Source organism: Dawidia cretensis (genome assembly GCF_018598175.1).
Lineage (GTDB): Bacteria > Bacteroidota > Bacteroidia > Cytophagales > Cyclobacteriaceae > Ohtaekwangia > Ohtaekwangia cretensis.
This window is the reverse complement of sequence record NZ_JAHESE010000028.1, coordinates 57672-108159: the sequence shown is the minus strand read 5'-3', so window position 1 is coordinate 108159 and position 50488 is coordinate 57672. Positions and strand designations below refer to the sequence as shown.

General features: G+C 48.4%; 47 protein-coding genes and 2 pseudogenes (1 of these 49 running past the window's edge). 25 read left to right on the top strand and 24 right to left on the bottom strand.

All coding sequences use genetic code 11. The annotated features are described in order from the left end of the window. Positions 1-12 precede the first annotated feature (12 nt). A complete protein-coding gene (locus tag KK062_RS22540) occupies positions 13-537 on the bottom strand; it encodes a GTP pyrophosphokinase (RefSeq protein ID WP_254086620.1) in 525 nt (174 codons plus the stop codon). A 921-nt stretch (positions 538-1458) separates the two neighbouring features. On the opposite strand from KK062_RS22540, the gene KK062_RS22535 reads away from it, so the two are divergent. Together KK062_RS22535 and KK062_RS22530 are read left to right on the top strand one after the other, a co-directional pair. After that, positions 1459-3663 carry an AAA family ATPase gene (locus KK062_RS22535; protein WP_254086619.1) on the top strand — a complete coding sequence of 735 codons (2205 nt, stop codon included), beginning with the start codon at positions 1459-1461 and terminating at the stop codon, positions 3661-3663. A 334-nt stretch (positions 3664-3997) separates the two neighbouring features. Then, the gene (locus tag KK062_RS22530; RefSeq protein ID WP_254086618.1) at positions 3998-4429 is read left to right on the top strand and encodes a hypothetical protein; all 432 of its coding nucleotides are present in this window, start codon (positions 3998-4000) and stop codon (positions 4427-4429) included. 241 nt (positions 4430-4670) lie between these two features. Here KK062_RS22530 and KK062_RS22525 read toward each other — a convergent pair whose 3' ends face one another. Both KK062_RS22525 and KK062_RS22520 read right to left on the bottom strand, forming a co-directional pair. Next, positions 4671-5117, bottom strand: a complete 447-nt coding sequence (locus KK062_RS22525; RefSeq protein ID WP_254086617.1) for a hypothetical protein — start codon at positions 5115-5117, stop codon at positions 4671-4673. Between the two features lie 109 nt (positions 5118-5226). Further along, on the bottom strand, positions 5227-5487 hold the full coding sequence (locus KK062_RS22520) for a hypothetical protein (RefSeq protein WP_254086616.1): 261 nt from the start codon (positions 5485-5487) through the stop codon (positions 5227-5229). Positions 5488-5795: 308 nt separating this feature from the next. Here KK062_RS22520 and KK062_RS30985 point away from each other — a divergent pair, with 308 nt between their 5' ends. Continuing rightward, complete coding sequence (locus KK062_RS30985) at positions 5796-6020, top strand: SulP family inorganic anion transporter (RefSeq protein WP_317195805.1); 225 nt, start codon at positions 5796-5798, stop codon at positions 6018-6020. A 190-nt stretch (positions 6021-6210) separates the two neighbouring features. Here KK062_RS30985 and KK062_RS22510 read toward each other — a convergent pair whose 3' ends face one another. From KK062_RS22510 to KK062_RS22475, 8 genes are all read right to left on the bottom strand, one after another. After that, on the bottom strand, positions 6211-6738 hold the full coding sequence (locus KK062_RS22510) for a hypothetical protein (protein WP_254086615.1): 528 nt from the start codon (positions 6736-6738) through the stop codon (positions 6211-6213). A gap of 91 nt (positions 6739-6829) precedes the next feature. Further along, positions 6830-7522: a hypothetical protein gene (locus KK062_RS22505; protein ID WP_254086614.1), complete on the bottom strand. Its 693-nt coding sequence runs from the start codon at positions 7520-7522 to the stop codon at positions 6830-6832. Between the two features lie 211 nt (positions 7523-7733). After that, on the bottom strand, positions 7734-8279 hold the full coding sequence (locus KK062_RS22500; RefSeq protein ID WP_254086613.1) for a hypothetical protein: 546 nt from the start codon (positions 8277-8279) through the stop codon (positions 7734-7736). 186 nt (positions 8280-8465) lie between these two features. Continuing rightward, on the bottom strand, positions 8466-9167 hold the full coding sequence (locus KK062_RS22495; protein ID WP_254086612.1) for a hypothetical protein: 702 nt from the start codon (positions 9165-9167) through the stop codon (positions 8466-8468). A 71-nt stretch (positions 9168-9238) separates the two neighbouring features. Next, complete coding sequence (locus KK062_RS22490; RefSeq protein ID WP_254086611.1) at positions 9239-9934, bottom strand: hypothetical protein; 696 nt, start codon at positions 9932-9934, stop codon at positions 9239-9241. A gap of 953 nt (positions 9935-10887) precedes the next feature. Next, positions 10888-11613, bottom strand: a complete 726-nt coding sequence (locus KK062_RS22485; RefSeq protein WP_254086610.1) for a tetratricopeptide repeat protein — start codon at positions 11611-11613, stop codon at positions 10888-10890. A 186-nt stretch (positions 11614-11799) separates the two neighbouring features. After that, positions 11800-12372: a hypothetical protein gene (locus tag KK062_RS22480; RefSeq protein ID WP_254086609.1), complete on the bottom strand. Its 573-nt coding sequence runs from the start codon at positions 12370-12372 to the stop codon at positions 11800-11802. Between the two features lie 581 nt (positions 12373-12953). Continuing rightward, positions 12954-13271: a hypothetical protein gene (locus KK062_RS22475; protein ID WP_254086608.1), complete on the bottom strand. Its 318-nt coding sequence runs from the start codon at positions 13269-13271 to the stop codon at positions 12954-12956. Between the two features lie 258 nt (positions 13272-13529). Here KK062_RS22475 and KK062_RS22470 point away from each other — a divergent pair, with 258 nt between their 5' ends. After that, positions 13530-13961, top strand: a complete 432-nt coding sequence (locus KK062_RS22470) for a hypothetical protein (protein ID WP_254086607.1) — start codon at positions 13530-13532, stop codon at positions 13959-13961. Between the two features lie 17 nt (positions 13962-13978). Here KK062_RS22470 and KK062_RS31085 read toward each other — a convergent pair whose 3' ends face one another. Beyond that, positions 13979-14467, bottom strand: a complete 489-nt coding sequence (locus tag KK062_RS31085; RefSeq protein ID WP_369075180.1) for an SH3 domain-containing protein — start codon at positions 14465-14467, stop codon at positions 13979-13981. A 339-nt stretch (positions 14468-14806) separates the two neighbouring features. Here KK062_RS31085 and KK062_RS31245 point away from each other — a divergent pair. Further along, positions 14807-15154 (top strand): annotated as a pseudogene (locus KK062_RS31245) (immunity protein Imm33 domain-containing protein). Between the two features lie 174 nt (positions 15155-15328). On the opposite strand, the gene KK062_RS22465 reads toward KK062_RS31245, so the two are convergent. From KK062_RS22465 to KK062_RS22445, 6 genes and pseudogenes are all read right to left on the bottom strand, one after another. Beyond that, a complete protein-coding gene (locus KK062_RS22465) occupies positions 15329-16921 on the bottom strand; it encodes an alkaline phosphatase family protein (protein WP_254086606.1) in 1593 nt (530 codons plus the stop codon). Between the two features lie 285 nt (positions 16922-17206). After that, on the bottom strand, positions 17207-18211 hold the full coding sequence (locus KK062_RS22460; protein ID WP_254086605.1) for a TlpA disulfide reductase family protein: 1005 nt from the start codon (positions 18209-18211) through the stop codon (positions 17207-17209). Between the two features lie 171 nt (positions 18212-18382). Beyond that, positions 18383-18769, bottom strand: coding sequence for a hypothetical protein (locus KK062_RS22455; RefSeq protein ID WP_254086604.1), 387 nt, complete (start codon positions 18767-18769; stop codon positions 18383-18385). A 77-nt stretch (positions 18770-18846) separates the two neighbouring features. Further along, positions 18847-19434 (bottom strand): hypothetical protein, encoded by a 588-nt coding sequence (locus KK062_RS22450; protein WP_254086603.1) that lies wholly within the window; start codon positions 19432-19434, stop codon positions 18847-18849. Positions 19435-19542: 108 nt separating this feature from the next. After that, positions 19543-19731: pseudogene (locus KK062_RS31080) on the bottom strand (type IV secretion protein Rhs); the annotation flags it as partial. 502 nt (positions 19732-20233) lie between these two features. Further along, a complete protein-coding gene (locus KK062_RS22445) occupies positions 20234-20776 on the bottom strand; it encodes a hypothetical protein (protein ID WP_254086602.1) in 543 nt (180 codons plus the stop codon). A 390-nt stretch (positions 20777-21166) separates the two neighbouring features. Between KK062_RS22445 and KK062_RS22440 the strand changes: the two genes are divergently transcribed. Beyond that, positions 21167-21328, top strand: coding sequence for a winged helix-turn-helix transcriptional regulator (locus KK062_RS22440; protein ID WP_254086601.1), 162 nt, complete (start codon positions 21167-21169; stop codon positions 21326-21328). A gap of 88 nt (positions 21329-21416) precedes the next feature. On the opposite strand, the gene KK062_RS22435 is transcribed toward KK062_RS22440, so the two are convergent. Continuing rightward, positions 21417-21659, bottom strand: a complete 243-nt coding sequence (locus tag KK062_RS22435) for a hypothetical protein (protein WP_254086600.1) — start codon at positions 21657-21659, stop codon at positions 21417-21419. A gap of 581 nt (positions 21660-22240) precedes the next feature. Next, positions 22241-22480, bottom strand: coding sequence for a hypothetical protein (locus tag KK062_RS22430; RefSeq protein ID WP_254086599.1), 240 nt, complete (start codon positions 22478-22480; stop codon positions 22241-22243). A 198-nt stretch (positions 22481-22678) separates the two neighbouring features. On the opposite strand from KK062_RS22430, the gene KK062_RS22425 reads away from it, so the two are divergent. From KK062_RS22425 to KK062_RS22400, 6 genes are all read left to right on the top strand, one after another. Beyond that, the gene (locus KK062_RS22425; protein ID WP_254086598.1) at positions 22679-24211 is read left to right on the top strand and encodes a SulP family inorganic anion transporter; all 1533 of its coding nucleotides are present in this window, start codon (positions 22679-22681) and stop codon (positions 24209-24211) included. 206 nt (positions 24212-24417) lie between these two features. Then, entirely contained in the window at positions 24418-26403 is a 1986-nt protein-coding gene (locus KK062_RS22420; RefSeq protein ID WP_254086597.1) for a ligand-binding sensor domain-containing protein, read from the top strand. 59 nt (positions 26404-26462) lie between these two features. Then, the gene (locus tag KK062_RS22415) at positions 26463-28580 is read left to right on the top strand and encodes a hybrid sensor histidine kinase/response regulator transcription factor (protein WP_254086596.1); all 2118 of its coding nucleotides are present in this window, start codon (positions 26463-26465) and stop codon (positions 28578-28580) included. A gap of 141 nt (positions 28581-28721) precedes the next feature. Next, entirely contained in the window at positions 28722-31910 is a 3189-nt protein-coding gene (locus KK062_RS22410) for a SusC/RagA family TonB-linked outer membrane protein (RefSeq protein WP_254086595.1), read from the top strand. A 12-nt stretch (positions 31911-31922) separates the two neighbouring features. After that, complete coding sequence (locus KK062_RS22405) at positions 31923-33530, top strand: SusD/RagB family nutrient-binding outer membrane lipoprotein (RefSeq protein WP_254086594.1); 1608 nt, start codon at positions 31923-31925, stop codon at positions 33528-33530. Positions 33531-33609: 79 nt separating this feature from the next. After that, a complete protein-coding gene (locus KK062_RS22400; protein WP_254086593.1) occupies positions 33610-34911 on the top strand; it encodes an aryl-sulfate sulfotransferase in 1302 nt (433 codons plus the stop codon). A gap of 23 nt (positions 34912-34934) precedes the next feature. On the opposite strand, the gene KK062_RS22395 is transcribed toward KK062_RS22400, so the two are convergent. Both KK062_RS22395 and KK062_RS22390 read right to left on the bottom strand, forming a co-directional pair. Continuing rightward, on the bottom strand, positions 34935-35681 hold the full coding sequence (locus tag KK062_RS22395) for an SDR family NAD(P)-dependent oxidoreductase (RefSeq protein ID WP_254086592.1): 747 nt from the start codon (positions 35679-35681) through the stop codon (positions 34935-34937). A gap of 55 nt (positions 35682-35736) precedes the next feature. After that, a complete protein-coding gene (locus KK062_RS22390) occupies positions 35737-36678 on the bottom strand; it encodes an NADP-dependent oxidoreductase (RefSeq protein WP_254086591.1) in 942 nt (313 codons plus the stop codon). A gap of 146 nt (positions 36679-36824) precedes the next feature. On the opposite strand from KK062_RS22390, the gene KK062_RS22385 reads away from it, so the two are divergent. Continuing rightward, entirely contained in the window at positions 36825-37439 is a 615-nt protein-coding gene (locus tag KK062_RS22385; RefSeq protein ID WP_254086590.1) for a TetR/AcrR family transcriptional regulator, read from the top strand. 191 nt (positions 37440-37630) lie between these two features. On the opposite strand, the gene KK062_RS22380 is transcribed toward KK062_RS22385, so the two are convergent. After that, positions 37631-38938: a hypothetical protein gene (locus tag KK062_RS22380; protein ID WP_254086589.1), complete on the bottom strand. Its 1308-nt coding sequence runs from the start codon at positions 38936-38938 to the stop codon at positions 37631-37633. A gap of 547 nt (positions 38939-39485) precedes the next feature. Between KK062_RS22380 and KK062_RS22375 the strand changes: the two genes are divergently transcribed. The 12 genes from KK062_RS22375 to KK062_RS22320 all read left to right on the top strand — a co-directional run bounded on the left by KK062_RS22375 (position 39486) and on the right by KK062_RS22320 (position 48656). After that, complete coding sequence (locus tag KK062_RS22375) at positions 39486-40670, top strand: M57 family metalloprotease (protein WP_254086588.1); 1185 nt, start codon at positions 39486-39488, stop codon at positions 40668-40670. Next, positions 40655-41089 carry a hypothetical protein gene (locus tag KK062_RS22370; RefSeq protein ID WP_254086587.1) on the top strand — a complete coding sequence of 145 codons (435 nt, stop codon included), beginning with the start codon at positions 40655-40657 and terminating at the stop codon, positions 41087-41089. Before KK062_RS22375 ends, KK062_RS22370 begins: the two co-directional genes overlap by 16 nt. 41 nt (positions 41090-41130) lie before the next feature. Then, positions 41131-41517, top strand: coding sequence for a hypothetical protein (locus tag KK062_RS22365; RefSeq protein WP_254086586.1), 387 nt, complete (start codon positions 41131-41133; stop codon positions 41515-41517). A 213-nt stretch (positions 41518-41730) separates the two neighbouring features. Next, positions 41731-42549: a zinc metalloprotease gene (locus tag KK062_RS22360; RefSeq protein ID WP_254086585.1), complete on the top strand. Its 819-nt coding sequence runs from the start codon at positions 41731-41733 to the stop codon at positions 42547-42549. Between the two features lie 126 nt (positions 42550-42675). Continuing rightward, positions 42676-43044 (top strand): hypothetical protein, encoded by a 369-nt coding sequence (locus tag KK062_RS22355; protein WP_254086584.1) that lies wholly within the window; start codon positions 42676-42678, stop codon positions 43042-43044. A 16-nt stretch (positions 43045-43060) separates the two neighbouring features. Further along, on the top strand, positions 43061-43636 hold the full coding sequence (locus KK062_RS22350) for a Crp/Fnr family transcriptional regulator (RefSeq protein ID WP_254086583.1): 576 nt from the start codon (positions 43061-43063) through the stop codon (positions 43634-43636). 60 nt (positions 43637-43696) lie between these two features. Further along, the gene (locus KK062_RS22345; RefSeq protein ID WP_254086582.1) at positions 43697-44632 is read left to right on the top strand and encodes a helix-turn-helix domain-containing protein; all 936 of its coding nucleotides are present in this window, start codon (positions 43697-43699) and stop codon (positions 44630-44632) included. Positions 44633-44696: 64 nt separating this feature from the next. After that, positions 44697-45449 carry an SDR family oxidoreductase gene (locus KK062_RS22340; protein ID WP_254086581.1) on the top strand — a complete coding sequence of 251 codons (753 nt, stop codon included), beginning with the start codon at positions 44697-44699 and terminating at the stop codon, positions 45447-45449. A gap of 651 nt (positions 45450-46100) precedes the next feature. Next, on the top strand, positions 46101-46595 hold the full coding sequence (locus KK062_RS22335; RefSeq protein ID WP_254086580.1) for an RNA polymerase sigma factor: 495 nt from the start codon (positions 46101-46103) through the stop codon (positions 46593-46595). After that, positions 46579-47223, top strand: coding sequence for a hypothetical protein (locus tag KK062_RS22330; protein WP_254086579.1), 645 nt, complete (start codon positions 46579-46581; stop codon positions 47221-47223). The genes KK062_RS22335 and KK062_RS22330 overlap by 17 nt, the downstream gene beginning before the upstream one ends. Before the next feature lie 16 nt (positions 47224-47239). Next, positions 47240-47704: a hypothetical protein gene (locus KK062_RS22325; RefSeq protein ID WP_254086578.1), complete on the top strand. Its 465-nt coding sequence runs from the start codon at positions 47240-47242 to the stop codon at positions 47702-47704. Positions 47705-47795: 91 nt separating this feature from the next. Further along, on the top strand, positions 47796-48656 hold the full coding sequence (locus tag KK062_RS22320) for an energy transducer TonB (RefSeq protein ID WP_254086577.1): 861 nt from the start codon (positions 47796-47798) through the stop codon (positions 48654-48656). Between the two features lie 450 nt (positions 48657-49106). Here the strand turns inward: KK062_RS22320 and KK062_RS22315 are convergent, their stop codons facing one another. Beyond that, positions 49107-50488, bottom strand: the 3' end of a protein-coding gene (locus tag KK062_RS22315; RefSeq protein WP_254086576.1) for a M1 family aminopeptidase. Its footprint extends 1489 nt past the window's final position; only the last 1382 of its 2871 coding nucleotides appear in the window; the start codon falls outside the window, past its right edge; the stop codon is at positions 49107-49109.

Below are 50488 nucleotides of genomic sequence, written 5' to 3'. Positions count from 1 at the left end.
ATTTGCTAAATCTCAACACACGCAAATGTTCAGACGGCGATTCGTTCTGTCGGGGTCAACATGGTCCGGAATATCCACCCAAACATGCTGCAGCGTCGATCTAATCTGAATCTCTGCTTTAATCGAAGCAAACTGCCTATACTCTGGAAGTGCACTCCGGAGTTCATTTAAGCTCATCACATAATGTAGTGATCTGTAACCAAATTGATCAGATTTCAAATTCCGCTTATCGACTGAATTGGCAGAGTCAATCAAAAATTCATTTTTGATTATCTCAGCTACCTTATCGACATCACTTTCCAAATAAGTGATAACTCTTAGACCAACAAGGTCTGTTATCTGATGCAAATCGCTGTATTTGTCTTTTAAATCAATCTTACTTTCTAGACTATTTCTGTCTTTCACTCTACTAGTAACCTGATGAACTTTTATCAGATTTAATTGGAGCAAATCAGCCAGAATGATTTCCAGCTTGGACCTAAAATCTTCAAATTTCCGATGGTTTAAGTCAAAGTCCGACAATATTTTATTTTTCATTGACAGGTAAAACTGAAAGATACAACCATGAGCAAATTTATATCCAGTCAATTTAATGTTTTTTTTATTAAAAGGAAATTACTACCTGCTGCTGATCTATAATATAATTGACCTTAAAAACCACGAGACATATTTCCTCACTTGCTGGGTGCATCTAATGAGCAGACAATTTTTGGGCTCTGGCTAGAGTTACAAAGGTGTTATACTCTCTGCCGAAATGTTCGTTCTAGGTACACGTCCTTTTTTATGCCATGGAAGCAAAAGTCAAACCGGCCCATTGGAGCCAACAATAATTGTCTTGCTGTATATTTATCTTAGGCGCAAAATCATTTTCATCCAGGTCAAAACTCATCAAACATTGTATAACGGTCTGTTCCTAAGCTATTAGGATACAAATTTTGCCTCGGAAAGCGCCGCATCGAAGTAAAAAACTCTACGGACAATCTTCTGAAAATACCCCGGATGATACCTAAAAGCTCAATCGCATTTACACGAAGTCCCAATTAACACCCATACAATACCCAATCCTTCACCAGAGCTTCGAGATCGGGGGTCCTTGACTTTTAGAGTAAAAAGCACTGATTCTCAATACTTTTTTTTGCGTTTTTAGAATGCTTTGCAAAGTTCATTTCATGGGGATGTTTAACTTGAAGAAAGTTTGCGCAGCTAGATATTAGCTTTCTTTCTAAATCGTTTCTCATCGACAACATCATATATTAGTCTATGCAGCACGAGCAATGAGTGAATTTCTTCATTGGCTCTTGCTGATAGCTAAGATTGTTGCTATTTTCACAAAAGAAGATGGATATACGAACAGTGTCAAAACTGAAATTTACTCAGCAATACGAAATTAAGTAGTACGTGAGTTTTTAGACCTGATTAACAACCCACATTTTCGAAAGAACGCGGCTACCGTTTCTAATGAAAATTCCTGTTACCGCAATTAACTATTGCCTAGCCGGATATAAAGCCCACTTTTCACATAACGAACCTTATTCAATGAGCACAAAACTTCTGCGCTATAAAGTCATTAATTTTAGATCTATTGAAGAAAGTGATTGGATAGATGCCGGTGGAAATACATGTTTGGTTGGAACAAATGAAGCAGGTAAAACAAATCTATTGATAGCTCTCTGGAAACTTAACCCAGCGAACGGCGAACCTATAGTTCCACTATCCGACTTCCCAAGGCATCTTTACAGCCAATATAAAATCGATGGACATGAAAAAGACGTGTTCATTAAGGCTGATTTTGAATTGACGCAAAACGTTAGTACTCAAATTGCTGAAGCGTGCGCATGTGATATCGAGCAGGTCCGCGTTACGCATATACAGAGAATGTATAGCGGAACGTATTACATCTCATTACCATACACAAAAATAAATTCTTACCCTAAGAAACAATTTAAAGTAATTATTGAAACATTTCTTAAGGAACTTCATGATCTTGAAGCATATATAAAGGAAGATTTCGACCTTCGCAATAAAATTGACCTAGTTGTTAGCAACCTATCGCCTAAAACAGATTCAGAATTTCTAGTAAAAGAAGATATTATCGCTGCTATAGACACAACTAAATCACTATTAGGAGAATTTGGGAAAAAACAAAACCTTCCGGAGCCCTTCAATAAAAAACTACTTCCATCACTTAACAAAATACTAGGCTCTTTCGATGGAAAATCCATTGAAACAACCGCGGAAATCCGTCAACTCATTCTTAAATATATACCAAAATTTGTTTATTATTCTGACTATGGAAACCTTGATAGCGAAATCTATTTACCTAGGGTTATTGAAGATTTGAAGCGCACTGATCTTACCGAGTCTGCACGCGCAAAGGCAAGAACATTGGATGTTCTTTTTAGGTATGTAAAACTTTCTCCTAATGAAATTTATGAACTGGGGAATGACAGAAAGATCATAATAAAAACCGTCGACACATACAAAAGAGAAGTTAGCAGAGAAGAGCAGAACCTATCAGAAGAGGAAATAGCAGAATGGGCGAAAAAAAAGAAAGAAAGAGGAGTCTTACTTAGATCCGCAGCCAGTGAACTAACTAAAAGTTTTAAACAATGGTGGCAACAAGGAAATTATATTTTTTCGTTCGAGGCAGACGGAAGTCATTTCAGAATTAATGTTTCTGACGAGCTTCGTCCGGAATCTATTGAATTAGAAGGTAGAAGTAGAGGATTACAATGGTTCTTTAGCTTTTTCTTAGTATTTCTCGTGGAAACAAAACAAGAACATTCAGATGCCATACTTTTGCTCGACGAGCCTGGGCTCTCTCTACATCCTTTAGCGCAATATGATTTAGCTGAGTTCTTTAGGAAGCTCGCCGAAACCAATCAGTTGATTTATACCTCACATTCTCCTTTCTTAGTTGATATGGATAACTTAGCAAATGTTAAAGCTGTTTTTATCGATAAATCCTCTGGGCGTACAAAAATATCTTCGAACCTCAGACATGATGAAGCCGACGCTGAAAAATCCATTTATCCGGTTCATGCAGCGTTGGGCTTAACTGTATCAGACACTCTTTTGCTCGGATGCATACCTGTACTGGTTGAGGGACCAAGTGATCAAATTTATCTAACTATGATTAAGCGCTATCTAATTAGTAAAGGCAAAATTCTAAACAGTAAAGAGCTTGTATTTATTCCTACTGGCGGAGTAAGAGGCATGGGACCCGTGACTAAATTAGTAACATCACGAGATAACAAACTCCCTTACATATTATTAGATTCTGATAAAGTTGGAAAAGAATATCTTAAACAACTGAGTGCAGGAACATATAAAGAAAACCAGGACCGAATTCTCGAAGTAGCTAATTTTCTCGGCGAGAAAGGGTATGAAATTGAAGATTTAATGCCTGCCCAAAAATTAATAGAAGTTGTTGATCGTTTATATAGAGGTGGCAACTATTTTGACGAGTTTTACCAGAAAGATGAACCAATTATAGATCAGATTCAAGAATGGGCAAAGGTCAATAACGTAACTTTAGAAAAAAGTGGATGGAAGGTCGAATTAGCGAGAGTTGTTATTAATCAATTCGATAGAACTATGAAAGACGTTCCAACGGAATTAGAGCTTGCCTGGAATAATTTATTTCAAAGGTTAATCAGCTAATCAAAATAGCGACAACAAATTATAGTCGAAGTTTAGATTTCCCTAAAAGTATTTGCTTATAATCTAAACGACAAACAATGCAAAAAAGTACTAATTTAATGGCTCTTGGAAACCAGGATAATCCTAAACTTCCGGTCGGTAAGATATTGCATTGATGATTAATTTAGCATTTTCATTAATTTAGGCAAGCGACATTAGATGCAACTAACGATTATTACTATATTGAAGGTAGCTCATGAAAAGCTACCTAATGAAGCATGAAAGATTGAGCGATTAGGAATCTTAAAAGCATAATTTTAACAATTAAGGTCTCTCAAATAGAAGGAATAAACAAATGAAACCCTTATCACACACAGTAAAAGAAGAAATAAACAACAGTCAAATCATCGACGATTTTGAGATATTCATAAGAGATTGCCTTGCCACATATGCAGATTGCTATGTAGGACTATCCAATAACCCTGAAATACGTATAAACGAAGAATTCATAATCGAGGGACATACCGCAGATGGCCGTTATAAAAAGGGAGATCCCGTAATTGTACGAAATGCGAAAAGCAACGAAAACGCAATTAAAGTTGAAACGCACTTCCATGGTCTTGGTGCACAAGGTGGAAATGGTCCCGGAACTGGGATCAAAACCAGCATATATGCCTACTGTATTATTGATAGGTTAATAGCTAGCAAAGCAGTTTTAAAGATTATCGATGATGAAAAAACCAGACAACGAATAATTGACAAAGGCGACTATATAATTAGATCGTAGCATTGGGTTCCAAAAAAAAGAATCAATGTCGCCTTTAATGGAAGCCTTTCAGAAGCCGATAGACGCTAGGAAAATAAGAATAATCATCCACAAAAGACCGTAAGACCTTTTACACAGTTGGCTAAACCTACCAGGGCTTACAGCCTATCAGATCCTCACCGCTATCTATGCCTACCCTGCAACATTGGCTAACGTTCGGCAGTTCTGTTCTACACAAAGCCTTATTTTATTGTGGTTTTTTTTACCATTCGAACCAAACAACTAATCTGATCTGATTATCTTCCAGTCCTTTAAGAGCTTTGAATAATTCTACTAGCGCGAACAGCTTTTTCCAAAGACTATCGGCTGGAATTGAAAGTGCTGCTTTCCTAATCTCGTCATAATAAATTACGGAATAGCCAAATATTTCTCCGGTACCATATTTCTGTTCAAATGCCTCAATCTTCTCCATCTCCATTTTTACTATGTAGGATGCATTGATCGGAATACCCCTGTCTTTTGCTAATGATTCTATTTCAAACTCTTTTCGTAAGATCCTTTTGGAGTATCCAAAAAGGGTTTCTGTCACCTTATCCACGTGGTCAATAATGGAGTTCACACACATCCACGTCAACCATGAATGCTCTTCATCTCGTTCCTCTTGTGTGAAGTATGGGCTGTATTCAATCCAGCCTTGGGTTTCTAGCATTGTTTTATTTTTAGTATTGCCCCAACGCTGAGTTATGAAGCGTTGCTTTTATCCGCAAAAAAAATTAATCAAAAGTATTGCTTTCATGGTAAAAATCAGGATTGTATTACTACTGCGGCCAAAGCAGCAGTAGGTTCCTATATCCACCATTCTTAATCAACTGTCCCTCAAAATCGCAAGCAGCAACCGCCGGTGTATCGATAGACCAAAGAAATTCCAACACTTGCGAAAGTTGATCAATATAAATCCGATCCTCACCAACGTCTGAATGATCTACGTCAAGGAGATAATGAAAATATAGAAACCCATCAGGAAACCGCTTGCTCTTTTCCTGATTATACTGTTCATTTTTATCGAGATAGATATCCATTTGAAATGTCGTCATCGAGTTCTTATCATATTGGCCTCCTAACTTTTCTAAGATTAACCGTAACAACTCCGACTTTCCTAATCGGGATTGTACGTAGACACCTGCGTAAAGACTCATACATATTAATTTCAATCTCAATATAGGAATTTGCGTTTACACAACGGATGTTCCCCAAACGTCCCCCCTCTCCCTCCCAAAGGACCAAATTCCCTGTATATTTGCCCCTTTCCGTCGCACGATCCACCGTCCATGAAGCCTTTTGTCAATCTATTCGACTTCCGTCAGAAATAAACTACAAAACGGAAGTCTTGTCCGGCCTGACCGTTGCCATGACGATGATACCCGAATCGCTCTCGTTTGCCATCCTGGCGGGTCTGTCGCCTTTGACCGGATTGTATGCTGCGTTTTTAACGGGCCTGGTCACGGCCGTTTTAGGTGGACGCCCGAGGATGGTATCGGGTGGTACGGGCGCTACGGAACCACCTGGCTTACCGGCACAGCCCTTTGGACGATGCTGGGCCTGGCCGCGCTGACTATACTAATCGTCCTCTATTTTCCAAAAATCACAAAAGCAGTTCCGGCTTCGCTGGTGGCGATCGTCGTTGTGTCTTTGATCGTCCTGGGACCGGGATGGATTCAGATCGCCAGATATCCACCAATGAAGTGATCTTAATTCAAAAGAGCTGCACCTGGTGCTATCGTTACGACCATCGTCATTCCTATTCAGTCAAACCCAAAAAGCCTTCTGATCTTCACGAGCAGTGGGCTTTTTGAAGCAGATACACCGGAAACATTATGTTCAGTAACGAATTCTTCCAGTCCGTTCAGAGCGCCGTAATAGTGGGTTGTTCGTAGATACCGAATACCTTTCAATACTGCTTGTTGATGTTTGCTTAACATCTTCACAATTTCAGGATACTCAAATTGCATGATTATCACATCTTCAAAAAGACCGCACTCTAGCCGAACTTCAAAGGGCGTCGGGTTCTGCTGAAACGCCACCCGAAAAACAATGTGACTTCTACCCTGCGCGCCATCATCCACCAACGTAATGCAATGCCACGTGATGGACGGTGTTGCCAGGAACAACGTTTCCATGTCATGCAGCATGACAGCCCGCAGCGGACCCTCAAATTTCTCCCTATACAGTTCGTAGTAGCGCTCCTTGCCTTCCTCCGAAATCTCCCCCGGAAACATCGATACTAAAGCAACCTTCATGGCGTGTACGATCGGGGACGTTTCAAATTTCATGGAATAAATATAGTTATTCAAAAAATACCCCATCCCGCTAACAGATATACAAATTCTTTTTCATATTAGATGGTATGCTTTTCTGGTACGACTACGAGAGACCTAACTTCTCAAAAGGTATTTCCAAAGGGAGATAACCAACTTCCCGATATCCGTCAAGCACTATATTTCCTTTATACGTACCAATAGTCCTGTACATATCTAGAAAAAATTCATTACCTTTTTTTGCCGCACCTAATGGCTGTTCATAAATCAAATTCCCACCCTCTTCCAGGGTAAATTTGGAATACATACCATCTTCTTTAAAATTAACCCATACAGCGCCTTTCATTTTTCGCCCATAAATAGTAAGCTCTGATTCTATCAACCGATAGTCGGGATTAAATCCAATCTCGCGTCCTCTCTGCCGGGCGTGCTCGGAAGCATGAAGTAACGATTCATTTTTTATAAGCGATGCGGTTCTACTAAGATAATCACAAGCACGGTTCCAAGCACATTCGATTTGGTCGCGTCTGGTAAGAGACGTAAACTCAGATCTATTAAAATAGCCATGATACGCCAGATGCCCACCATAATAATGGTGGGAATCTTGTTTTACCTCTGGCACCAGCTCGTACGACCTTTCCGTAAGAAAATGAACGTTTAGAAATTTTATTCTCTTACCATCATAAACCTCATTCAGTAAGCGATTAAACAAATTCGCTATTTCAAAAAAATCTACCGTAAGTTCGGAGATTCTCTCCGAACCGTCGCTAAACAAAAACAATGTCCTATCTATTTTCATAATCCTGATTGACTGGCAAAGTACGATGCCCTTTAGCCTTGTTTGTAAGGCTGTCGTATTGTGTACGGCATTCTTCGCCCACTTCCAGTATCTGCGCGTCCGCGTCAAAGCTGACAATCAACAGAAGCAATGACATCAAAAGAAAAAGCTTATTACTCACTATTTCATAAGATAAGAAATACGATGCATAACACGCGACGACAACATCATTTCAAACACACCCAATCCCTGTTAAGAGGTCTAGTTCAAAAGTCTCCTCTGACTCACTTCGGATATCGTAGTATTCACCTCTTAACCGATTATCGGTTAGCCCTACGATTCTAAAACCATCAAAAGCTAACCGCTCTGTTCTCCATTTCACGCCCGAAGAATCGTATGCTATTAATTCCGTGTAGTTTGCAAATAAAACAATGCCTTGAAATAATACTGAACGCACATCAATTACAGGAATCGATTTCACTTCAGCCCAATCAGCTGGATTGTTAGCTGAAACAAAATATCCTGCCCCTCTCGATACAACACAGAGCTTATCTGCATTGGGTAAGGTATAAACCCCTGATACTCCTTTCGGAGTTATTTCGCCGAAAGAAAAAACTCCAACCCAAGATTCTCCATGTAAAGGAGTTATTTTAACGAGTACTCCGTCCTTACCTCCTTGAGTACTTGAACCTGGGTAGTAGTATATTCTTCTTCCTGGAGGAAGTTCGTCTAAAACTTCAACTTCATAATCGTGTGAAAAGCCTAAATCGATCTTCATCAAAATCTTTTTTAATAAGGTTTAAAGAATCTATGCATTATGAGTTCTGTGTTCCCTGATAGCGAAGGTCTAACACCAATTTCAAATACTCCTCGTGTTCCATTAAGGGTACCTGGCATTTGATATAGGATGTTAGTATTGCTCAGTCCCTTCGGGTGCAAGCCGGCCGTTTTCGCTTTTTTGAGACTATTTCAGCACAAAAATGATCCCTCCCGAAAATGCCGTAGCTTTTGAAGACAATTCAAGGCCGTCCCATTTGCCATAGGCAATTTCGTTTTCGTGAAATGGACGCAAGGCTTTGGTGTAGCGGTATGACGCGCGGATTGCCCAGCGGGAGCTGATCGAACCAATAACCGAGCCACTCCAAAAATACCCAGACACGAATCTGTTTTGGTGTACCCTTGGCCCAATACCTTTTACGAACTCCTGCTCAGAGGATAGCTCTTGGCTAAACTGAAATCCTACGTCAAGTGCAACGGAGAGTGGGCCGTAAAGTACCGGATTGACACCTACACCGACTGGTACACTAAGGTAGTCGAGGGTGACGTCCACGGGATACCAAAGCCGGGTGTTCAGAAATTTGCCACCGTGCTGGGTATAACCCAAACCAGTTTTAACATAAAAAAATTTATATAGCTTTATATAAACGGTCAGATCAAAATCTTTTGCATTCTTACCGACAGCTTTAAACCTTGACGGTTCATAGTCAGTCGCGCTTCCTTCATTTATCTCATCTTTAAATGAGCCATATAGCTCGCTTTCATTGTACCCAATGTCTAGTCCAAGGCTACAGCCTTTGGCCAGCGGGCCTGACAAATCTTGGGCCTGTATATTGTGGAGGTTAAAAAATGAAAAAAGTAGGAATGCAGATTTTATGAATGAATTCATCAAGGTAGTATTTCAAGTAGGTCATCAGATAGCACTATGTTTTGGCATTTAAACGGCACCGTGCGCATCTACTATTCGGCAACTATCGGAACTTTCTCGAACACGGGAAAGAGCACACCTTTCTCACTGAGCATTTCCTCCGGTGGAGGCAGAATACAATCTGGAACAAAGGCGTTCATTGACTCACATAGCTGCGTGAAACTCGCGATGTCCGGATAAGCATCAATTCCATATCCTGGAGCAAGCCGCAGCCAAACCTGATATTTTCCTCCTTGCACCTGTTCAAACAAATAGACCTCCCCATCCCCCACCTGTTCTGGTATTTCGGGGTTGTTTGGCAAATCTTGATTCACTTTTAATAAAATACTGTCAAGGCTGGTTAACATTGAATTGAATCGGAACGATTTGCTTGAATAAGAAAAAGACAGCATATTAATTCCCATTTTATCCCTACCATCGCGATCTCCCGTCCGCACAAAAGATACGTTGCCTATTCCCGAGTGCTTAACAACGGAAATCACGTAGGTCCCGCCAATGACTGGTGAGCTAACAGTCATCCGCTTGATTGTGTCAGAGCTGTGTCTTATCGAACTATCACCAAACAACAGGATTGTCCGCGAAAAAGACTTTGCCATTATGGTGTCGGAGTGAGGGTCGGTTGACAATTCGCCTGGTTTAAAGAAATTATTTGTGCTGACAGCAGCTGGCTTGGGGCGGCTAGTACACGCCAATACGACAAACATCAAAATAAAACTTGCTCGTTTCATTATAAATCTTTTCTGGGAATTGTGAAATTCTTTAAGCCTGTGTCCTTCAACGTAGGAAGCATGTGATATGGGTCGCTTACTTCTTGATATCTGTTATAGAAATAGATGAAGTCCTCTGAGATCATCACGTTGTATACGTCCTTGCCCTGATGAATCAAGTCTGTTTCAGGACTAAGCCCCTCCTCAAGACCATCCCAATAGTGGAAATGCAGCCTCCCGGCCCAATCGGGATAGGCTTCAGGCTCAAAACGAATTCTCGACTTTGTACCCATAACACTTCGGGCCCCTTAACTACATTACCATTTCTAATATACAACATACTTCCTCGCTCAAAGCTGTCCGGATTTTTCTGTTCGTTATAAAACCTGATAAAGTCATCCACCGCGTAAGTACGTCCAAAATTACTTAGGAGTTTGGTTCTAAACTGCTGATTAGTCATGACTGCGGCGGATCTGTCATACCATTTCATAAATTCACCCCATTTTTCCGCGTCAATGAGCGCCCGCTTTAAATCCGATTGTACGCTAAATATCTGCACCATAAGCTTATATTTGAGATACTTACAGCACTGCCAGTCTTATTGAAAACTGGTGAGTATGAAGCAGGCCTCGATATAAGTGTATTGAATATCAGAAGGTTGCAGGAGTAGTTCTACTCCCGTCCGGTCCGCAGAAAGCCAGATCGACCTTAGTCGTTCTGGCATTTTCTTTGCTCTCGTCCTTACACTCGCGCTGCCTGGCTACTGTCGCGTCATCCCATTTAAACAGGCTCGCCATCTCGTTCAACTTGATGGGGAGCTTTAAATAAGTTGATTGAAGCCCTGCTTTCACGTGATCACGAAAAGTAACTCTCTCTCTCCGCGGAACAAATTGAAACGTCCTTTAAGTCGTCGAATTTACCGCGCTGTTTGGTTTGAATTCTTTTCATGGATTGATTCCTTTTGGCGGCAGTTATTATTTACCAAGTATATCATTTACTTTATCTAGGAATTGTCTCGGCGCCTGATGGTTGGGGTCAATACTATGAGCCAGTTCAAACTGTCGTTTTGCGTTTTGATAGTCGCCCATTTTAAAATAACATTCTCCAATTGAAAACTCAGCAAGTAAACTATTTGGATTTTGTTTCAATGAGAGTTTAAAATCTTCTATCGCGTCTGACCATAAACCTAAATCCATTTTGCAGAATGCCCTGTCATCAATAGCTTCAAAGAATTGAGGAAACAAGTCTATTGCTTTTGAGTAAGAGTCGATTGCATCATAATGTCTTTTCTCATCAGTTAGCCTTAGTGCTGCTTTATAATACTCGTTTGCGATAGGTAAATAGTAATTAGGCTCTTGTGTCTGATGTAAATATTCGTGATAGCCGATCAGGTCGTCGGCTATAATTTGTTTATTTGTCAGCAAGACAGCGCCTGCAAACGCTTTCTTGGCAAAAGGCGAATGATATACAGAGACTGGTAAATTGTCGATGTCATTACCTGCCGGTAAACTGTTTACTGGTGCATAAGTCAAAATATGATAACATTCAAATTCTTTGTCCTCTGCTAAAATCTTGTATAGATTGAATTTTTCATTTTTCTCTGTATAAAAGATGTCTCCAACTGAAAACTCGACTACCTGTTCATTTTTTGAATGATCGGGTTGTGCCTCCTTATTCTTTAAAAAGTTAAAAAGTCCCATTTCATTTGATTATCTGTTTTAACATGTTCGTGCAAGTTATTCATTCGTTCGAAATGACTTCATCTGTATCGGAAAGTAAAAACAATAAGATTGCCGATGGTCAAATTGGAGAGCTTCCTTCGTTATTTTATAAATTCCCAAAACTTGTAGGATTAGACAGCAAACAGGACACTACAAATTTGGCGGCTACTGGCTAAGATATTTTGACTTCAGCTCCTGCAGCCCCGCGAACGCCACGGACTGGATTGCCCTTTGGTATAGTTCTTCAAATCTTTTGTATTTCGCATCTGCCGAGGCGACAAACCATTGGCCATTGGTTTCGATTATATATTTTTCCTTCTCATTTTGCAATGTGATTCTCAATCTAACTATTACCGTTTCCGTTTCTTTCGAAAAGGTAGCTGAGAATTCTTTTGCCCCTTGAATCAACTCCACATTTGCTTTAAACGCTGTGGCATTGTTTGATCTGAAGTTTTTATGAATAATATCCGCCACAAGTCTTTTGTGGGCCTGACTAAATTCCGGATAGTAGTCAACGAACTGTCCCGGTAGTGAAAACACAGGCAACCGGATGTCCGGGCCAGGAGATACATAGTCCCGTTTGTCTTGAAATTCTATGCTTTCGATAGAAACAGGAATGTCAAGGTTTTTTGTTTCGTAACCGGTATTGAAAACCCTGTCCAGATTTACGCAAGAGGTCAGCAGACCCATCAATAATAGACAAGAAATTAAAGTTGTTCGCCGAACCCGAATCTGCATTTTGTTTTTATCTATCGTTATCGATGTAAAGAAGCTAAAACTGACGCTGATTGCCAAATATCTCCATGAGTCGTGATCCTGACGATAAAAGCTCTTTGTATTAAATTATTCGAATCCCGTCCGGTCCACAAAGAGGTTGCAATTCCGCCAATATTAAATCGTTGATAACGCAAGAACTATAGCGGCAGGCTGATGGCCATCTGGGCCTTACGCAGGAAAGCGGCAATGCAATCCTGAAAGAAGAAACAGCCAACCTGGTGTATTTTGACGCGCCATTCATTGCCAACCCTGATCTTGTAGAGCGCTTTAAGTATAACTTGCCATTGTCAGAAAGCAACAGGGATACGTACTATACCGGCGGAGAAATCGGGTACGCCGATTACCCGGCATCCGGAATCGCGGGCAGTGGTACACCGCCAGAATATTGAAGGAGTAGTCGCGGTAATGTGATCTGTATAACAACCTCAGATCTAACACCAAAAGGTTCGAGATTTTGCCGGTCCTCCCTGCATAAAATAAGCCTGCAAATTTTAAAAGTTTGCAGGCTTTTTTGTGAGTAGTGGAATGGACATCGAACCCATTCAAACCATCGTGAGTTTTGGTTTTACCCGGTCATAAAATTGTTGAAAGCTTTCGGTCCGTTGTGCGTCTTCAATTCTTCCGAAGCCGCCGTTCATGAAAACAATGCGCAGGTAGTTGATTAGCGTAGTCTCATGCTCCTCATTTAGAAAACGTCCGTCGACACTCGGCAGCTGCGACAGTGTCAGCACGTAGGCAGGACCTCCACTGACGTTGTCTTTGTGGTAGTAGTCGGCAGAAAGTTCCAAGCTTGGCACTTCTCCGTATTCTCTCAACTCGGCCATTTCTTCCTTCCAGTCATCAGTGGTTACATGCGTCACCAAGTCGTCTAATGGACAGATCTGAACAGGGTCAGCATACGGCCACGGTGTCGCATCGGCGGCGTGATTGTCCCACGCAAAATTGCAACCGCCGACAAACGTATAAAATAGCTTTCAGAGAAAGTGGCACATGACCAAAAGGCGCGACTGCCTCATCAAGTTGTGCCAACAGTGTCGTCGTATCAGTAAATGGCCTCACCAATGGCTTCTGAAAGCTGTACTTGCGCAATACGGACTAGATAGTTTTGACCGAACAATATGCCAATACAACGATCCTCTGATCAAAAAAGACAGACTCTTCGAGAATTTTACATCGAGTTGAAGAACTACGATTCAAATCCAGTTTGGGCGACTAGGGGCCAAGCAATGCTGGATTTCCTTGATCTGATTGATCAAAATTTCAAACAGACAAAAATATGGGGGCTAACGTCACACGACACGCTACTATTGTTAGCTGAGGATAATTGGGAATCAGGCTGGTTCGTGGCAATTAGCAATATCGGAACCACAGGGTACCATTTTGAATACCGTATGCCAGAGCATAAATCCCCCTGGCCAAATGCAATAGTGAAAGGAGTGGCGCCTACAATTCAGGATTCCATGGGCTACTTAGCAATAGCAATGAAGGAGAGCGAAGGTTGGCCTGACAATAAAGAAGTCAATAAATTATTAGAAGGTACAGCGCACTGATATCTTCTCTCGAAGATCTAGTTGCTGACTTTTACATAATTTTTATGCACAAATCCAACCCGTCCACTGTCTTCTACGGACACTTTCAACCATTCGCCACTTGCAGCAAGTAGTGTCAACTTTTGACGATACGTCAGTTTGCCAATGATGGTATACTGCGTTCCCGGCCCGCTACGGAGATTAAGTGCCTGCGATTTAATAAAGAGAATTTGATTGATAGATTCTGGAGCAAAATTACTACCTGACGGGTCGGAGTATACGCTTGAATGCTGCCTTGGAATGGAATAGGACTTAGACCTACGAGCGCAGACTCCGCAACTTCCGCCACTGTTACAGTGTGCGCACCTTGAGCAGTTCTTGCAGGCGCTGCAGTACGCTGATCCAGTACACCGACCGACCGATGAACTTGCTAATGATGTGCTACAAATTGTGATCGGCCTGTCGTTTTGACCATATGCCAGTTTAGGGGCAGTTGCGAATAGTAGCAGGGTAAATAATCCAAGCATTGAATTGTTCATAGGGATTTATTTCATTTTTGTTAATAACAGGCCTAATGAATAAGAGCTTAATTTTGGAGTATGGTATAAGCCGAGTGGATCAATTGAAAACGATTCCCTGACTCTGTCCTGGCGAGAGGGTATGTAAACGTACTATTACGCTACGATGTGAACGTGCGGAGCTTTCCGGATCGGCTGATTTGGTTTCCGTAGTAAGACACATAGTTCTCAAAACATTCCGAACTCCATCATCACCTTCAGTGGCAGGAATAGAAATAGCAGACCAGTCAGGAGCGGTCATTTGTTATTGTTTTTTCAACTTGTTACCTTGGCGAGAATGGCTACCGCATGAATCACATGGGTGATAGTAAAACTGAACAACTGGCACTGTGCCAAAAATACGGAACAGTATTTTTTGAATCACCCGCCTTTTTAAAGGTTGGAATGTCATGGAATGTCAAAGATGGCGCACGCCCCGTCCATGGACTGCGTCATATGCCCGAGGGAAATACTACCGGCTGGTATATCTGGGGAGAGGACTAGTCAGAAGATCCCGACTTTTTTGTTTCACTTCACGTGGAGCACCTTCTGGAATGGTGCCCGATGATCGTAAAATACCTGGGGCTACCACCCGGCTGGCGTTTTCTGATCACCGAAGATTATGAAGACGTCTACGTTTGGGGCTCGATAACATAATTGTGTAATTCTATACACCCCGAAGTAGGCGTAAATGAACTGACAACAGGCAGCGCGAAAGTTCCACGGACAGCGGAAATTTCTCAGGAAAAAGCGCACTTCTTTATTGATTCACAGCCAACCTTTCGGCCTTTGTGGTATGCCTTATTAAGAAAGGGTCAAACAGCCCGGAGGTTAGTGGTTGCTTCTGCCATGCACTTCAGCCCACGCCTGTATTCGCGGAATAGCTTCCTCCATCACAACCTTTGCCTGCGCTTTGGTTTTGATCTGCTTGTATTTCTCCATAATAAGTTGCTTTTCCGCTTCTGTTGTCGCCATTTCTTTTTCAGCTTTCAGGACCAGGTGCAGGAAACCGGGGAGATTGCCGTGATCTACCGTTGATTCCGGATCGATCGGTCTGTGCCGTTGTGCCACTGCCTCAATTTCCGCAGGTGTTGCTACGCCAGGACTGGGCAAGGTGGTCGGAACATCGGTCCTGGCGTTGTTTAAGGATGCGAGCCAGGTTACGTTATTAGCCTTTCCGTCACGGTCCGTGAGTGTCTCCATGTTATATACGGCGGCTACGGTAGCCGGCACTGATGAATGATCGTATACACGGTGGTCGATTACATTTTTCGGCGTATAGGCAGAGATGACGATCGCCGGAACACGTATACCGTATTGATCGAACAAAAAGCCGTATTGATTATATGTACTACCCGAATTATCATTAGGTTCAGGCGCCTTCGTTGGCGCAACGTGATCGTAGAAACCTCCGTGCTCATCGTATGTAATAATGAGCATACTTTCCTCCCAAATGGTCGAATTAACGAGGGCTTCGTACACTTGCTTGATGAACGCTTCCCCATTCCTAACGTCATCTTCCGGATGTTGTGATTGACCGCCGGTGTATTTCGGATAGTTGTAATTTGTCAGATCACCGTAGTTAGGCTCAATAAATGTGTACACGCCATTTTTCTGTTGGGGATACCAACTGCCGAGATCGGAAGCGAATCTCGAGATGTAGCTCACATCGTATTGATGCACGCCTTCGATGGCCGTTACATTTGGAATGGAACCGGTGACTGGGTAAGCCGCCCCTTCATAGATCCACCACTTAATGTTATTTGCATTAAGTCTATCGAAGATGGACTTGTTCGGGAAAGTGTAGCCCGATAGCGGATTACTCTCCCAGTCCAGAATCTCTTCGGAAGTAGGGCTGTGATCCAGGCCTCCGGAGGAAGCTGCGTGAACAAAAAATCGGTTGGGCCACGTAGGACCGGGTAAGGAAGAGTACCAGCAGTCGCACACGGCAAACTCCTTCGCCAGCGCTGTCAACACGGGTAACTGCGCGAATGGCGTGGGTGCTCCGAGCAATGCCGGTGAATAGCACTTCATGATCTCACCGAAATTTGAAGTAGCACCGCCTTCACCCGGCGACGTTGTTGTGGCATAGTTTGACACAAAACCGGCGTTGTTTATTTTATTCGTCGGGTAAGGGCCGCCTTTGTAGTTCACACCGGCGCCACACAACTGTTCAAGGACATCCATAAACTCGTGCCCGGGATCAAACGGCATTTGCCAGTCTGCATTTCCCGCGACCGGATACGTTTTTCCATCGTACTGATTCGATTGACCGCTAAGGCCGTTCACCTTCGTAGGCTTGCCGGTCTCGGCATCTGTACCGGTGATTCCCGAAAATCCAAGCATGTGATCAAACGAGCGATTCTCGAGCATAAGCACAAATACATACTTGACTTTCTTGTTTGCATTGTTGATGGGTATCATAATAAGGAGATTAGATTGGGTTTATAAATTACACAAACGACACAATTCAATATACCTATTTACCGGCAAGGAGCAAGTAAGTATAGTAAAAATAATATAGTAAACTTAATTAAATACAACAATGAAATCACATTTGCCTATTTTGTGCCGGTACATCTTAACGCGTGCTTCTATAGTCCACCGGCCGCCATCAACCGAGACTATCTCGCCGGGTCGTAATGCAGCCGCCTTACAATGAATTGACTGCAAAAAAAATATACCCCTTTAAGGTGTGGCCGGAGGCTGTCATTTGATCAACGCTTCCAGCTTGCTGTATAAATCGTTCCCCCGCAGGTCTATTCCAACCACGACGCCGTCAGGATTGATCAGATAATTCTTAGGGATTGCGCGCACTCCATACCTGGCAGCCATTACGCTGTAAGAGCCTTGCGTATCACTTACATTGATCCATGGCGTACGGTGTTTTTGAAGGGACTTGCGCCACGCCTCGCTGCTCGCATCAATGGAGAAACTATAAACCTCGAATCCCCTGCTGCTAAAAGCATCGTACGCGGTTTTTAGGTTTGGTATTTCATTCACACAAGGCCCGCACCACGAAGCCCAAAACTCCAGCAACACATATTTACCCAGGTTATCTGATAACTTTCGAACGTTGCCCTGTGTATCAGTCCCTTCGATATCAACAAACCGGTCGCCTATTACAGGCACCTTTTCGGCGTCGAGGTAGGTAGCCACTACCACGCCGTACCTGGTCTGCCGCAATGCGGGCGGAAACAAGTCGAACAATGCCTTCAATGTATCTGCCGGGAGGTCGTTCCGCAAAAAGAACAACTCCCTGATCGTAAAGTAAGAAGGCCGCTCTGTACGGATCAGTGACAACCGGTATTGTTTGATTTGATCATCAATCTTGCGCATTTGGCCAAAGGCTTCTTTGGCTGCCGCCGGGTCGGTGTCCATAAACCGCACAAACCGTCGCATGAGCGTGTCCCGCTCCGCCTGCCACAACTTTTGGTGGTCCCTCGACTTCGTCCACGTCCGGTTGAGCGCTGATCCTGTTATGGTGGCATACCCAAAATCCTGGTAACTGCCTTTCACTTTCAGGTACGAGTTATCCAGCTCGATGATCAGGTACTTATTGTCTATGGTATGAATGCGGCAGCCAGCGGGTTCTTTTACAGTGCCTTTGAACACCCCTCTACCGTTTTTTAGCTGAAGCGAGTCGGTGGCTTTGCCGAGGTCCAGATTCACCAGATGAAACCAGGTACCGTCTTTAAATCCGGTAAGTTCCATAGCAATGGTATAGGCCTTTTGGGCAGATGTACTCCATGCAAAAAAGCATGCAAATACTAACAGCGGTAGTCTCACGGGGAATGGTTTTATCGTTATGTACCATGGTGCTACGCAACAAACGTACCAATTGTATCCTCTGACCGCACTGTCTCACAATATCCTGAATGCAGTCTAGTGATAGTCCATCAAGTACAAAAAATTGTGGTCATTTGATTTATTTAGTGAGTATATTTTCTTCGTCACGGCGTTCAACTCCAATACGGTGGCATTGAAAGGCGATACAATAGAGTCATTTTTTACTTTTACTAAATTTGTTATTCGCCATCCATTAATTCTTACAAGTAAAGAATCACTTGCCAGTTCTTTTGACGAATAGCTAACGACACCCTCTGCTTTAAAAACATGTATACTATCTATGTAGCCTTCGTTATTAAAAAATAACTCTTCTTTTTTAAGGTAGCGTTTACCGCCATAAAGCAAATAACAACCCTCTGCTTCACCAGAATCACAAAATGAATATTCTTTCCCAACCTCTATCCCCTTTACTATTGAATTCATATGATACTCTTTGTCCTGGCTATCACATGATAACACTAGAAGAAATAGAAATAAAAAAAACGTTCTTGTTACTCTCATTAGTTTACTTTGACTTTATCTGGAATTTTAGTTTTATCACGCTTCTCGATTTTCACACCAATTCTACCTGGATTCGTCTTGCTTTTGGCGGCTTGATTGATGACTGAACGCATAACATTATTTGTTGTGGCATTTGATGGATCTGTCTTTGAGTTGCCCGTATTACAAACGCCAAAACAACCTTCTGATGCGGCGAGCGCTGGGTTACCTTTTTTAGTAAAGTTTCCGCCAACGTGGACCATAACGCCACTCGCTACACCTGCTTGAGTTCTATAATCATCACCTGTCGCTTTATTCATCGCAACAGCGTTCGCATTTGGTTCAGCATGCATAACCTCCGAACCTTTTTGCGTCAATTTCAAGGCCTCGGTTCCATTTCCTTTTGGATAACCACCATTCATAACCTTTGCGTCGTAAGTATTATTCGTTGCGCTTGGAGGCTCGAATGCCATATTTGTTGCGATAGTTCCGCTGGAAGTTGCGTCGCCAGGCATTACGGCGAATCCATCCCTTGTTACAGCAAATTCCATTCTATAGCTTGGATCTTCTGTGTCGGTTACCACAGCTTTATACAAATCAACATTCATCGATGTCTGATTCCCCACATAACCAATAAGTCTTTGCTCCGCAATACCAATCTTTTGATTTGTAATTGTGATAATTGGATACTCCTCACTCTCATCTCCAAGAGGGTCATTGTATCGGATAGGGTTATTATAACCATAGTTGTACGGCGACCAGCTATAAAACTCATCAACTTTTGGATCAACCTGCCACCATCTTCCGATTGCAGGATCATTTGCTCGAAACTTTGTTAAGTCAATCTCTAAACCTAATTCATCTTGTCTCTCTGATCCGTCGTTATATAGATACTTGTTTTTAATATTTTCCGCAAGTCTGGTTAGCTGTCGGTCGATAGCAATCTAAATGGAGTGTTCCCTTGTTGTTATTAGCATACGTGGTGGTGAATGTATTCAATACGGTATGTATTCTCGATAACATCCTGCACGTAACAACACGCCGGCGGCGCCTGTTTTGACTCATTTTCATTGTTTCATTCTTTGCCATGTCGTCCACAACGCATGTGCAAAAGCCCGGATTCCACAGGGCCGAAACCGGGCGACCGGGGTCGTTACATTTTGCTTCACTTTAGTGAGGCCGGGATTACTTAGTTCGCCCGTTAACGCAAAATAGATCAAGAATCCTATATTTTAGGCCAATTACGGCGCCGCGCGAATATCTCCCGTGTTAAAGATAGATAGAACGTTTACCAATGATACGGAATTTTTTGACGATTTATAGGCGGGCGACTATAAAGAACCCCCGGGGGTGATTAAGGGGGCACCCGAACGGGACTCTTTCTAATCCAATCGGTGGCATTCATTTTCACCTGATTCTCTTAAATTCCCAATCACGATCTTTCGATCTCATCGTCAATTGCTCAAGCGTTAATGTATACGTGCCCTGCAGGTAAATCTCCAATGTATCGGAGTCGTTCCTGACCTCCGATTTCAACACGATCGAATCCCCCGTAAACGTATATGCTCCGCTGGCAAAGCTTTCAAATTCGTGTTGCTTCATCAGCTGAAAGGTATGGCCCGCTTCAAAATGCAGCCGTTCCAGGGTAATTACATTTTCCCAAGTTCCGTAGAATTCGTTCCTGCTCATGTATTTATCCCGCAGGAAAGTTATCAAAACAAATAAACCGATAAATACAAAGGGAATGTAAATGAATTTGATTTTGCTTGCCTTATTCATCCACCGAGGCCTGTCGCTATCCTGAAACAAGGGAGGCTCTTCGACAAAATATTTCCACAAGAACTTAAAATCGGACAAAAGCACAAACAGCGCCATCGCCGTTAACGTCAGCGCCATGCCTTTTGCGGCATCGATATCGTACGCAAAATCTGTTAGCAGAATGTTGACCATAAACGTGAGGAATATAATGACACCGGCCCTGGTCGTTCTCCTAAAAAACAATAGGATGGAACTCGCAATTTGTGTAAAGGCTATAACGAGGCTATACCAATACGAGTATCCGAAATAATGCCAGGTAAGCAGAAAGCCATTCAATGAGCCAACGGGCCTGTCGTATATACTGGGTTGTGTGACAAACTGTGTTTGGAAGATTTTGGCAAATGCGTATGAAATGATCACGGTTGCCAGAAAGTACCTGCAAAATGTATGCAAAAATACGTGTAGCTTTTTTAGGTCCATCATGCTAACATATACACAAAAAACGTCCTGAACCCTACACGAAAGTGTAGCCTTTGGAAAAGGTGCCCTTCAGTTTTCACAATATCGGATGCGTTGATCGGAATGCCCCTGTCTTTCGCTAATGATTTCCAGGCGCGAAAAGCCTATGGAAGAAAGCCGCCCGTTAAAGTTGTTCATATTCTGACGGAGTTTGGCAAGACGTTTGTCCCCGTTTTGGAGGCGATCACGGCATGGGGCAATCAGGTTGTACTGGAGAAAAGGTGAACCAGTCTCTGTTGGATAGCACAAACTTTAAACGTATAGGGCGCACAACACGCGTCCTCCAGCGAGGATATACAACACATTAACCGTATTACATGGTCTGCAACTTTTCCAGCACGTCAATAATCGCGGCGATCAGGTTTCGGTCCACGTTGCCTTCGCCGCCCCCGGAAGAAATTACCCGAAACTCACCATTATCATCCCGTTCAAATTCCAACTCACTGTCATCTACCGTGACGTAAAATTTGTAAACGTAGGTAAAGGCGGCCAACCGGCCCTTTAGCAACAACTCCTCACCCTTGTAGGTTACAGGCAACTCGAAATAATCTTCCATATTCTGACTAATTATCCAATTCTTATCCAAGAAGCTACTTTTTTACCAGTTGGTAAAAGGTAATTCACCTAAACTCAATCTGTTTGAGTGAGATCGGTGAGTTATTTGAAACTCGCAAAGACTCACCAAACTCTCTCGCAAAGGATTGACGATCACCTGTTAAATCTTGATCAGGCGGTGTTTCCACGCGTCTTTCCTGCGAGCCGGTCCGTTGGGATGCTACCACGGGCAGGGCTATGTGCGCGCGTGAAGTTGCGCGGGGGCTCAATGCTTATCTCAGCGCGTTACAGATACGCGTGTACGAGGTATACCTGCAATTGGCAGCCATCCGCGGAACCACTCATGCCTGGCAATTCTATGGTCCACACAGATGCAGACTTTTGGAATGTAGCTGATCTGATGGTATTTTTGGGATATGCTTGCCGTGACCCTCATACTAACGATATTGATTATCGCGTCTGGTATCGTTGCTATGTTTGTTTTTCTATTTAAGGGAATCATGGAGAAAAATAACGCTCATTTCAAAAAGGCATTACTCATTCTAATTGGTTCGTGGGCTTTGGTTATGTTAATTAACGTCATTAATTTGTTACTTCCCGATGCGTGGCAGTTTTAAAAATTGCTGGCGATAACCGGGTGATGTATATAGAGCAATTGAGGACCAGGCTGTTCATCGCTTTTCGATACTCTTCCATAAAAGATTCGAATTTCTCTGGGGTTGAGAGAAAGGTAATAACGAAGAGTGTATTTTTCGAGATCGCACTGACAGAAATACCTTTGATCGGAATTTCGTTCAGCTTCGCCCGGATTATGAAGTTCACACCCTCCAGGTTGTTAATTTGGTTTTATCCTTCTTTAGTATTTCGCAATTACAATGTTTTTCTAGTATCCGTTTCGTACAATTCATTGTATAGCGATATGCCATTTTCTTGAGTCATGGGACTGCTCGTAAGCCTCCCCTCCCAAACGACCAAATTCCCCCGTATATTTGCCCCTTTCCGTCGCACGATCCACCGTCCATGAAGCCTTTCGTCAACCTATTCAACTTCCGTCAGAAAATAAACTACAAAACAGAAGTCCTGGCCGGCCTGACCGTTGCCATGACGATGATACCCGAATCGCTCTCGTTTGCCATCCTGGCGGGTCTGTCGCCTTTAACCGGATTGTATGCAGCGTTTTTAATGGGCCTGGTCACCGCCGTTTTAGGCGGACGCCCCGGGATGGTATCGGGTGGTGCCGGCGCGACGGTCGTCACCCTGATCGCGCTGATGCAGTCGCATGGTGTGGAGTATGTATTTGCCGCGGTAGCGTTGGCCGGTGTGTTACAGATGACGGTGGGGATCTGCCGGCTTGGAAAATTTATTCGGTTGGTGCCACAGCCCGTAATGTATGGGTTCGTGAACGGACTGGCGGTGATCATCTTTATGGCGCAGATCGAGCAATTCAAAATCACCTCGGTAAGCGGAACCACCTGGCTTACCGGCACCGCGCTTTGGACGATGCTGGGCCTGGTGGCGCTGACCATACTGATCGTGCTCTATTTTCCGAAAATCACCAAAGCCGTGCCGGCCTCCCTGGTGGCGATCGTCGTTGTTTCGTTGATCGTACTGGGACTGGGGATCGATACGAAGACGGTGCAAGACATCGCCCGCATCAGCGGCGGTTTCCCACCCTTCCACATACCGACTGTGCCCTTCACGTTAGAGACCCTGCAAATCATTTTCCCCTATGCGCTGGTCATGGCCGGTGTAGGATTGATCGAGAGCCTGCTGACACTGAACGTGGTGGACGAAATCACGGGCACTAAAGGCAGAGGCAATAAGGAGGCAGTAGCGCAGGGAACGGCAAACATAGTAAACGGATTTTTTACCGGCATGGGCGGTTGTGCGATGATTGCGCAGTCGTTCGTAAACCTTTCCGCAGGTTCGCGGGCACGGCTGTCGGGTATCATAGCCGCTGTCACCATTCTGCTGATCATTCTGTTTGGCGCACCGATTATCGAACGAGTGCCCATGGCCGCATTGGTCGGTGTGATGATTATGGTTGCCATCGGTACATTTGAATGGATCAGCTTGCGGATTGTCAACAAAATGCCGAAGCACGACATCGTTGTCGGTGTGCTCGTGGCGCTGATTACGATCTGGCTCCACAACCTGGCATTGGCCGTGCTGATCGGCGTCATTATCGCAGCGCTGGTGTTTGCGTGGGAGAGCGCGAAACGGATCCGCGCCCGGAAATATACCGACGACCACGGGGTGAAACATTATGAGATTTTCGGACCGCTGTTTTTCGGTTCGGTCACGACGTTCCTGGAGAAATTTGATGTTCAGCATGACCCCAACGAAGTGGTGGTGGATTTTAAGGAAAGCCGGGTGGCCGATATGAGCGCCATCGACGCGCTGAATAAGTTGACAGAGCGTTATCACCAGGCGGGCAAAACACTGCGCTTGCGTCACTTAAGCGAAGACTGCCGAACGTTGTTGAAAAATGCGGCGTCGGTCATCGATGTTAATGTGATCGAAGATCCGGAATATAGGGTAGCGGCTGATTAATGCGATCATAGCCGGTCACGGAAAGCTGACGGTGATCTGCGTATTTTCTGCTCTCTTCACCTACGACACCTACCGTACCCAGGAGTGTGCGTAATTTTCCACCGCATGCCTCAAACAATCGAAGTAGATGTGTTTGTCTCCCGAATGCTCGGATCGGCGACAGACTTTCGTTACCTTGTATACGAACCTAATCCTTTTTACCACCGATGGGATGGCGTGCTGCTATTTGGATCCTGCTGGCAGTGTTGGGGTGTGGCTGCGTGTGCGGTCAACCGGCCCAATACCGTTTTAAACGACTGGACAACAATCACGGTCTTTCGAACAACTACGTTACCTGTTTTCTAAAAGACAGCAAGGGCTTTTTGTGGGTCGGGACCATCTCCGGCCTGAACCGGTACGACGGCTACTCGTTTACCATTTTTACGCATAACCCCACAGATACCACCACGTTGGTACACAACAGCATTTCGCGGCTTTGCGAAGGCCCCGACGGCAAGATCTGGATCACGACCCCGCAGGGCGTGAACGTCTATGATCCGGCCACGGAGAGAATAAGCCGTAACCCGGCGCCTTTTCTACACGCCCTGCATATTCCGAACGGCGTGATCAGCAGCATCGTCCGTGACCCGGGCGGTAATTATTACTTTGTGCATGCCACCGCCGGTGTTTTTCGGTATGACCGCCACCGGACTACCACGGCGTTGCTACCGGCTACCGGAAGCGGTGCCCTGGTTAGTCCCATTGTCAGCCTGGCGTTTGACCCACATAACAACCTGTGGCTGCTGCACGCCGACGGACTACTGGAAAAATACGATACCCGTACACGCAGGATAATCTACCGCAACGACTACCTCAAAACCCAGCACCACGGCGCCTCCCTGCCCTACACGCTGCTGTGCGACCGTGATGGCGACTTGTGGATACATGTATACCTCGACAACCGCGGTCTGTACTTCTTTTCGGCCGCCGAACAAACCTTTGCCCCCGTGGGCCAGGCGCCGGGCGCCGTGCCCATCAACACCAGCGCCGTGCGCAGCGTGGTACAAGATAACAACGGCCTGCTGTGGGTTGCCACCGACCACGGCGGCATCAACATCGTCGACAAAAAGAAACACACCGTACAGTACCTGCTGCACGACCCGCTCGACGACAAAAGCCTGGGCCAGAACACGGTCAATACCCTTTACCGCGACGACCAGGGCATTGTCTGGGCGGGTACCTACAAGGCCGGCATTTCGTATTACCACGAAGATTTTTATCGCTTTCCCGTATACCGTAAAAACCCGGCCGCGCCGCACGGCCAGCCGTACGACGACATCAACCGCTTTGCCGAAGATGCCCGGGGAAACCTGTGGATTGCCACCAACGGTGGAGGGTTACTGTATTTCGACCGACTTAAAAATACCTTCCGCCAGCACCATGTCCCCGGCAGCGATGTGATTGTGAGCCTGTACCTCGATCGCCAGCAAGTACTGTGGATCGGCACGTATTACGGCGGCCTGTCGAGCTATGACGGCCGGCACTTCACCACGTATCGGCACCACGCCGGCGACACCACCAGCCTGGCACACGACAGTGTATGGGAAATTTACGAAGACAGCAAAGGCCAGTTGTGGATCGGCACCCTGGACGGCGGCCTGGACCGGTTCGACCGCCAGCGAAAAATCTTTCATCATTATCCGGCCGGCCGCAAAAACTCCATTCACTCGTCGTACGTCAGTGAGATACTGGAAGACGACCACGGGCTGTTGTGGATCGGCACGGCGTATGGCCTGGAGGTGATGAACCCGCATACACGGCACGTGACGCACTACCTCAGCAACCTGAACGATGCCCATAGCCTGAGCGACAACATCGTGCACGCCCTGTACCGCGATCGCGCCAACCGCCTGTGGGTGGGAACCGCCTCGGGCCTGAACGTATTCGATCCTGCCACGCAGTCGTTTCGGGTTTTCCGCCAGGAAGACGGGCTTCCGCACAACACGGTACTGTCGATTGCCGAAGACAGCGCCGGCAACCTGTGGCTGAGTACACCGAACGGATTGGGACGCGCCACCGTGACGGGTACCGCCATACCAGACCTGCGCGTACAGGTATCGCGTTACGACGCGTCGGACGGATTGCAGGGTGCGCACTTCAACGAAAACGCCGGGGCCCGGCTGCGCAGCGGCGAGCTGGTGTTCGGGGCCTGAACGGGTTCAACATTTTCAACCCCGACAAGATCACCCCGAACGCCTATATCCCCCCCGTGGTGATCAGCGGCTTCGAGCTGTTCAACAAACGTATCGGCGTGGGCGAGCCGGTACACGGCGGCGACCCTGTGCTGGCACAGTCGATTACCGAAACCGCCACCATCACCCTGCAGCACCACCAGGACTTTTTTGCGTTGCAGTTCGTGGCCCTGAACTATCTGCATCCGGAGAAAAACCAATATCAATACCGACTGGAGGGATTCAACAAAGACTGGATCACGGCAGATCCGCACACGCGCAAAGCCACGTATACCAACCTCGACCCCGGCCGCTATACGTTCCGCGTACGCGCGTCCAACAACGATCGCACCTGGAACGAGGTGGGCGCAGCCGTAGCCATTGTCGTTGAACCACCGTTCTGGAAAAGCGAGTTGGCGTTTGTCCTCTATGTCATCTTGCTGGTCGCGATCCTGATTGCCGCGCGCAAGGTATTGCTGTTGCGTGAGCGGGCCAACGTGCGGCTGCAACAGGAGCGTGCCGAAGCCCAGCGCATGCACGAGCTCGACCTGATGAAGATTCGCTTCTTCACCAACGTGAGCCATGAATTCCGTACGCCGCTGGCACTCATTCTGGCCCCGATGGAGAAACTCACCCAGCTGGCCGACCACACCCACGCGCGCCAGTTTCAGCTGATCCAGCGCAATGCACGCCGGCTGCTAAACCTGGTCAACCAACTGCTGGACTTCCGCAAACTGGAAACACAGGGTATACCCTATTACCCCGCTGCCGGTGACCTGGTGCAGTTTGTGCGCGAAACGACCTACAGCTTTTCCGATCTGTCGGAGAAGAACGACATACACCTGAGTTTCTTTACCACCCTTGAGCGACTCGACACCTTGTTCGACCCGGACAAACTCGAAAAGATATTATTCAACCTGCTGTCCAACGCCTTTAAATTCACGCCCGAGCACGGCCGCATCAGTGTGCGCCTCGATCACGCGCCGGGTGCGGACGATGCGAAACCCGGCGTACGTATTTGTGTAGAAGACACCGGCATTGGCATTCCGGTGGAAAAACAGGGCCGCATCTTCGAACGCTTTTTTCAGCACGACCTGCCCACCGGCATGATCAACCAGGGCAGTGGCATCGGGCTGGCCATTACGCGGGAGTTTGTGAAAGTACACGGCGGTACCATCGGCGTGGAGAGCGAACCCGAAAAAGGCAGCCGGTTTACCATTCTGCTGCCCTTACAACCCATACCACAGGCAGGCACCGCCGCGCCCGTACCCTTTCCGTTGGCGGCCACGGCACCGGTCGCGATACCTATACCCCAGTCGCAGTCCGCCGTTGCCGTGACGCCGCGCGACAGCCGCAAACCCCTGCTATTATTAGTAGAGGACAACCACGACTTCCGTTTTTACCTGCAGGACAACCTGCGCGAAGAATATACCGTACTGGAAGCGCCGAACGGCACGGAGGGTTGGCGTCTGGCAATTGAAACTATACCCGACCTGATTGTAAGCGACGTGATGATGCCCGGCTTGAGCGGCACCGATCTGTGCCGACGCCTGAAAGGCGACGAACGCACATCGCACATTCCCGTGGTGCTGTTAACGGCCCGCAGCTCGGAAGAGCAAAAGCGCGAAGGATACGACACCGGCGCCAACGACTATGTCGTCAAACCCTTTAGCGTGGAAATATTGCAGTCGCGGTTGCGCAACATCCTGCGCCAGCAGGAAGCCACGCGGAAATCATTTCAGCAATACCTGGCCGTGAAGGGCAGCGCAGTAACCATCACGCCGCTGGACGAAAAACTTATCAGCAAAGCCGTGGCCATGGTGGAAGCCAACCTGGAAGACGCCGATTTTTCGGTCGAGGCCCTCAGCCACGAGCTGGGCATGAGCCGCATTCACCTCTACCGCAAAATCAGCAGCCTAACCGGCAAGACGCCGGTGGAGTTTATCCGGTCCATCCGTTTGCAACATGCTGCCCAGCTGCTGGAAAAGAGCCAGCTAACGATTTCTGAGATTGCTTACCGTGTGGGCTTTAACAACCCCAAGTATTTTACGCGGCAATTCAAGGACACGTACCACGTACTTCCGTCCGAATATGCCATGCGGGGTGTTAAAAAAGACACACCCTTTGGCGGTGGTAGCTTCGCGCACGGCGTTTCCTGAAAATCTTCGATGTTACACGGTGTTTCCGTGCACATGTAACGACTGATCCCCTAAGATGTAACAATAGGATACCCCCTCCGGGCCGTGTGTGCCCTAGCTTTGGATACTCCCGCACGAAGTATCCACCTTAACCTATATCCTATGAAGTATGTTCTACTATTCGTGTTCAGCATGGTGGCGGTCCTGCACGTCCGGGGCCAGTCCCAGACTGTCTCCGGCGTCATCCGCGAAACCGAAGGCAACACGCCCTTGCCCGGCGTATCCATTCTATTAAAGGGTACCACCCTTGGTACCTTTAGCGACGCAGAAGGCCGGTACGCCATCGATGTACCGGCAAATGCCACCCTGATTTTCTCTTTTATTGGCTACACCACGCAGGAAGTAGCAGTCGGTACACAAACGCGCATGGACCTGTCGATGCAGCCTAACCTGGAGCTATTATCGGAGGTGACGGTCACGGCGCTCGGCATCAAGCGCGAGAAGAAGACGCTGGGCTATGCTGTGGCCGACATCGGCAATGAAAACATTGCCGGCAACGGCGAGACGAACGCCTTAGCATCGATTGCCGGTAAAGTAGCGGGTGTGAATATCGCGCAGACCACCGCCGGTCCGACGGGCTCTACCCGTGTGGTGATACGCGGTATACGCGGATTGAAAGACAACAGTCAGCCGCTGTACGTCATCGACGGCGTGCCGGCGGTAAACTCCAACATCGGCAGTGCCAGTCAGTGGGGCGGCTTCGACCTGGGTGATGGTCTTTCGGACGTCAATCCCAACGACATCGAATCCATCAGCGTTTTGAAAGGTTCTGCGGCCTCTGCACTCTACGGCAGCCGCGCCCTCAACGGCGTGATTCTCATCACCACTAAAACCGGCAATCGTGGGAAAGGACTCGGCGTGGAATTCAACAGCTCGTTTACCCTCGACCAGATTTCCACCCGCCTGGACGAACGCCAAAAACGTTACGGCCAGGGCAACGACGGTGTATTTCCGACCGACCCGTTGCAATCGCAAAATATTACGTCTAACTGGGGACCTTCGTTCGCCGAAGAAACGGAAATCACGCAAATGGACGGCACCGTGCGTCCCTACCGGTATATCGACAACAACATTCAGGATTTCTTCCGGACCGGTAAGACGTGGATGAACACCATTGCCGTTACCGGCGGTACCGAAAACACGAACATGCGGTTGTCGTACTCCAGCATTACCAACGACGACATTATACCGACCAGCGGTTTCGACAAAGACATCTTCGCCCTGCGTACTACGTCTAAGATTACCAAAAAGCTCACGGCCGATGCCAAGATCAGCTTCGCCGACGAGCGCGTAAAAAACCGTCCGGCGCTGACCGACGATGTCAACAACATCGGTAACGGCCTGCTGGGCCTGGCTTCTAACTTCGACCAGGCCTGGCTGCAGAAATACCAGACGGAAGATGGCAAGTACATTAACTACACCGGCAATATATACCGTGCCAACCCGTACTGGACGATCAACAAAACGTTTAACGAAAGTCGGAAACAACGCGTGGGCGGGCTCATCAACCTGCACTACGAACTCAACGACATGTTCAGCATCAGCCTGCAGGGCGGCACCGACTTCTTTACGTTCAAGCATACCAATTTCTACGACCAGAATACACCGGCAATCGCCGGCGGGGCCATGAATACGCTGGACCAGACAACGCAGGAAACCAACTTCCAGGGTATGCTGAACTTCAAGAAGGATCTGAGTCCCCATTTCAAACTCGGAGCCATGGCGGGCGGCAACCTGATGAAGCAGCGCGGTTATGGCGAAAACATCCAGGCTACGCAGATCATTCAACCCGGCACCGCCAACCTCATCAATTTCTCGGAGACAAGAATTGTACCGTTTGATGCGCGCAAGGAAATTAATTCGGTGTTCGGTTCGGTGAACCTGAGCTACAAGGAATATCTCTTCCTGAACTTGCAGGGCCGCAACGATTGGGCCTCTACATTGCCGCGCGACAACTGGTCATTCTTCTACCCTGCTGCCGACGTCAGTTATGTGCTGACCGACGCCTTCGACCTGCAGTCCAACGTGTTGTCGTTCGTGAAAATCCGGACAGCCTGGGGACAAGTAGGTCGCGAGCCCGATCCCTATAAAACCGGCTTTGCATACGACCTGACGGGCCGGTCCATCAACGGTCAGCCCATGGGTAACATTCAGGGTGACATCATTCCCAACCCCGACCTGACGGCCGAAATCAAAACTTCGTTCGAGATCGGCGCCGATGTCCGGCTCTTTGGCGATAAAGTAGGTCTCGACTTCACGTACTACAACGAAGTAACGGACGACGTGCTGCTCGACCTTACGATTCCGCAAACGACAGGGTATAGCTTTGCCGCGCTCAATGCCGGTAAACTGCGAAACCGCGGCGTCGAATTACTCATCAGCACCACGCCGGTGAACTTCAGCAATGGTTTCCGTTGGGACCTGAGCTTCAACTTTGCCCGCAACGTCAATGAAGTCATCGACCTGCACCCGCTGCTGGCCACGTTTACTGTAGCGGAAGCACGCTGGGCAGGTGCCACGGTTGTCGCAGAAAAAGGAAAACCGTTCGGTACGATCCTGGGCGCAGGCTTTTTGCGTGATGAAAATGGCAACCGCGTGTTCAACAGCAGCAACGGCGAGCCGATGCCTACCACTACCCCCATTGCGTTAGGCAATATCCTGCCGGACTGGACCGGCGGTATCATCAACACCGTGTCCTACAAGGGCTTCCAGTTAAAGGCGGCGTTCGATATCCGCGTGGGTGGCGACATCTTCTCGATGACCAACATGACGATGCACATGAACGGCTCACACGCCAACACCGAGGCGGGTCGCGAGTCGTGGAACGAATACCAGCAGGAACGTCGCGGCGCGCAACTGGAGGCAGAAGCCAATGGTGAAGTAGCGGAGGTGGACAACCCCGACAACGCGTACTATGTACCGCGCAACAACCGCGGCTACATCGGCGAAGGTGTTAACCAGGAAGGCGCCCCCAACACGATTCCCATCAGTCCCGCCGCCTACTGGCAAGGCATCGGCAACAACATTCCCGAGCCGTTCATTTACGATGCCAGCTACGTCAAGCTACGGGACCTGACGTTTACCTATAATTTACCTTCGTCCCTGCTGAAGGGTACGCCGTTCCGTTCGGTATCGCTTAGCGCCATTGGCCGGAACCTGTGGATCATCCACAAAAACACGCCCAACATCGACCCCGAATCCACCTATAACATCAGCAACGGTCAGGGCCTGGAGTACGGCTCGCTGCCCACACGCCGTCGCTATGGTTTTAACCTGGTTGTAAAATTCTAACGCACCACCGACATGAAGAAATTATTCTATATACTGTTCATTGCCGTCGTCGCCCTGCAGGGTTGTACGGACGATTTCGAGAAACTCAACACCAATCCGGCCGGATTTCCGGAGATTTTCCCGGGCATTCAACTCGCGAAAGTACAGACGGATCTTTCGGGCATGCGGGAAGACGTATGGCGTTATGACCTGGCGATTACCTCTCCGCTGGTCCAGCACCTGGCCGGATCGTGGTGGACGCAGCACGGCGGCCAATACCGCGTGGTAGACAAAACACAGTGGTATACGTTGTGGGAAACCTCGTACCCCCGCGACCTGAAAAACATTCAGGACCTGGTAGACCGCACGGCTGCCGACACATCGCTGGTGAACATGCACGCGGCCGCCCGGATTATGCGTGTTTATATTTATGCCCGGATCACAGACTTGTACGGAGACATTCCGTATTCGGAAGCGATTAAAGGGTATACCGAAAAAATATACCTCCCTGCCTACGACACGCAGGAAAAAATCTATACCGATTTTTTTAAAGAGCTCGAGGAGGCCGTGACCGAACTGGACGCTACGAAGGGAGCCATCGAAGGCGACCAGTTTCTGGGCGGCAACATCGACCACTGGAAACGCTTCGGCAACTCGCTGCGTATGCGCCTCGGCTTCCGCCTGACCAAGGTGGCGCCCGACGTGGCACGCACCCAGGTAGAGGCCGCCATTGCCGGTGGGGTGATGACCAGCAACAGCCACACCTGCCAGATGCGGCACGAAGCCATTCCCTACCTGGACGGCGAAAACCGTGGCAACGGCCGCTCGCAGGTATTCCAGTCGGAAGCAACGTCGGCGGGCTTTCGCCTGACCAACACCCTGGTCGATTATATGAAGGCAACGCGTGACCCGCGTCTGTATATCTACGGTGGCACGTACATGGCCAAGCCCGACGACGAGGAAGAGATCGACAACAGCGATAACCTGGACCTGACGGAATACCTGCAGGAAGGATTGGCCTATGGCGCCATGTCGTGGAACCTGTGGATGCCGATCCAGGAGATTATACAGAACGACGGCGACACGGTAGACCTGGACGTAGCCCATCGCCGCATGCAGCCCAGCAAATACGTGGCGGCGCTTGACGCACCGTACTTCCACTTTACCTATGCCGAAGTAGAGTTTCTGCTGGCAGAGGCCGCTGTGCGCGGATGGGGCGGCCAGACGGGTGTACAGGAGCACTTCGAGAAAGGCATCCAGGCAGCGTGTGAGCTGACCTCCACGTATCCTGATGCTCCGGCTATATCGCAGGATAGCATTGACGTACTGAAAGCACAATTCCTGCCCTTCCCGACCGGCGAAGATGGCCAGATGCGCGTCATCCATGAACAAATGTGGGTAAACTTCTTCCTTAACGGTCCCGAGGCATACGCCAACTACCGCCGCACCGGCTACCCGGAACTGGTTCCCTTCACATCGGTAGAGTGGTATACCAGCGGCACCAACGGCGTCATGCCCCGTCGCTTCTTCTATCCCGAATCAGAATCCGTGCAGAACCCCGATCACTACCAGGACGCCGTCGGCCGCATCGGCGGCACCGACGACTGGCTGAAACGTGTATGGTGGGATGTTGAAAAATAAAATCGGGAAGCCCATCGCTCTGCTGTGAGCAGGGCTTCCTTTTTTCTTTACTATACCAATGCATACCCTATACCGAATCTTGCCGCTACTACTTTCCGTGTTGCTGTTGACAGCCTGCCAGGATGACGACAACGGGGCGGGTATGTCCGCCACCATCAGCTCGGTCACCACCGACGAAACGTCTGCCTTGCAGGCGCGCGTCAACGTAACCCTGACAATGCCGGGCGACGTTGTGGTATATTACTGGCCGGCCGGAGACAAGGGTAATACACATACAGCCCAGTCCACCGTCAGGCGCGGCCATTCCATTCCGCTGCTCGGCCTGCAGGCAAACACCGCATATGAATTCCGTATTATACCGGGCGGCGACGAGTCCGCTGCGAAAGACGGCAACTTCACCACCCCATCGATTCCCCCACACGTAACCGACTTCTACCAGGAATCAGAAAGCACCGTGTCGCCGGCAGCCAGCGGTTACTACCTCTTCGCCAGCATGACGAAGCCAGGCTGCCTGTACCTGGTCGACGGCAGCGGCAGTATCGTCTGGTACCGTACCACCCCCAACGTGATCAAGGCAGCACGCATCGCGCAAAACAACACCATCATTACCCTGGAAGACAACACCGATAACGCTATGGGTGACGGCAACATTATTTTACAGACCACCTTTGCCAACGACACCGTATTCTACCAGGTAAGCGGCCGCAACGGCTTTGACCGCATTGCCCACCACGATGTACAGGTGGCCGCCAACGGCGACGTCGTGATGATCACCAACGAAATGAAGGACGGTTACCCGGGCGATGGCCTCCTGGTACTCGACTATCGCGGCAACAAAAAATGGCGCTGGTCCACCTTCGACGCCATGCCGCACATCAACCCCGAAAACTATCGGCAGCCCTGGGGCAACTCGCTGTTCATCGACACCGACGGCCACTACATCGTTTCCTTCCGCTCGCTTTGCCAGGTATGGAAGATCCACAACACCACGGGCGCCGTGCTCTGGACGCTCGGCAAAAACGGCACGATCGCCTTGCCGGAAGGCGGCGAATTTCTATACCAGCACTACGCCCACCGCAACGCTGACGGCGACATCATGCTGTTCGACAACGGCGACGCCAGCCGCCCGACATCGCGCGCCGTTGCCTTCAAGCTAAACGAACTACAAACAGAAGCTACCCTAACGCTGGACACACCACTCCCTTCCGCGCTGTATTCCAACATCATGGGCAGCGCCCTGCTGTTGCCGGATAAAAATATCCTGGCAGCGAGCGCCGTGAACGGCCGGTTGGTGCAGTTGACGCAGGCGGGCGACGTACACTGGCAGCTAAAAACGGCGTCGCGGGTATACCGCGTGGAGCATGTGGCGAAGCCGTGGTGACAGAGGCCGGGCCGGCGGGTGCATTACGCGTTGATGCCTCCATCAATCGAGAACGCGCTCCCGGTAATATAACCAGCTTCAGCGCTGGCCAGGAAGTTAACCACCGCGGCGATTTCCTCGGGCTTTCCGAGGCGCTTCAACGGGATGGCGTTGATATATAGTTCGCGGATTGCCGGATCGGATGGTAACATATCCGTATCAATAGCGCCTGGCTCCACTGTATTTACGGTAATATTTCTGGGTGCCAGATCCCATGCTAATCCACGCGAATATGCACCCACTGCCGCCTTTGTGGCCGCGTAATCAGAAAGGTAAGGGCCACCGATCCTTCTACCGCCCACGGACCCTATGTTAATAATCCTTCCGCCGTCTGGCATAAACTTTACTGTACTACGCACCGCTTCCGCAACTGCCTTTATGTTAACATCAATCTGTCGGTCATATTCTGCAACCCGATCGGCGGCCTGCTCAACCGGGCCTGCGACCGATATGGCTGCGTTGTTAACCAGAATATCGATTCTGCTGAACCTGGCAACGGTTTTAGCAACAGCGTCCGTAATAGCTCCCGGCGTTGCTGCGTCGGCACGAATGGCCAGGGCTCTGCCTCCGTTTGCTTCGATTTCAGCTACTAACCCCGCAGCTTTCTCCTGGGAATTGATGTAGGTAAACGCTACACTCGCGCCTTCGCTCGCAAGCCTTTTGACGATTGCTTCGCCCATGCCACGGGTACCGCCTGTTACGAAGGCTACCTTTTCAATAAGAGTTTTCATAATACATTTGATCGTTTTGAATTGAATACATTTATGCGTGCGCTGCCGATCGATGTCAAGGAACCAGCACCAGTTTACCTTGTGTGTTATTCTTCTCGAGCTGAAGATGTGCCGCCGCCACGTGCGCTAGCGGATAGATTGCCGAAATGTGCGGCCGGAGTGACCCGTCGTTTAACAGTTTTGCAATAAACGCCATGTCGTCGCCGCTTGATACGACCATGTTGTAAAATGCGTTTACACCGAGCACTTTCGCCTTACCTGATATCTGGTCGGTAATGGAAGACCATAGGCTAATCAAGCTTCCGCCAGGTTTGACTGCTTCAAGACTTTGAAGAACATGTTCATCGCTTTTAACAGCTTCGATGACAAGGTCAACGGGACTTATAACCTGCTCAAACCGGTCCATCTGATAATCGATAAATTCATGGGCTCCCTGGTCAAGTACAAACTGCCGTTTACTACCCGAAGCAACGCCTATGACATAGGCCCCGAAATAATTGGCCAGTTGAACGGCAAAGTGACCAACGCCACCCCCTGCTCCCGTCACCAGCACACGTTGGCCCGGTTTGATTTTAACTTTTTGTATAGGCTGTAACGCGGTCAAGGCTGCGAGGCTGGCCGCTGCCGCTTTCTCGTGCGAGACATTCGCGGGTTTTAATGCCATATGACTAACCGGCGCAACCGCATATTCCGCGTAGGCCTTACCATGGCCAGGATGGCGGATCATCCCGAATACTTCGTCGCCAACGTTAAATTTCTCAACGCCCGGGCCTGTTTTGGTCACAACACCGGACACATCCCAACCCAGAATAATAGGAGTATCGTTGCCGAAAATATGATGGTGTTGGCGGTCCTTCCGAAGGAAGGTATCGGCAGGGTTGACGCCTATCGCTTTGACGTTAATCAATATTTCATCGACACCCGGCTGGGGCAGCGGAAGCTCGACAAGCTGAAGGTTCTCAACCCCACCAATGTCTCTCAGAATTATGGCTTTCATATTGTTCTTTTTGGAATTAAAGTTCCATTATAACTCCGTTACTGGAACTCGAGTTCCATAATTGTGATAATTTCTGGAATTTTTATTCCGACTACGGGGAACCCTCGCGCTGCATTGGCCGTTTATCGAAGAAAGAGACTAACACCATGGCGCGGACGAAGAATTTTGACACGGACGAAATACTGGACAGGGCGATAAAATTGTTCCGGAAACAAGGCTACCAGGCGACTACACCGGCGCAATTAGTGGAGTACATGGGCATAAGCCGATCGAGCCTATACGACACGTATGGCGACAAGCGGACGCTTTATATCAAGGCATTGCATCGTTATGCGGCCCGTGTTCAGGAGCAGCTCCATGCGATCGTAGCGAACGCAAGCAGTGGCAAGCAGGCGATACGCGACTATATGCAGCTAAGTTTGGAAGGCTGTTTCGGCGTAGATATGCCGGCAGGATGTTTGCTGGTCAATTCCGTTTCCGAACTTCCGGCCGACGAGGCTGAACTGATGTCTATCGTGACAGCAAGCATACAGGAAAACAAAAAAATGCTGCTTAAATTGTTGAAGCGCGCGCAGCTCGAGAAGGAACTGTCTGCCGATGCGAATTTACCCCGGTTGGCCGACTATCTGATGAATACCGTGAGCGGCCTGACGATTTCTGCAAAGTCGGGAATAAGTAAGAAAGTATGTCAACAAATAGTTGATACGGCGTTGGATGTTCTTGCCCTACAGACGGTTTCTAGGGAAGCTGTAGCTCGTTGAATTTCAACAAATTTTTCAATTGTTTCGCGGAACAGAGCACTTGCTATCGTGAACGGGAGTTTTCAGAAACGAATTCTTCCAATCTCTCCAGAGAGCCGAAGTAGTGGGTTGTTCGCTGATAACAAATACTTTTCAATACGCGTTGTTGATGTTTGCTTAACGTCTTCAAAATTTCAGGGCCCTGGCCGTTTCTACAACATCCGCTTCGGCACCACCGGCAACCCTTTTTCCTGTCGCAGCCGCGCCATCGCCCAGCACCACCAGGCACACTGCTCGCCGTTGCCGGCATCCTTGCTTTTCCATACCGCGTCTTTCATCGCGGCCAGGTCGCTGTCTGTCAACTTCTGTGATGGCTTGACACCTGTCGCGGCCAACCAGGCGCCTTCCATATAGATGTCGGTGCCGGCGTTTACGAGTTGAATCAGTTTCAGGATTTGCGCCACCCGGGTATACTGTTTCTCCCGGCGGCAGAATTCCATTTCCCAGGCAAGCCCCTTACCGATGATCTCATTCGATACGGCGCCGTCGGGATATCCGTCGGTTGGCATCCAGGCCAGGCCGTTGGTGTTCCTGAGCAGCGTGCGTTGCATTTCCGCTACCGTGTTTTTCATGACACCATGTTCGAGCGCTTCCCAGCCCGCGGCCACGGGTGACAAACATACCCAGCCCATTCCCAGAAAGGGTACACCGCCGTTTGAATCGGGCAACCGCATTTCGAGATAGGTAGTCACGCCGTTGCGCTGTGTCGTTAAATTCTTACCGATGCCTTGGGTAAGCAGGTCCAGTTTCTTGCTCCAATTGTCCGCGAGGGATACGGCGCCTCTCCGCTTTGCTACCGTAATCATATCGGTCAGTGCTGCACCGACAAAGCTTTGCGTCAACAGATCCCAGGTGTCCCAACGTCTGCCTTCGCGCGAATGCTCGAACGACAGGTTGCGCACCAGACCGGGTTCGATCGACCACCAACCGGCTTGCAAATATGTGCGGTCGCAGGTTCGGTCCATGATCTTGCTGACCAGCGGCCACGTTTTCTCTTCAAAGGCTGTAGGGCCACGCTTCAACGCCAGGCGCGCCCACGCCAGCAACACATGCGCCTGCCCGTCAACCTGGTTCTCGTTGCTGGTGACCGGGTAACGCCCGTCTTTCTTGTCGCCGATGACATGCGGAATACGCTCCATGTCATAGTCCACCACGGCCTTGAGCACAAAGCCAATCATACGTTCCGCCTCCTGGTAGCGGCCGGTCTCGAGCAGCAAGAGTACCATCGGGCCGGAGGTGCGGCAATACATACCCTCGTAGGCACCGCTGAGTGATTCCTCCAGGTAGCCGTCGGCGTTGAGGCGGTCCAGCAGGCTGTAATAGGTATGGGAGTATAGTTTCTCGAAAAAGGGAGTTTGCAACAGGTCCGTTACCGAATCGCGCGGAGCGGCCGCAACGAGTTGGCTGGATACAGAAAAAGAGGCGACAAACAAAACTGAGTACTGGAGAAACACACGCATGGACATAGATTTCAAGAAATGCTACGCTTCAATATGCAAAAGTTTCATGATAACGATAACACTATATTGAAACGTAGCGGTCAATGAAAGCTTGCAATTCTTTTATCGATGCAACAAATTAACTAATAATATTAGTTTTAAAAACTAATTTAACTAGCTTTGTATTCATCGAAACGTTAAAAGCAATGAACAATCATGACCAATTACGGCGTGCAGGCTGTGCGTTTTCGTGTGTCTCCCAATTATCCATTCGGATTGTTTTGAAATCTATTCGATAGATCCAGTTCAGGAATATAACAGGCCAAAGCCACAAGAAAGGCAATCAAATCGCGTCAGGTCTACCCTCCACGGCGCCGTCGGCATGTTATTGCGCAAAAAATTACACTACTATACATTAGTAAATCAAGGCGCTCTAGTATTACCGTTAACGGTCTATATATACCAAAATACAGTAGAGTAAATTATTAAATAAATATATACCATACGCTCCGAACATTGAATATTTCATCTACTTTAGCAACCGTTATAATAATTTAAAAATACCATTATGTACCATCAAAAATTAGTTACCAAAAACATTCTTTCCCTGTTTATTATCGTTTTGTTATTTCTTTCTTCTTGCGAAAAAGAAAGTGACGTGGACCCCGCTGGAGCTTCCGCAAATGACATTGCTGTACTGAAATCGTTCCTGTCTGAGTTTTCGGGTGAGTCGGTAAGCGATGTAACTTTTAAAAACAAAAAGTTCACGATCGGTGGCGACATTGTACTGTCGCTGGATGATGCTCGTAACTATTATGCAAAATCCCTGACAGAAGAAAACCCCGGGGGCCGTACACAGCAGCGAAAATGGACGACGTATCTTGGGGCATCCACAATTTCCAACATAAAGCTTACTATAAACGAGGGTGTCCCTGCTGAATGGAGAAATGCAACCTATGCCGCAATTGCCAACTGGAATGCCTCCGACTCCAAGGTGCACATCGAAGAAGGTCTTGGCGGTGCGGACGATGCTGGAAAAGTGACCGTGTTCATGCAAGCTCTGGAGCCTAATGCCATTGCCAGCGCTGAATTTCCGGGTACACAAGGACCTCCATTTTATCCTCAAGCCATTAGAATCAATCCTGCCTATAACTCCATTGGCTACAGCCAAAAAGTAGCCACCCTTACGCACGAACTTGGCCACATCTTCGGTTTTATGCACACCGACGTGAACGAAGGCGCACTCATTACTGATACTCCCGTTTCAGACCCAGCTTCCATCATGAACCACGTTGTTGGAAACTGGAATGGATTCTCCTTCTATGATCAGGTGGCCATCGCCTCGGCTTATCCGCGCAAACTTAATACCCGCAAGTTCCTACGCTATTATTCCAGTGCTAATACCGACCATTTTTACACCATCCATCCAAATGAAATGGGCCCAACAGGCAATGGCTGGGTGTTCGAAGGCGGTGCGGGATATATATTTGGTGCACAAGCATCCGGTACCGTTCCGCTTTACCGCTATTACGATGCCGTCACCAAAGACCATTTCTACACTATGAACTTCGGAGAGGTATCGTGGACCTATGAAGGCATCGCTGGATACGTTTCCGCTACGGCGACTTCAGAAACCAGACCGCTTTACAGATACTTTAACACCGCCACACAAGATCATTTTTACACCGTCAATCAGGGCGAAGTGTCAGGCCCGCAGTGGAACAATGAAGGCATTGCATGCTATGTTTATTAACAATCGGCTTAAATTTATTTATCACTCGCATCAAAGATGACATTTTATTCGAAGGGGCTATTTCGGCCCCTTCTTTTGTTCCGGAGACTCCAGCAAATGTCTGTATTATTGACGGATACCTCGGCTTTATCGATTATCAGAAGTTCTACCAGATCTTCAACCAGGTACTGACAGACCACCGGTCCCCTTACCGGTTGCACCTGGTGCCGGCCGAGATGGAATTTTTTCCCGGAAACTACCAGTACTTCGGGATTATCGCCATGACGCAGCCGCAAGCCTCCGCGCTCGACCGTGGTTTCTCGTTGTTCGGCATTGTCCATGAGGAGTCTTTTGACAATGCACTGACGACGGATGAAATCAGGCCATTCATACGTTTCAACAGGCCGGGCTGCTCGCGCATCTCACACCGGCACAGGTAGACAGCGCGGTCGCGCAGCGTCCGGTGAAGATCGAGGAACTTTTGCTTTCCCTGTCCGACGTGGTTTTTGTCTTCGACACCGAACTGGCCAACCTGGAACATCCTTACGAAGAAATTCTGCAATCCTTCGCGCGCATTTCGCATGGCGTTTTTCACCCGACGAATATCCAGGATGATTTCGACCTGAAGCACACGCACGGCGAGGTGACTTTCCAGCTAGCGGGCCAGAAATATAGGCGCCGGTTCGACATCGACGGCGACTGGGTAGACCCTGAATTTCTGACGTATGTGTTTGGGTTGGCTGCCGAGCTTAAACTTGCCGGCCGGTTCTACGCGCTTCCCGGGGATGGGCAAGTGGCCCATTTTATCTATCTGACGCCACCGCAGGCGCGGCTGCTGAAGGAGAACTATACACTCGAACTGGAATAAAACTTTCCACTCTCGATGTCATCTCTTTTCATCGCGCTCAGCGAGAATAACCACGATATAAATATGTACCATTGCCAGTGTAGTTTGCGGCGTTAAAGGCAGTGGCGTAGTACCCTGCCGTTTAAAAACTTCAGCCCTGGCGTTAAACTTACATACCCCGGCAACCGTAGACGGTTTTTGATATAATTGTACTATCAAGATACCTAATGCTGCATGAACTTCAATTATAACGCTTTTATTCTTGGCGCGCTGGCCGTAACCGCTATCTATGGCAGCAACGTTTTCTGTTGTGCGCTATGCCGTCTTTACAACATCAGGATCATGGAGTTTTCGGTTTTCCTTTCATCAGGCTTCGGTATTCACCGCGCCAACGTCGCGGGAATCGATTTTAGTCTGGGGTGGCTGCCGTTAGGCTGTTATGTTAAACCCCTGGGCATGGCTGCGAACGCGGAGGAACGCAGCCAGATTGCCCCGGAAGACCAGCCGTATGCGTTCTTCAACAAGCCAGGCTATTTACGGATCGTTTTTCTACTGGCTTCCCCGGCCACTATTGTCGTACTTTTTTTGACTACCTACATCATCGGCATCACAACATCTGCCGTGCCCCCGATGGACGCGTTGTTTAGTTATATGCTCAATGGAGCACGCGCCATGTTCACAAGCCAGGTCAGCCATGAGGCATTTGCCGCTCAAACACAGCAAATCCTGCAAGGAAATAGTGCCGTAATGATTGCTTTCCTGATACTGCTCGTTGTTTTCCTTGTCATCAACATCGTCCCCCTGGTGTCCCAATTGCTCTCATCGGCGGATGGGGAAGTGACCGGCGCCAGGCGCATTGTGATGATGGTGGCCATGATCGTTTTTATGTGGCTGGCATTGTGGAAGATCCCCATGTTTATATTCTCTTTCTTTTCCTGGCAGCAAAACATCATGTATGTTATCGACTGCCTGCTGGGCCTGCTTATGGCGGGTGTGGCGGCCTACTTCCTGACCATCGCCGTGGTGCGGGTGTTTGCCCGGCAACATGTATAGTCCCGGAACGGCTTGTGATCGCGGGCGCTGGTGCTGATGGAAAACTGCGTTGATTCCGCACCCGGGATTTGATAAAACCTTCAACCAGTTGAACTTTTTTGTGGCGCGGACCGGCAATCTTTGCCTATGGAAAACAAAAACAACATCGTAAAATTACCTGCATTTAAAGACGTAGAGGGTCCCGTCCTGATGCTCAACATGCTGAAATTTAAAGACCGAAAATATTATTTCGAAACCTATCTCCCGGCCTTTCGGAAAGTTACTGAAACATTAGGCATTCAGGATGTAAAGCTCAGATTGGCATGCAACGTGGCCGCCAACATCGTTGCCCCGGAAAACGAAGTGTGGGATGCTATTTTACTGGTGGAATACCCCAGCGCCCAGGCATTTAAAACAATTGCGGAAAGCGATGCCTACCGCGACATGGCCGATCAGCATCGGCTGACGGCCACCGCGGACCTGCGTCTGTATATGACCACGCCGTTTGCGCTATAAATACTTATCTTGGTCTATGCACGGATTGATCCTGTCAAATTTTGCGATGCACATTGCACTTTCTTCTGATGAACAGACGAAAGTGCTTGACTTTTTGCAGCAGAAAACGGTAGCCAAACGCACGTACCTGCTGCAACCGGGAGAAATTGACCGGCATATATATTTTGTAAACCGGGGCTGCCTGCGCATGTTTTATACGGACACGGAAGGCCTGGAGCATAACATCTGCTTTTATCCCGAAAACTGGTGGTCGTGTGATATCGTGAGTTTCTTTAAGGAGAAGCCCGCGGTGAACACGATACAAGCACTGGAAGACAGCGAAGTATACTATATGTCATTATCCCGGCTGGAAGAACTGTTTCTGGAGATACCAAAATTTGAACGCTTCTTCCGGATCCTCACCCAAAACGGCTTTGACCTGTATCAGAAGCGCATTACCTCCAGCCTGTCCAAAACGGCGGAGGAACGCTACCTCGAATTCCGGAAACGTTATCCGGGACTGGAAAGCCGCATCGCACAAAAACACATTGCTACCTACCTGGGCATTACGCCGGTTTTTCTGAGCATGATGCGAAAAGAAAAGCAGTTATAACGTTCATTGCTGCGCTGTCCCAGCTTTTCCTATATTTGATTTTTACAAACACCGAAAACGATGCAGACGACCTCTTTGGATGATCTGGCGGTGCGCTTTGCCGCCGGCACCTCAACGGTGCTGAGCGCGCTGCTGCCGCCGGGGATACAGCACGAGGTAGGGCATTTCAATGTATTTAACCTGGCCAACATCGCGCCGGCGGCCAGTGCTGTTTCCGAACCGTTTGCCTGCCGCACGTTTCACAAGATCAGCTTTCTGACGGCACACTCTGACTTTTCCTTTAACAGCCGAACGGTGAAAATCAGGCAGCCCACGCTGCTGTTCACCACGCCGAAGACAGCTGCCCACTGGCTGCCCTACGGCCAGCAAACAGGCTATTGTAGTGTTTTCACGCCGGAGTTTTTGCACCCCACGAAAAGCGGCGCGATCCTGGATGAGCTACCGATCTTTAAATCGCCCGAGCCACCTTTCTTTATGCTCGCGGAGGCCGACGCCGCCCGCGTACAGCGCATTTTTGAGCAGATGGAGGCAGAGATCACGTCGTCGTATGCCTATAAATATGATCTGTTGCGCGCGTATGCGCTGGAGCTGATTCACCTGGGGCAGAAGCTGCAACCCGCTGCCGGGCCGCATCCCCACCACGACGCGTTTGCGCGTACAACCGCGATGTTTGTCGAACTGCTGGAGCTTCAGTTCCCCCTGCAAAGCCGGCAGCAAAAGGTCGCCCTTCGCACGGCAAAGGAATATGCCAGCCACCTGGCCGTGCACGTCAATCACCTCAACAAAGTACTGAAAGAAACCACCGGCCTGACCACCACCGAGCTTATTGCCGGGCGGTTGCTGCAAGAGGCCAAGGCCCTGCTGCTGCAAACAGACTGGACCATTGCCGAGATTGCAGACGCCCTGGGCTTTTCAGATTTCGCACACTTCGCCAAGTTTTTTAAAAGCCATACCGCGGTGCCGCCGGCGGCGTTTCGTACACAGACAAAAGTTTGAATCGTACATAGATCTGATTGATTGGAACAAACCACCCCCACCATGCTTGTGAGACCTTTGTGGCATGACACATCACAAAATCGCATTGGTAACCGGCGGGAGCCGGGGTATCGGCAAAGACATTGCAGTAACGCTGGCCAAGAGGGGTATTGACGTACTGCTGACCTACCACACCAACCAGGCAGAAGCCGCTACCACGGTTGCCGCCGTGCAGGCCGTGGGGCGTAAAGCGGCGGCACTGCAGCTCAACATGGCCGACGTCAGCCGCTTTGATGACTTCTTCCGTCAGGTAGCGACCACGCTGCAAGACACGTTCGGTACCGATCGCTTTGACTTCCTCATCAACAACGCCGGCACCAGCCTGCAGGCAACCGTGACAGAAACCACCGAGGCACAATTTGACGAAATGATGACTATACACCTGAAGGGCGTATACTTCCTGACGCAAAAATCCTTACACCAGCTGAACGATGGCGGACGCATTATAAACATCTCGTCCGCCGTATCGCGGACCTCCTTCCCTGCCGTATCGACCTATGCTGCCATGAAAGGGGCCGTCGATGTATATACCCGGGCACTGGCCCTCGAACTTGGCCCCCGGGGCATCTCGGCGAACGTCGTCGCGCCCGGCGCCGTTTTCGGCGGCGGCACGATGCCCGATAGTCCCGAAGTGCGCGCGTATGTGCGTAGCATTACGGCACTGGGGCGTACCGGTCAGCCGGACGATATAAGCGGTGTCGTGGCTTTTCTATGCAGCGACGACGCGAAGTGGGTCAACGGTCAGCGCATAGAAGTCACGGGCGGCGTAGCGCTGTAACTGTTGCCGCGGCATTCCTCACGCGGTATTAACAGAGGCTGTCTTCGACAGACAGCCTTTGTTCGCTTTTTGCTTCGGTAGTGATACTACTTTATACTAGCGAACGGCAGTCGCTTCAAGCTCAAACTTTCCAGGTCCCACACCGAAAAACCCCTAAATTTCATTATTTTAGAAAGCGTAACACACGAACGATACTCCACCCTAGCCTACACCGATATGACTAAACTCTGGCTGAATTTACTGTTGCTATTACTGGCCATAAGCAGTTGCACTAAAACTCCGCCTCCCACGGACAGCGTAAACACCGCGATGAACGGCGGAGAAGAGTGCTCCCTTGACACGCACGACCTTTGAAGATTGCTCACTAACAACCACGAGTATTCAGGATTTCAGGCTGGGAATCTGAGTAGCAACTCACCTAAGGATATAACCAAAGACAAACTTAAACAACAACTAATTGAACCGTTGATATGTTAGCAAATTACAAAAGGTTCATCCTCCAAGATGGACCTTTTTTTAAGCTCGCACACGTCTGGCAATCTCCAGCAAAAAATTTAACGGAAAGGGTGTAATATCTTCCCACTTTAGCCACTAACCCGGGAAAAGATGATTCCTGGCTGACCCTTAACTCGCCAGTAAAAAAAGAACCCCGTGAGCAACGATTTTTACCAGATATCGATTTTGCCATTTGCAGCCATCATCATTAAAATCTGCAGGGCGTATACCGATTCGCAGGAAGATTTCGAGGACTACTACCAGGAAGTTTGCCTGCAGATCTGGCGAAGCAAAGATAATTTTCGAGAGCAGTGCAAATGGTCCACCTGGGTTTACCGGATTTCGTTGAACGTGTGCCTGACGCTACTCAAGAAGAAGAAAAGCAACGGGCGAACGTATTTCACATCGGATGTTTTGCCGGATGTGGTGCTAACCGAGAACAAGGCGTTTGCCGACGAGCCGCTGAACCAATTATACGGCGCCATCCGGCGTTTGTCGGAGGTAGACAGGGCTATTATATTATTATACCTGGAAGAAAAGTCGAACCTGGAAATTGCCGCTATCCTCAATACCAATGCGAACAATATCGGTGTGCGTGTGATCAGAATTAAAGAACGCTTAAAAAAAATGCTCCATGGAAGATTCAATTGAGAGTGTCTGGAAAAAAGGCTTTCTGCATGAAAACAGCCTGGTTGCTCCAAAGATCAATAACTTGTACAACCGGAAATCAATGCACGTAGTGGAGCGGGTAAAACGGATGTTTCGGATCAACCAACGTATGATTGTTGCGATGTCCTTTATTTTACCCGTGATACATTATTTCGTTGATGCCCTTTGGCAAGGACTTGCAGCATCGGTATTACTTCTTCTTACCGGATGGTACAACCACCGGGTACTTCTCGGCATTAAAACATTGGATACAGGAGCAACGAGTTTGGACTACCTCAAGTCGTTCGATCGATGGCTTACCGATGTGCTCTTGAAAACCGAAAGAATAGTACGTTTTTCCTACCCGCTCTATGTTCTGATTTCGGTCAGCACAATATGGTCTGCCTGGAGTAAACAGGGGATAACGTTAAAAATCCATCAGAAATTTCCGGACTTACTGCCGCTCGAGCACCTTCCGATCATTGCCCTCGTCGTGGCAGGAGGACTGGCGCTGCTGATGTTCGGCTTCTCCACTAAGATCCACCAATGGGAAATGCGGTTGACATACGGCCGCGTATTCGGCAAACTCAAAGATACGATTGCCGAGATGGAAACACTGAACAGGGAATAATTAAAACGCCACGATCATGAAAATTCACTGTACAAATACGAAGACATTCGAACTTGTTGACGGTTCAGAAACATTGGGGCAGATTCATTATGATAGCTTATTCTCCTATAAGGCCGATGCCCGAGCAGGTAACAATCATTATACTATTACTCCGAAAGGAATATTTAGCACTACTATTGCTGTGGCCCAGCATGGAACCGAGGTTGCCACGATGCAAATGAACTGGAAAGGACAAATCATACTTTGTTTCACAGACGGAAAGAAATATCTATTAAAACCTGCCGGGACTTTTTTGAGCAAGTATGCCCTTGAAGACCCCGGTAAACAGCCGATCCTATTATTGGATCCTGATTTTAACTGGTCGAAATTCAATTACAACTATACCGTTTCATACGAAACCAAACCGCAAGACATACTATTGGTTTTGCTGGCTACCTACGCTGCTACCTATTATATTTCTTCCATGGCAGGAACGATGTAAACGGCTTACGTATGTTGGTTCATTTATGTGATCGTCTCATTCGTTGACTATGGGTGGGTTTCTTTATCTTTGCTGCCAAGTTTCGCTTATCATGAAAAGATATTTATTCACGCTGGCTTTCGCATTGGCCATACTCTCCGTTTACGCGCAATCGAATGACGAAAAAATCGCGCACTTCGATAAAGACTGGAACAAACTTCCGGATACCACGGGCGCCGTATACTACCGGACAGTGAAAAGGGTCGCGAAAAAGTACATCGTTCGCGACCATTATAAGTCTGGAAAGCTCCAGATGAATGCTGAATGCCGGGCCTATAAACCCGAACTCCGCTACGATGGCGCTGTGACGCACTTTTACGAACGTGGCGACGTGCAGTATCAGGCCACCTATGACGATGGCAAGCTGACTGGAACGTTCGTTTCCTATTATGAAAATGGACAGGTGAAAGAAAAGCGAGAACATGCCGGCGACAAAACCCGCTACCTTCACTATTTTACAGATACCGGCCATGACATGCTTACACAAGGAACCGGCCTCGTCACCGACGTCAACAACGCGGGCGATACCTGCTATTCACGTATCAACGACCATGAACTGAAATACGAATATAGCGTCCGGAGAGCGCTGGGTGACACCCTTTTTTCGGTGGCGGAAACGCAAGCCGAATTTCCGAATGGCCTGCCGGCGCTTATGAAGTTCCTGCAAAACAACGTATCGTACCCCAAGAGCGCGCGCTGGCGTGGTGTGGAAGGGATAGTCCACGTAGCGTTTGTTGTAGGCAAAGACGGCAATCTGTCGGAGTTCAAGGTCACCAAGCGCGTTCACCCTGACCTGGACCGCGAGGCGCTTCGCGTCGTCATGATGTACCCACGCTGGGCGCCCGGGCGCACGAACGGCAAGCCAGTAAAAAGCCACTTTACCCAGCCGATCAGTTTTCGTTTGGCGAAATAGAACTTCGGCCAATTCCGATGTCACAATAAAATGAATGGCTGGAACGGATGTAAGCTCGCTTCACAAGAATTGGCCATTACTTTCGTTTTATCCATAAACTGTGATTCCATGGCCAAACTGGTACTATTTACTGTAGTGATACTACTATCGAGTGCTTGCAGAGATCGAACGTGTGCCTATCCACTATTGCTGCTTTGGATTCGGTAAGCATAGATTCCGTCAATAACCACCTCGGAGCTATCCTGGATTTTCAGATCGTCGATAGTACTATTTTACTATTGACGGATAGCGGAAAACTATTCAGTTTACCAACAGGTGACTTTCAGACTGCTCCCAGAATCTGGTCCGATAGCGTGACTGCATTCACGGTCGATGCAGCCGGAGATGTCTATGTATCGAGAGAAAAAGGATCTGTATACAAAGTAATGGTTCGAGTCTTTGTTACCATACTCATTCGACCTCAACATCGATGTAAAAATTATCGGTATCCACATCAAACTCTTCCAACGACATTCCCTTCAACACCAGGGTTTGCGACTGCGTGGTGGGGTATATAAAGCCCATCTTTTCGGGAGCGGTGGTTACCCGGACGGGCATCCGGAAGCTCTTTACGTCGGCTTGCCAGGCGTACGTTACTGCCAGGTGCTTCCCCTTCTGCTTCAATGCCACCGTGAGCCTGGGCAGGTTGGTGTAGCGCAGGTACTGATCGAACAAGTAGGTATAGTCGGTGCGGGTGCGGGCGTTAACGAAGGCCACAAGGTCGTTGGTGGTGAGGGTCTGGTAGCGAAAGCGCTGCTGGATGTCGCGCAGCAGGTTTACCCACAGGGTATCGTTGTTCAGTACGCTTCGGAAGGTATGCAGCAGCAGGCTGCCTTTGCTGTACATATCGCCGATGTCGTAGTGGATGTGGTTTACGTTGTATACGCCCAGCACGGGCTCGCGGCCCGCGACGGCGTTCACCTGGTCGTCCAGCGCTTCCTGCAGGTGGTCTTTGCCAAACCAGTCTTCGATAATCATAATCTCGGCGTAGGTGGCGAAGCCTTCGTGGATCCACATATCGGCAATGTCTTTCGATGTCAGGGCATTGCCCCACCATTCGTGCGCGGACTCGTGCCAGATCGCCGACATGTTGTCGGTCGCGTTCTGCGCGGTAAGCTTGCCGATACATACACCGCTCTGATGCTCCATGGGATACAGGCTCTCCAGCAACGTAAAGCCGTCGCGTTTGAAGGGATACTTGCCGAAGCTCTTCTCAAAGGTCTTGAGCATGGGCTTGACTTGTTGGAAGACGCGCCGGGCGCGCGCCAGGTGATAGGGCATGACGTAATAGTCCAGCGTAAGGGTATCGTCCGATATATACCTGTCGCGGTAATGGGTGTAGTGGCCGACGTTGAACGTTACGTTGTAGTTATTGATGGGGTAGCTGACGTACCATTCGTAGCGCAGGCGGTTGCCGGGCAGCGGTGTGGTTCGCTGCAGCCTGCCGTTGGAGATTTCGGTATATTGGTCCGGCACGGTAATCCAGATTTTCATACTGTCGGGCTCGTCGGACTGGTGGTCTTTGTTGGGCCACCACAGGCTGGCGCCGGAGCCCTGGCACACTACCTGCGCCCAGAGATTGCCCAGCGAGTCCTGATCCCACAACACCCCACCATCCATGGGAATGTTCCAGTTCGGTGCTTTCGGAATACCATTGTAATATATCTTTACTTCGGCTTCTGTTCCGACGGGAATCGGTTCGGGGTAGTCGATGAATACGGCATTGAATTCGCGGCTGTACGGCAAGGCCTGACGGCGGTATACGATGCTATCGATAACCATGTTGGCATACA

What these genes read in the sequence shown, in the direction of transcription:
- KK062_RS22540 (WP_254086620.1), bottom strand. Translation starts at nt 537, where the DNA reads ATGAAAAATAAAATATTGTCGGACTTTGACTTAAACCATCGGAAATTT.
- KK062_RS22535 (WP_254086619.1), top strand. Translation starts at nt 1,459, where the DNA reads ATGAAAATTCCTGTTACCGCAATTAACTATTGCCTAGCCGGATATAAA.
- KK062_RS22530 (WP_254086618.1), top strand. Translation starts at nt 3,998, where the DNA reads ATGAAACCCTTATCACACACAGTAAAAGAAGAAATAAACAACAGTCAA.
- KK062_RS22525 (WP_254086617.1), bottom strand. Translation starts at nt 5,117, where the DNA reads ATGCTAGAAACCCAAGGCTGGATTGAATACAGCCCATACTTCACACAA.
- KK062_RS22520 (WP_254086616.1), bottom strand. Translation starts at nt 5,487, where the DNA reads ATGGATATCTATCTCGATAAAAATGAACAGTATAATCAGGAAAAGAGC.
- KK062_RS22510 (WP_254086615.1), bottom strand. Translation starts at nt 6,738, where the DNA reads ATGAAATTTGAAACGTCCCCGATCGTACACGCCATGAAGGTTGCTTTA.
- KK062_RS22505 (WP_254086614.1), bottom strand. Translation starts at nt 7,522, where the DNA reads ATGAAAATAGATAGGACATTGTTTTTGTTTAGCGACGGTTCGGAGAGA.
- KK062_RS22500 (WP_254086613.1), bottom strand. Translation starts at nt 8,279, where the DNA reads ATGAAGATCGATTTAGGCTTTTCACACGATTATGAAGTTGAAGTTTTA.
- KK062_RS22495 (WP_254086612.1), bottom strand. Translation starts at nt 9,167, where the DNA reads ATGAATTCATTCATAAAATCTGCATTCCTACTTTTTTCATTTTTTAAC.
- KK062_RS22490 (WP_254086611.1), bottom strand. Translation starts at nt 9,934, where the DNA reads ATGAAACGAGCAAGTTTTATTTTGATGTTTGTCGTATTGGCGTGTACT.
- KK062_RS22485 (WP_254086610.1), bottom strand. Translation starts at nt 11,613, where the DNA reads ATGGGACTTTTTAACTTTTTAAAGAATAAGGAGGCACAACCCGATCAT.
- KK062_RS22480 (WP_254086609.1), bottom strand. Translation starts at nt 12,372, where the DNA reads ATGCAGATTCGGGTTCGGCGAACAACTTTAATTTCTTGTCTATTATTG.
- KK062_RS22470 (WP_254086607.1), top strand. Translation starts at nt 13,530, where the DNA reads ATGCCAATACAACGATCCTCTGATCAAAAAAGACAGACTCTTCGAGAA.
- KK062_RS31085 (WP_369075180.1), bottom strand. Translation starts at nt 14,467, where the DNA reads ATGCTTGGATTATTTACCCTGCTACTATTCGCAACTGCCCCTAAACTG.
- KK062_RS22465 (WP_254086606.1), bottom strand. Translation starts at nt 16,921, where the DNA reads ATGATACCCATCAACAATGCAAACAAGAAAGTCAAGTATGTATTTGTG.
- KK062_RS22460 (WP_254086605.1), bottom strand. Translation starts at nt 18,211, where the DNA reads ATGGAACTTACCGGATTTAAAGACGGTACCTGGTTTCATCTGGTGAAT.
- KK062_RS22455 (WP_254086604.1), bottom strand. Translation starts at nt 18,769, where the DNA reads ATGAATTCAATAGTAAAGGGGATAGAGGTTGGGAAAGAATATTCATTT.
- KK062_RS22450 (WP_254086603.1), bottom strand. Translation starts at nt 19,434, where the DNA reads ATGAATGTTGATTTGTATAAAGCTGTGGTAACCGACACAGAAGATCCA.
- KK062_RS22445 (WP_254086602.1), bottom strand. Translation starts at nt 20,776, where the DNA reads ATGGTCAACATTCTGCTAACAGATTTTGCGTACGATATCGATGCCGCA.
- KK062_RS22440 (WP_254086601.1), top strand. Translation starts at nt 21,167, where the DNA reads ATGCCCCTGTCTTTCGCTAATGATTTCCAGGCGCGAAAAGCCTATGGA.
- KK062_RS22435 (WP_254086600.1), bottom strand. Translation starts at nt 21,659, where the DNA reads ATGGAAGATTATTTCGAGTTGCCTGTAACCTACAAGGGTGAGGAGTTG.
- KK062_RS22425 (WP_254086598.1), top strand. Translation starts at nt 22,679, where the DNA reads ATGAAGCCTTTCGTCAACCTATTCAACTTCCGTCAGAAAATAAACTAC.
- KK062_RS22420 (WP_254086597.1), top strand. Translation starts at nt 24,418, where the DNA reads ATGGGATGGCGTGCTGCTATTTGGATCCTGCTGGCAGTGTTGGGGTGT.
- KK062_RS22410 (WP_254086595.1), top strand. Translation starts at nt 28,722, where the DNA reads ATGAAGTATGTTCTACTATTCGTGTTCAGCATGGTGGCGGTCCTGCAC.
- KK062_RS22405 (WP_254086594.1), top strand. Translation starts at nt 31,923, where the DNA reads ATGAAGAAATTATTCTATATACTGTTCATTGCCGTCGTCGCCCTGCAG.
- KK062_RS22395 (WP_254086592.1), bottom strand. Translation starts at nt 35,681, where the DNA reads ATGAAAACTCTTATTGAAAAGGTAGCCTTCGTAACAGGCGGTACCCGT.
- KK062_RS22390 (WP_254086591.1), bottom strand. Translation starts at nt 36,678, where the DNA reads ATGAAAGCCATAATTCTGAGAGACATTGGTGGGGTTGAGAACCTTCAG.
- KK062_RS22385 (WP_254086590.1), top strand. Translation starts at nt 36,825, where the DNA reads ATGGCGCGGACGAAGAATTTTGACACGGACGAAATACTGGACAGGGCG.
- KK062_RS22380 (WP_254086589.1), bottom strand. Translation starts at nt 38,938, where the DNA reads ATGCGTGTGTTTCTCCAGTACTCAGTTTTGTTTGTCGCCTCTTTTTCT.
- KK062_RS22375 (WP_254086588.1), top strand. Translation starts at nt 39,486, where the DNA reads ATGTACCATCAAAAATTAGTTACCAAAAACATTCTTTCCCTGTTTATT.
- KK062_RS22370 (WP_254086587.1), top strand. Translation starts at nt 40,655, where the DNA reads ATGCTATGTTTATTAACAATCGGCTTAAATTTATTTATCACTCGCATC.
- KK062_RS22360 (WP_254086585.1), top strand. Translation starts at nt 41,731, where the DNA reads ATGAACTTCAATTATAACGCTTTTATTCTTGGCGCGCTGGCCGTAACC.
- KK062_RS22355 (WP_254086584.1), top strand. Translation starts at nt 42,676, where the DNA reads ATGGAAAACAAAAACAACATCGTAAAATTACCTGCATTTAAAGACGTA.
- KK062_RS22350 (WP_254086583.1), top strand. Translation starts at nt 43,061, where the DNA reads ATGCACGGATTGATCCTGTCAAATTTTGCGATGCACATTGCACTTTCT.
- KK062_RS22345 (WP_254086582.1), top strand. Translation starts at nt 43,697, where the DNA reads ATGCAGACGACCTCTTTGGATGATCTGGCGGTGCGCTTTGCCGCCGGC.
- KK062_RS22340 (WP_254086581.1), top strand. Translation starts at nt 44,697, where the DNA reads ATGACACATCACAAAATCGCATTGGTAACCGGCGGGAGCCGGGGTATC.
- KK062_RS22330 (WP_254086579.1), top strand. Translation starts at nt 46,579, where the DNA reads ATGGAAGATTCAATTGAGAGTGTCTGGAAAAAAGGCTTTCTGCATGAA.
- KK062_RS22325 (WP_254086578.1), top strand. Translation starts at nt 47,240, where the DNA reads ATGAAAATTCACTGTACAAATACGAAGACATTCGAACTTGTTGACGGT.
- KK062_RS22320 (WP_254086577.1), top strand. Translation starts at nt 47,796, where the DNA reads ATGAAAAGATATTTATTCACGCTGGCTTTCGCATTGGCCATACTCTCC.